General features: G+C 35.7%; 47 protein-coding genes (2 of these 47 running past the window's edge). 28 read left to right on the plus strand and 19 right to left on the minus strand.

The window, feature by feature from the left end:
- Both ACFOWM_RS00745 and ACFOWM_RS00750 read left to right on the plus strand, forming a co-directional pair.
- On the plus strand, positions 1-899 hold the 3' portion of the coding sequence (locus ACFOWM_RS00745) for an NAD(P)/FAD-dependent oxidoreductase (RefSeq protein WP_379705646.1). Its footprint begins 379 nt before the window's first position; the window shows 899 of its 1,278 coding nt (coding positions 380-1,278); the start codon falls outside the window, past its left edge; the stop codon is at positions 897-899.
- Between the two features lie 20 nt (positions 900-919).
- Positions 920-1,636, plus strand: coding sequence for a YqjF family protein (locus ACFOWM_RS00750; protein ID WP_379705648.1), 717 nt, complete (start codon positions 920-922; stop codon positions 1,634-1,636).
- Here ACFOWM_RS00750 and ACFOWM_RS00755 read toward each other — a convergent pair.
- The 3 genes from ACFOWM_RS00755 to ACFOWM_RS00765 are packed head-to-tail and all read right to left on the minus strand — an operon-like array spanning position 1,628 to position 5,366.
- On the minus strand, positions 1,628-3,637 hold the full coding sequence (locus ACFOWM_RS00755; protein ID WP_379705651.1) for a glycoside hydrolase family 2 protein: 2,010 nt from the start codon (positions 3,635-3,637) through the stop codon (positions 1,628-1,630). The genes ACFOWM_RS00750 and ACFOWM_RS00755 overlap by 9 nt on opposite strands.
- Positions 3,618-4,346, minus strand: coding sequence for a copper homeostasis protein CutC (locus ACFOWM_RS00760; RefSeq protein WP_379705653.1), 729 nt, complete (start codon positions 4,344-4,346; stop codon positions 3,618-3,620). Before ACFOWM_RS00760 ends, ACFOWM_RS00755 begins: the two co-directional genes overlap by 20 nt.
- Positions 4,347-4,352: 6 nt before the next feature.
- Positions 4,353-5,366, minus strand: a complete 1,014-nt coding sequence (locus ACFOWM_RS00765) for a N(4)-(beta-N-acetylglucosaminyl)-L-asparaginase (RefSeq protein ID WP_379705656.1) — start codon at positions 5,364-5,366, stop codon at positions 4,353-4,355.
- Positions 5,367-5,514: 148 nt separating this feature from the next.
- Between ACFOWM_RS00765 and ACFOWM_RS00770 the strand changes: the two genes are divergently transcribed.
- The 12 genes from ACFOWM_RS00770 to ACFOWM_RS00825 all read left to right on the plus strand — a co-directional run bounded on the left by ACFOWM_RS00770 (position 5,515) and on the right by ACFOWM_RS00825 (position 22,352).
- The gene (locus tag ACFOWM_RS00770; RefSeq protein ID WP_379705659.1) at positions 5,515-6,120 is read left to right on the plus strand and encodes a TetR/AcrR family transcriptional regulator; all 606 of its coding nucleotides are present in this window, start codon (positions 5,515-5,517) and stop codon (positions 6,118-6,120) included.
- Between the two features lie 60 nt (positions 6,121-6,180).
- The gene (locus tag ACFOWM_RS00775; protein ID WP_379705661.1) at positions 6,181-6,942 is read left to right on the plus strand and encodes a hypothetical protein; all 762 of its coding nucleotides are present in this window, start codon (positions 6,181-6,183) and stop codon (positions 6,940-6,942) included.
- A 140-nt stretch (positions 6,943-7,082) separates the two neighbouring features.
- On the plus strand, positions 7,083-9,158 hold the full coding sequence (gene rnr / locus ACFOWM_RS00780; RefSeq protein WP_379705664.1) for a ribonuclease R: 2,076 nt from the start codon (positions 7,083-7,085) through the stop codon (positions 9,156-9,158).
- Positions 9,159-9,207: 49 nt separating this feature from the next.
- On the plus strand, positions 9,208-10,173 hold the full coding sequence (locus tag ACFOWM_RS00785; protein WP_379705667.1) for a polyprenyl synthetase family protein: 966 nt from the start codon (positions 9,208-9,210) through the stop codon (positions 10,171-10,173).
- A gap of 84 nt (positions 10,174-10,257) precedes the next feature.
- Entirely contained in the window at positions 10,258-12,174 is a 1,917-nt protein-coding gene (locus ACFOWM_RS00790; RefSeq protein ID WP_379705670.1) for an amino acid permease, read from the plus strand.
- A gap of 241 nt (positions 12,175-12,415) precedes the next feature.
- Entirely contained in the window at positions 12,416-12,973 is a 558-nt protein-coding gene (locus ACFOWM_RS00795; RefSeq protein ID WP_379705673.1) for a restriction endonuclease subunit S, read from the plus strand.
- Between the two features lie 5 nt (positions 12,974-12,978).
- Positions 12,979-14,538, plus strand: coding sequence for a type I restriction-modification system subunit M (locus ACFOWM_RS00800; protein ID WP_379705676.1), 1,560 nt, complete (start codon positions 12,979-12,981; stop codon positions 14,536-14,538).
- 6 nt (positions 14,539-14,544) lie between these two features.
- On the plus strand, positions 14,545-15,762 hold the full coding sequence (locus ACFOWM_RS00805) for a restriction endonuclease subunit S (protein ID WP_379705679.1): 1,218 nt from the start codon (positions 14,545-14,547) through the stop codon (positions 15,760-15,762).
- 1 nt (position 15,763) lies between these two features.
- The gene (locus tag ACFOWM_RS00810) at positions 15,764-17,002 is read left to right on the plus strand and encodes a YecA family protein (RefSeq protein ID WP_379705682.1); all 1,239 of its coding nucleotides are present in this window, start codon (positions 15,764-15,766) and stop codon (positions 17,000-17,002) included.
- Positions 17,003-17,150: 148 nt separating this feature from the next.
- On the plus strand, positions 17,151-18,230 hold the full coding sequence (locus ACFOWM_RS00815) for a Fic family protein (RefSeq protein WP_379705685.1): 1,080 nt from the start codon (positions 17,151-17,153) through the stop codon (positions 18,228-18,230).
- Positions 18,231-18,429: 199 nt separating this feature from the next.
- Positions 18,430-21,657, plus strand: coding sequence for a type I restriction endonuclease subunit R (locus ACFOWM_RS00820; protein WP_379705688.1), 3,228 nt, complete (start codon positions 18,430-18,432; stop codon positions 21,655-21,657).
- Complete coding sequence (locus ACFOWM_RS00825; RefSeq protein ID WP_379705691.1) at positions 21,657-22,352, plus strand: M48 family metallopeptidase; 696 nt, start codon at positions 21,657-21,659, stop codon at positions 22,350-22,352. Before ACFOWM_RS00820 ends, ACFOWM_RS00825 begins: the two co-directional genes overlap by 1 nt.
- A 545-nt stretch (positions 22,353-22,897) precedes the next feature.
- Here ACFOWM_RS00825 and smpB read toward each other — a convergent pair.
- Complete coding sequence (gene smpB / locus ACFOWM_RS00830) at positions 22,898-23,335, minus strand: SsrA-binding protein (protein ID WP_379705693.1); 438 nt, start codon at positions 23,333-23,335, stop codon at positions 22,898-22,900.
- 85 nt (positions 23,336-23,420) lie between these two features.
- Here smpB and ACFOWM_RS00835 point away from each other — a divergent pair, with 85 nt between their 5' ends.
- Entirely contained in the window at positions 23,421-24,104 is a 684-nt protein-coding gene (locus ACFOWM_RS00835) for a DUF1345 domain-containing protein (protein ID WP_379705696.1), read from the plus strand.
- Positions 24,105-24,307: 203 nt separating this feature from the next.
- Here the strand turns inward: ACFOWM_RS00835 and ACFOWM_RS00840 are convergent, their stop codons facing one another.
- From ACFOWM_RS00840 to ACFOWM_RS00865, 6 genes are all read right to left on the minus strand, one after another.
- Entirely contained in the window at positions 24,308-24,832 is a 525-nt protein-coding gene (locus tag ACFOWM_RS00840; RefSeq protein ID WP_379705699.1) for an REP-associated tyrosine transposase, read from the minus strand.
- 290 nt (positions 24,833-25,122) lie between these two features.
- Positions 25,123-26,043: an acetyl-CoA carboxylase, carboxyltransferase subunit beta gene (gene accD / locus ACFOWM_RS00845; protein WP_379705702.1), complete on the minus strand. Its 921-nt coding sequence runs from the start codon at positions 26,041-26,043 to the stop codon at positions 25,123-25,125.
- A gap of 16 nt (positions 26,044-26,059) precedes the next feature.
- Complete coding sequence (fbaA, locus tag ACFOWM_RS00850; protein WP_379705705.1) at positions 26,060-27,127, minus strand: class II fructose-bisphosphate aldolase; 1,068 nt, start codon at positions 27,125-27,127, stop codon at positions 26,060-26,062.
- A 51-nt stretch (positions 27,128-27,178) separates the two neighbouring features.
- Entirely contained in the window at positions 27,179-27,994 is an 816-nt protein-coding gene (locus ACFOWM_RS00855; RefSeq protein WP_379705708.1) for a helical backbone metal receptor, read from the minus strand.
- 921 nt (positions 27,995-28,915) lie between these two features.
- The gene (locus tag ACFOWM_RS00860) at positions 28,916-30,271 is read right to left on the minus strand and encodes a pyridoxal-phosphate dependent enzyme (RefSeq protein WP_379705710.1); all 1,356 of its coding nucleotides are present in this window, start codon (positions 30,269-30,271) and stop codon (positions 28,916-28,918) included.
- An 890-nt stretch (positions 30,272-31,161) separates the two neighbouring features.
- Entirely contained in the window at positions 31,162-32,751 is a 1,590-nt protein-coding gene (locus ACFOWM_RS00865; protein WP_379705713.1) for a S41 family peptidase, read from the minus strand.
- 239 nt (positions 32,752-32,990) lie between these two features.
- Between ACFOWM_RS00865 and ACFOWM_RS00870 the strand changes: the two genes are divergently transcribed.
- The 3 genes from ACFOWM_RS00870 to ACFOWM_RS00880 all read left to right on the plus strand — a co-directional run bounded on the left by ACFOWM_RS00870 (position 32,991) and on the right by ACFOWM_RS00880 (position 35,881).
- The gene (locus tag ACFOWM_RS00870; RefSeq protein WP_379705716.1) at positions 32,991-33,833 is read left to right on the plus strand and encodes an N-acetylglucosamine kinase; all 843 of its coding nucleotides are present in this window, start codon (positions 32,991-32,993) and stop codon (positions 33,831-33,833) included.
- A gap of 94 nt (positions 33,834-33,927) precedes the next feature.
- Positions 33,928-35,184, plus strand: a complete 1,257-nt coding sequence (locus tag ACFOWM_RS00875) for a T9SS type A sorting domain-containing protein (RefSeq protein WP_379705719.1) — start codon at positions 33,928-33,930, stop codon at positions 35,182-35,184.
- Between the two features lie 133 nt (positions 35,185-35,317).
- On the plus strand, positions 35,318-35,881 hold the full coding sequence (locus ACFOWM_RS00880; RefSeq protein WP_379705721.1) for a hypothetical protein: 564 nt from the start codon (positions 35,318-35,320) through the stop codon (positions 35,879-35,881).
- A gap of 5 nt (positions 35,882-35,886) precedes the next feature.
- Here ACFOWM_RS00880 and ACFOWM_RS00885 read toward each other — a convergent pair whose 3' ends face one another.
- On the minus strand, positions 35,887-36,525 hold the full coding sequence (locus tag ACFOWM_RS00885) for a flavin reductase family protein (protein WP_379705724.1): 639 nt from the start codon (positions 36,523-36,525) through the stop codon (positions 35,887-35,889).
- A 130-nt stretch (positions 36,526-36,655) separates the two neighbouring features.
- Here ACFOWM_RS00885 and ACFOWM_RS00890 point away from each other — a divergent pair, with 130 nt between their 5' ends.
- From ACFOWM_RS00890 to ACFOWM_RS00905, 4 genes are all read left to right on the plus strand, one after another.
- Entirely contained in the window at positions 36,656-37,375 is a 720-nt protein-coding gene (locus ACFOWM_RS00890) for a succinate dehydrogenase cytochrome b subunit (protein WP_379705727.1), read from the plus strand.
- A 41-nt stretch (positions 37,376-37,416) separates the two neighbouring features.
- Positions 37,417-39,384, plus strand: a complete 1,968-nt coding sequence (locus tag ACFOWM_RS00895; protein ID WP_379705730.1) for a fumarate reductase/succinate dehydrogenase flavoprotein subunit — start codon at positions 37,417-37,419, stop codon at positions 39,382-39,384.
- Between the two features lie 47 nt (positions 39,385-39,431).
- On the plus strand, positions 39,432-40,199 hold the full coding sequence (locus ACFOWM_RS00900; protein ID WP_379705733.1) for a succinate dehydrogenase/fumarate reductase iron-sulfur subunit: 768 nt from the start codon (positions 39,432-39,434) through the stop codon (positions 40,197-40,199).
- Between the two features lie 186 nt (positions 40,200-40,385).
- Complete coding sequence (locus ACFOWM_RS00905) at positions 40,386-43,868, plus strand: hypothetical protein (protein WP_379705736.1); 3,483 nt, start codon at positions 40,386-40,388, stop codon at positions 43,866-43,868.
- A 54-nt stretch (positions 43,869-43,922) separates the two neighbouring features.
- On the opposite strand, the gene ACFOWM_RS00910 is transcribed toward ACFOWM_RS00905, so the two are convergent.
- Entirely contained in the window at positions 43,923-44,924 is a 1,002-nt protein-coding gene (locus ACFOWM_RS00910) for a hypothetical protein (protein ID WP_379705739.1), read from the minus strand.
- Positions 44,925-45,076: 152 nt separating this feature from the next.
- Between ACFOWM_RS00910 and holA the strand changes: the two genes are divergently transcribed.
- Positions 45,077-46,087, plus strand: coding sequence for a DNA polymerase III subunit delta (gene holA, locus ACFOWM_RS00915; protein WP_379705742.1), 1,011 nt, complete (start codon positions 45,077-45,079; stop codon positions 46,085-46,087).
- Here holA and ACFOWM_RS00920 read toward each other — a convergent pair.
- Positions 46,084-47,115 carry a bifunctional riboflavin kinase/FAD synthetase gene (locus ACFOWM_RS00920; RefSeq protein ID WP_379708255.1) on the minus strand — a complete coding sequence of 344 codons (1,032 nt, stop codon included), beginning with the start codon at positions 47,113-47,115 and terminating at the stop codon, positions 46,084-46,086. The genes holA and ACFOWM_RS00920 overlap by 4 nt on opposite strands.
- A gap of 5 nt (positions 47,116-47,120) precedes the next feature.
- Between ACFOWM_RS00920 and ACFOWM_RS00925 the strand changes: the two genes are divergently transcribed.
- Positions 47,121-48,293, plus strand: a complete 1,173-nt coding sequence (locus ACFOWM_RS00925) for an AIR synthase related protein (protein ID WP_379705745.1) — start codon at positions 47,121-47,123, stop codon at positions 48,291-48,293.
- A 13-nt stretch (positions 48,294-48,306) separates the two neighbouring features.
- On the opposite strand, the gene ACFOWM_RS00930 is transcribed toward ACFOWM_RS00925, so the two are convergent.
- The gene (locus ACFOWM_RS00930; RefSeq protein ID WP_379705748.1) at positions 48,307-48,801 is read right to left on the minus strand and encodes a hypothetical protein; all 495 of its coding nucleotides are present in this window, start codon (positions 48,799-48,801) and stop codon (positions 48,307-48,309) included.
- 158 nt (positions 48,802-48,959) lie between these two features.
- On the opposite strand from ACFOWM_RS00930, the gene ACFOWM_RS00935 reads away from it, so the two are divergent.
- A complete protein-coding gene (locus tag ACFOWM_RS00935; RefSeq protein ID WP_379705751.1) occupies positions 48,960-49,646 on the plus strand; it encodes a cell division ATP-binding protein FtsE in 687 nt (228 codons plus the stop codon).
- Here ACFOWM_RS00935 and ACFOWM_RS00940 read toward each other — a convergent pair.
- Genes ACFOWM_RS00940 through ACFOWM_RS00955 form a run of 4 tightly spaced genes read right to left on the minus strand, consistent with a single transcriptional unit; the run spans position 49,630 to position 53,951 of the window.
- On the minus strand, positions 49,630-50,802 hold the full coding sequence (locus ACFOWM_RS00940) for a glycosyltransferase (protein WP_379705754.1): 1,173 nt from the start codon (positions 50,800-50,802) through the stop codon (positions 49,630-49,632). The genes ACFOWM_RS00935 and ACFOWM_RS00940 overlap by 17 nt on opposite strands.
- Positions 50,751-51,869 carry a glycosyltransferase gene (locus ACFOWM_RS00945; RefSeq protein ID WP_379705757.1) on the minus strand — a complete coding sequence of 373 codons (1,119 nt, stop codon included), beginning with the start codon at positions 51,867-51,869 and terminating at the stop codon, positions 50,751-50,753. Before ACFOWM_RS00945 ends, ACFOWM_RS00940 begins: the two co-directional genes overlap by 52 nt.
- Positions 51,870-51,886: 17 nt before the next feature.
- Complete coding sequence (locus ACFOWM_RS00950) at positions 51,887-52,972, minus strand: UDP-N-acetyl glucosamine 2-epimerase (RefSeq protein WP_379705759.1); 1,086 nt, start codon at positions 52,970-52,972, stop codon at positions 51,887-51,889.
- Positions 52,953-53,951: a Gfo/Idh/MocA family protein gene (locus ACFOWM_RS00955; RefSeq protein WP_379705761.1), complete on the minus strand. Its 999-nt coding sequence runs from the start codon at positions 53,949-53,951 to the stop codon at positions 52,953-52,955. The genes ACFOWM_RS00950 and ACFOWM_RS00955 overlap by 20 nt, the downstream gene beginning before the upstream one ends.
- A gap of 114 nt (positions 53,952-54,065) precedes the next feature.
- On the opposite strand from ACFOWM_RS00955, the gene rpsO reads away from it, so the two are divergent.
- The 3 genes from rpsO to prmA all read left to right on the plus strand — a co-directional run bounded on the left by rpsO (position 54,066) and on the right by prmA (position 57,494).
- Positions 54,066-54,338 (plus strand): 30S ribosomal protein S15, encoded by a 273-nt coding sequence (rpsO, locus tag ACFOWM_RS00960; protein WP_379705764.1) that lies wholly within the window; start codon positions 54,066-54,068, stop codon positions 54,336-54,338.
- Between the two features lie 119 nt (positions 54,339-54,457).
- A complete protein-coding gene (gene pnp, locus ACFOWM_RS00965) occupies positions 54,458-56,614 on the plus strand; it encodes a polyribonucleotide nucleotidyltransferase (RefSeq protein ID WP_379705767.1) in 2,157 nt (718 codons plus the stop codon).
- Between the two features lie 49 nt (positions 56,615-56,663).
- The gene (gene prmA / locus ACFOWM_RS00970) at positions 56,664-57,494 is read left to right on the plus strand and encodes a 50S ribosomal protein L11 methyltransferase (protein ID WP_379705770.1); all 831 of its coding nucleotides are present in this window, start codon (positions 56,664-56,666) and stop codon (positions 57,492-57,494) included.
- Here prmA and ACFOWM_RS00975 read toward each other — a convergent pair.
- A protein-coding gene (locus ACFOWM_RS00975; RefSeq protein ID WP_379705773.1) for a DUF3575 domain-containing protein crosses the window boundary here: on the minus strand, positions 57,491-57,671 show its 3' portion. Its footprint extends 455 nt past the window's final position; only the last 181 of its 636 coding nucleotides appear in the window; its start codon lies beyond the right edge, outside the window — the gene reads right to left on this strand; its stop codon occupies positions 57,491-57,493. The genes prmA and ACFOWM_RS00975 overlap by 4 nt on opposite strands.

The raw sequence follows: 57,671 nt of genomic DNA on the forward strand, positions 1-57,671 counted from the left end.
CAATTCAACTGAGGCACCGTATGTTGAAAAATTTTGAAGATGCCACTGCAACCACCGACCCCGAAGAGTTACAACGCCTCATGAACATAGTGGTAGTTGGGGGCGGACCAACAGGGGTTGAGTTAAGCGGTGCCATTGCTGATATGCGGAGGTTTGTATTGCCGAAAGATTACCCTGACCTTGATTTCAGTAAAATGAACATTATTTTGTTGGAAGGTTCTACTAAAACATTGGCTGCAATGAGTGAAAAAAGCAGTCAACAATCCCAACAATATTTAGAGAAGTTAGGCGTAAAAGTTACGACCAACGCCATCTTAACATCATACGACGGTAAAGTGGCTACACTTAAAGATGGAACCACCATACCTACCGCACTGGTTATTTGGGCTGCAGGTATAAAAGGTAACATTATACCCGGTTTAAATGAAACCATTATTGCTAAAGGCAACCGTTTAAAAGTAAATGAATACTGCAAAGTACAAGGGTTTGAAAATATTTATGCTATTGGTGATGTGGCATATATGGAAGCTGATGCGGCATACCCTAATGGTCACCCACAGGTGGCGCCAGTTGCTATTCAACAAGCAGATATGTTGGTGAATAATTTAAAATGGTTGCAAATGAAAAGCAATAACGATCGTATGATTGCTTTTGAATACAACGATAAGGGTGCCATGGCTACGGTAGGCCGTAAATTGGCCGTAGTAGATGTACCTAAACCTAAAATTCATTTTGGTGGATTGTTAGCTTGGTTGGTTTGGATGTTTTTACACTTGATGTTGATATTGGGTGTTAAAAATAGGTTGTCGGTTTTCTTTAATTGGTTTTATAATTATTTTACTAAAGATCAAAACCTCCGCCTCATTTTTAAAGTAAATTATAAAGAACGAAATAAATAAATCGTAATAAATCAAATTTGATGGGTAAGCATTTTTTGACGGCAGAGTGGAACAATTTGATCATGGCTAATTATACAATTGATCCGGCTATTTTACAGCCCTTTGTACCCAAGCATACGGAACTCGATTTTTATGAGGGTAAATGCTATGTAAGCCTTATTGGGTTTATGTTTGAAAAGGTAAAGTTATTAGGCTTTACCATACCCTTTCATGTAAATTTTGAAGAAATAAACCTTCGTTTTTATGTGCGTAAAAAAGACGGTGATACGTGGAAAAGAGGAGCCGTTTTTATAAAAGAAATTGTACCTAAACATGCCATTACTTTGGTGGCCAATGCCTTGTACCGAGAAAAATATGTAACCTTACCTACCAAACATTTTTTTACAAAAGATGCTGCACAAATACACCTTGGCTATCATTGGAAATTTAAAAAACAATGGTTCAAATTAGAAGCGACCACCAACGCCAACGCTGTGCCGATGTTACCCGGTAGTAAAGAAGAATTTATTGCAGAACATTATTGGGGCTATTCAAAATACAGCGATACTACTACATTTGAATATGGTGTTACCCACCCAACATGGTTGGTACACGAAGTAAACAATTATACCATTGATGTTGATTTTGAACAATTATACGGACCCTCATTCGCCTATCTTAACAATGCTATACCCGATACTGTTTTTATGGCACAAGGTTCACCCATTGGTATACTGCATAAAAACAACTTACGGTAAGGCGATCGCTTTTTGTATATCATAAAACGAAGTGTAGCGTAACTTTCGCAACATTTTTTTAGTGATGTTATGGTTGGTTATGTAAATAGTTTTTGTTTCACCAGCTGCAATATCAATATAGTTATCGCTTAAATAATGGCTGTATTTTCCAAAATCAAGCTGAAGGTATTTCACCAAAGTATGACTCGTTATTTGGATACAACCATCTTCATTTAAGTTGAATTGTAACTTCGGTTGTTGTAATATGATATGTTTGGGTGCAACACTATCTGTAACCAACAATTCACCATCACTGTAAGCATTTTTTACGGCATAATAAGCGGCTTTGGGTGTATTGCCATACTCAATAATACTCCAACTCGTTACTGGCCAACAATCATTGAGTTGCCATAACAAAGTACCCATATTATAAGGTTGTTTATTTTTATGGGTAATGATGCTGTTTTTTAAAATATAATATTGTAAACATTGGGTTACATAACTATACTGCTCCAAATTAAGTTTGTATAATAAAGTTGTATCAAAAAAATAATTGTTTAGATAATAGTGCAACTTCATAAAACCATTATTGGCTTTTTGATGGGCATTCATCGTATTGCTGCCAATAAACCTATCGTTACTTGCTGTATAGTTTTTTATGCTGTTATAGCTAGGCATGGCTTGCATACCATATTCGCTTACAAACCTACCCGTTTTGGTTTTAAAAGCTTCCCAACCTTGTAAGCCCCACCACAAGCCCCAGTAATGGCTATCGCCATTGTTATAGCTATTGTTATTACCCCAGCCATATTGTGGTGAAGTACTAATGTAAGGTCGCTTACCATCATACAATTGTACCCAAGCTTTTAAACTGTCTTGAAAAAGCGTTTTGTAATCGTTCCAAATTTTAATTGAATCTGCACCATGAATATTGAATTGGTTTTGCCAACCCCATTGGTGCCAAGCTTCATCAATTTCATTATTACCGCACCAAACTACAATACAAGGGTGTTTTTTTAAACGGCTGATTTGTTGTTGTACTTCAACTTTTACATTGCTTAAAAAATCAGCATCAGCAGGGTACATGGCGTTACCAAACATAAAATCTTGCCACACCATTATACCAATACTATCACATAAATCATAAAACAAATCAGCTTCATAAATACCGCCACCCCAAACCCGTAGCATATTCATGTGAGCATTTTTGGCTTGTATTAATAGACTTCTATATTCGTTTGCAGTAGTGGCATGTGGAAAAATATTAGCAGGTATCCAATTAGAACCCTGAATGTAAATGGGTTGATTATTTTTTGTAAAATAAAATGAAGTACCAATGCTATCTTTTGTTTGTTGCAGCAATGCAGCAGGACCAGGGTTTACATCATTCTCTTTTGGTATTTCATTGAATTCGATATGAATGGGTTTCCATATACCAGCATTGATAAACGTTGGACCCCAATCCCACCCAAATTGATAGGCTGCTTTACGTACATACACTCGGTTATTATCAGTCAAAACCAGTGGCAGCTTTGCTTTTGCAATGCTATCAGTAATTTTTTGGGCAGCCCTAAAATGTATAATAAGTTCGTTGTTACCGCTTACCCATTGTTGAATAGGGAAACGCCAACTTCTAAACATATTGTTGGTTTGTGCTATTATATGATTGTTGAGGTAAATAGTAGCGTAGGTATCAAGTCCTTCACACAACAAGCTAATTTGTTGTTGCGCTAATTGTTGTGTGGTGAGAGTAAAGTTGGTTTTGTACACCCAATCAGCGCTATCTATCCATGCTAATTGCAAATGATTGGTACCGTAAAACGGATCTTCGATTATTTTATTTTTGTATAAATCAGTGTATACGGAGCCGGGCACTGTGGCATTATGCCAAACATTATCAGTAGCCTTTTTAAATTGCCATGCTTTGTTTAAGGTAATGGTTTGTTGCGCCTGCAAAGTTGGTTGCACAAACAAGCTTATAAAAAATAGGAGTAGTAAATATTTACAACGATGCTGTATCATTTTTTAAAAGCTGTTGCATTTGGGTTATTTCATGTGCATCAATGCCTGTTGTAAGCAATTGCTCATTCATTAAAGTATTTTGGTATTGCATGTTTGATACAAACATTTTTCTGGCACTGCTATGAAATTCAGTAGCACCAGTAATGGTTTTAATTTGTGCAATATTATTGGCCCTTACACCACTGCCCGGCATAATAATGATGCGATTGTTTGCTTGGGTCACCAACCATGTTAAAGCATCAATACCTTCCATAGCTGTTGGTCTACCGCCAGATGTTAATATTCTTTCAAACCCACAATCAATAATGGCTTCCAATGCGGTTGATGGGTCAGCAACCCTATCAAATGCTCGGTGAAAGGTAACACTCATAGGGTAGGCCAGTGCTACCAATGCGCTACAAATCGATTGATTGATATGTCCATCGGCTTGTAACACACCCAGCACCACACCATCACATCCTGCATTTTTACAAAGTAAGATGTCACTTTTCATTACAGCCAATTCATCAGCTGTGTATAAAAAATCGCCACCTCTTGGTCTAATGATAGGGAAGAGGTCGATACTCAATAAGCGTCTTGCTTGTTTTATAAAACCAGCACTTGGTGTAGTACCACCTTCGCCAGGGTTAGCACACAATTCAATTCTATCAGCACCTGCAGCTTGTGCTATTGTACAACTTTCTATATTAAACGCAATGGTTTCTAACATACCTATTTAAATTAAATGCTTTGCAGCAATAATGCGGTTTTCTGTATTGGTTTTTATGCTGTATACAAACCCTTTTTGTATGGCATAAGCACCATGTTCTCCTTTTTTGTTCATGGCTAAAAAACCTACTTGTAATGTTTTTGCTTTGGCTTTATCCCTATTTACAATACGTTCAACCGCTTTTTTACAAGCCATTTCCGGGCTATAACCTTGTCGCATAAACTCTACCACCAAATGCGTTCCGCAAATACGTATTACTTCTTCGCCTGTACCGCTGCTAGTGGCAGCACCTACTTCATTGTCAACAAATAAACCAGCGCCAATAACAGGGGAGTCGCCTACACGACCATGTATTTTAAATGCCATACCACTAGTGGTTACAGCACCACTTAAATTGCCAGTTGCATCCATTGCTACCAGTCCCATAGTATCATGGTTGGGTGTGCCATCATTAAAAAAAGTAGGGGCAAACGGACCTCCAAATGTTTTTTTAGGTTGATTTTCTATATTAATTACAGGTTTGTATTTACCCTCTTTCAACCAATTATTATACGCATCGGTAGCTTCTTTTGATAATACAGCAGGCTCTTTTGTAAAACCATTTTCAAGCGCAAACTGTTGAGCACCGTTACCTACCAACAGTACATGAGGGGTTAGTTCCATAACTTTACGTGCTACTGAAATAGGATGTTTTATTTGCTCTAAACCAGCAACCGCACCACAGTTGGCATGTTCATCCATAATGCAGGCATCTAACGTTACAATCCCATCACGGTCAGGGTAACCACCTAAGCCCACACAGCAGTTTATCTCATTTTCTATTGATATGGCACCTGCTTCAACCGCATCAACCGATTTACCACCTGTACCTAAAATTTTCCATGCAGCAGCATTTACCGCCATACCACTATCCCAAGTAGATATTACAATTGGTTTATTAACTGCCGCTGTAGGTACTTGCTTAAACGACAATGCTGATAAACCTAACGAACTTAATTTTAAAAATTGCTTACGATTCATTTCACTCTTTTGAATATTAAAGATATTGAAAGCATTGTGTATAAAATCTAATCACTGCACTTATCTTATTGGTGTAATAAATGACATGCTAAGAAAATTTATTTTTTAATTATGAACATTGTTCATTATTTTTGTAATCATGGCTAAAATGGTACATACAAAAAAAGATAAGTATGATGTAAGCGACCTTATTTTGCAAGCAGCAAAAAAGTTGTTTGTTGAAAATGGCGTAGCGCAAACTACCATCAGAAGTATTGCCACTGCCATTGGTTACAGTGTAGGCACAGTGTATGTTTATTTTAAAGATAAGGATGCCATATTACATGCTCTGCACATACAAGGTTTTACCCAACTAGGGGCTCAGTTTGCAGTTTTAACGAAAGTTACCGAGCCCATGGAAAGATTAAAAGCAATGGGTAGAATTTACATAGACTTTGCCTTGCAAAACCCCGATATGTATGATTTAATGTTCAACCTTAAAGCACCCATTTCATTTGTGCATGATACGGCCAATAAAGATTGGAAAGAAGGTGCCTCTACGTTTAATGCATTAAAAAGTTGTGTGACAGATTGTGTAAAAGCAGGTTATTTTAAAGGTGGAGAGGTAGATGCTTTGTCGTTTATGATTTGGAGTACCGTACATGGTATGTGTAGTTTGCAAATAAGCGAACGCTCTGGTAGTGTGCAATTAAAAAACGCATCTACCATTTTAAAAAGGGCTTTTGATGCATTCACTCACATCATCGATCCATAATATATTTTTAAAAAATGTAATGAACATTGTTCATTTTTAATTAACATCAACACCATCATCATGAAATCATTTATCACCCAACTTAAAAATGTAAACGAACCGCTATTTTATTTTGGTTGTATTTGCGCCTGCAGTGCTGTTTTGTTTTTGATACTTACACAAATAACCCATGTTAAGGTATTGCAAGTAAATGCCTGGTATAAGCCATTTAAGTTTGCGGTATCCATTGCCATTTATGTATTTACCATGGCTTGGTATATTCAGTACCTACCACAATTTAATACCAAACTTTTTAGTTGGAGTGTTATTGTACTATTGGGGTTTGAAATTGTTTACATTGCTATTCAGGCAGCTAGGGGGCAACAATCACACTTTAATATTTCAAATGGTTGGTATAGTTTATTGTATGTGTTAATGGCCGTAGCAGCATCATTGGTAAGCCTTTACACGGCATTCATCGCTTGGTTGTTTTTTGTAGCCCCTTTGTATGATTTACCTAGCTATTATTTGTGGGCCATTCGTTTAGCCTTGTTGTTATTTGTAATTTTTTCTTTTCAAGGTTTTTTAATGGGCAGCAGGTTGTCGCATACCATTGGTGGGGCCGATGGTAGCGAAGGTATCGCCATACTTAACTGGAGTAAAACCTTGGGCGATGCTCGAGTAGCTCATTTTATTGGTATGCATGCTCTGCAAGTTTTGCCTTTACTTGCCTATTATGTATTGCGTAATACCTACTTAACTTTTATAATGGCTATTTTATATGCGGCTTTGGCTTTTTTTACTTTGATACAAGCCTTACAGGGTAAGCCATTTATAAAATGATCAACATCAGTTATAGCGCCCCAATAGCAAAATCTTTATACCAAACCACCGCATTATTATTGATACTTAGTGCTGCAAAGCTTGTGTTTCAACGCTACATTTAGTACATTGCAATTAATTAATACAATTGATTATATTTTATGAGTAAGCACCAACAAAGCAGTGGCAAAAAAAAATCATCCCAAACTGAAATAGTGAAGGGTAAATTAGAGATAAGCCGCAGTGGTATGGGGTTTGTAATTGTAGAAGATAGAGAGAAAGATATCATTGTAAAGCCCAATGAATTTGGTAAAGCTTTTCATGGTGATACGGTGAGGGTTCAAATTTTAAACGGACAAGATAGAACCAGGCGTACAGAAGGAAAAATTACCGCAGTAGTTGAAAGAAAGCAAACCGACTTTATTGGAACCATTTCAGTTAAAGAAAAAATTGCATTTTTTACAGCAACGGGTAACAACCCAATGCCAGATTTTCATATTGATATGGCAAAATTAAACGGTGCTAAAGATGGCGACCGTGTAGTAGCCAAATTTTTAAAGTGGGATAAAAACGATAAAAAACCCGAAGGTGAAATCATCGCTATTATGACGGCCCAAAACGAAGGCGATATGGCCATGAAAGAAATTTTAGTGCATGCCGGTTTTCCATTGTCGTTTGAAGATGCCGTGCTAAAAGCAGCCGATGCGTTATCGCCCAACATTACCCGAGAAGAATTAAAGAAACGAAAAGATTGTAGGGATATACTCACTTTTACTATTGACCCTTACGATGCAAAAGATTTTGATGATGCCATCTCTATCAGAAACCTCGATAATGGCAATTATGAAATTGGTGTACACATTGCCGATGTGAGCCATTTTGTAACACCCGGTTCGTTGCTTGATAAGGCTGCATACGAACGAGCTACCAGTGTGTATTTGCCTGATAGGGTAAACCCCATGTTGCCCGAAAAAATTTCGAATGAGTTATGCTCATTGCGACCAAATGAAGATAAATACTCCTTCTCTGTAATATTCCAAATAAATAACAGGGCAGAAATTAAACACCAATGGATTGGTAGAACCATCATCCATAGCAACCATCGCTTTACATACGAAGAGGTACAACAAACCATTGAAACAAAAGATGGCTTGCATTTTAAACCTATTTTGTTGTTGAACGATTTAGCCCAACAGTTCAGAAAAAAGCGTTTTGATAACGGAGCCATCAACTTTTCATCGCAAGAAGTAAAGTTTAAATTAGATGATACAGGCAAACCAATTGGCATTGTTGTTAAAGAAAGTAAAGAAGCCCATAAATTAATTGAAGAGTTTATGTTATTGGCCAATAAAGCTGTGGCAGAGTATGTATCAAAAATAAAAGTAAACAAAGAGCCCATCCCATTTTCGTACCGTACGCATGATGAACCCAATGTGGAGAAACTAGCGCCATTTGTGGCTTTCGCAAAAAAGCATGGGTACGAGTTTGATATGAAAGATGAACGATCCATTGCCACATCTTTCAACAATTTATTAAAAAATGTAAAGGGTAAGCCAGAAGAACATGTAATAGAACAACTTGGTATACGTACCATGGCAAAGGCAAAATATACAGCTGAAAATGTGGGGCATTACGGATTAGGTTTTGAAAACTATTGTCATTTTACATCGCCTATTCGTCGTTACCCCGATGTGATGGTACACCGTGTACTACAAAGCATCATCGATAAAAATTTATTGATCGATAAAGCAATGGAAGAAAAAAACAAACATTGCAGCGATAAAGAACGTGCCGCTATGGAAGCCGAAAGAGCCGGCAACAAATACAAACAAGTTGAGTACATGAGGCAGTTTATAGGCGATGAATTTGAAGGCGTTATCTCTGGTGTATCAACCTTTGGTTTTTGGGTTGAAACCGTGGAGCACAAATGTGAAGGCTTGGTAAGTGTAAAAGATTTAAGCGATTACGATGATTTTAGGTTAGATGAAGCCAACTATGCCTTAGTAGGCTTACGTACCGGCAAAACATTCAGAATGGGCGATGATGTTACCATTAGAGTTATTGCAGCCAATTTAGATAAACGCCAGCTCGATTATGAATGGGTAACTACAGCAGCGCCCAAAAGCAAACAAGCCAAAACAGTAGGAGGTAAGTCAACCGCCAAAAAAGCCACTACCAAAACAGCAGCAAAACCTGCGGCTAAAAAAACAGCCACCAAAAAAACGAGTAAAAAATAATTTAAGATATACAGGCCCATGAAGCTTGTTCAAAAAAGCGCATCCATTAATGCAATCATTTACAGCCTTATCAGCACAGTTTGAAGCCAAGTTTAACAAACGTCATTTTCCTGAACATACACCTACGTTATACGACCCTGCACAATACATTTTAGGTATTAAGGGTAAACGTATTCGCCCTATTTGTGTGTATTTGGCCAACGAATTGTTTGCACCCGTAACAGATGATGCCTATTATGCCGCAGCCTCTATTGAGCTGTTTCATAATTTTAGTTTAATACACGATGATATTATGGATAAAGCACCCTTACGCAGGGGCTTACCCACCGTTCACGAAAAATACGGACATAATACTGCATTATTGGCTGGCGATGTAATGTTTGTTACAGCATACGAAAATTTAGGAAGCATTAGTGCACCATACTTACCAAGAAGTATCGAAATTTTCAACAAAACAGCCAAAGAAGTATGCGAAGGCCAACAGCTCGATATGGATTTTGAAAACATGGCCCATGTGAGTTTAGATGATTATGTAAAAATGATCACCCTCAAAACATCGGTACTAGTAGCTGCAAGTTTACAAATGGGAGCCGTATTGGGTGGTGCAGGCTTGGGCAACCAAAATCATTTATATGAATTTGGTAAAAACCTAGGTATTGCTTTTCAAATACAAGATGATTTTTTAGATGCCTTTGGCGATGCCCAAAAAACAGGTAAACAACAAGGCGGCGATATATTAGCCAATAAAAAAACCTTTTTACTCATACATGCCCGTGAACAAGGCGATGCCAGCATTAATGCTCGTTTAGATGAGCTATTGGCCAACAATGCACCCGATAAAGTACCGCAGGTACTGCAAATATTTAAAGAAGTAAAGGCAGATGAATGGTGCAATGCCCTCAAAGAAAAGTATTACCAAATTGCCTTGCAGCATTTAGATGAAGTTGCTGTGTTGAGTGAAAGAAAAACAGCCTTACAACAATTAGCCGCTGATTTAATGATGAGAGAAAAATAAACAACTCGTTTACGCTTTAATAACCTGATTGAATTCATATTCAACAATTTTACTTATTTTACTAGCCATAAAACCCACTACAAAATGAGCAACGGTTTGTTTAGAAGAAAAAATATTGCCAATATATTAGCGGAAGGCGGCGATGATGCCCACGGCTCCGCTGGCGGTTTAAAACGAGTACTCACCGTTAGAGATTTAACTTTTTTTGGTATTGCTGCCATTTTAGGTGCCGGTAGTTTTAGTAGTTTGGGTGGGGCTGTATTCAGTGGTGGCCCCGGTGTAGTCATTTTATTTTTAATTACGGCAGTAGCCTGTGCCTTCACTGCTTTTTGTTACAGTGAATTTGCCAGTCGTATACCAGTGGCAGGTAGCGCCTATACCTATGCGTATGCCAGCTTTGGCGAATTATTCGCATGGATCATTGGGTGGGCACTTATAATGGAATACAGCATTGGTAACATTTATGTGGCCTTTAGTTGGAGCGATTATTTTACTTCGTTTTTAAGCAGGTGTGGGGTTGATATGCCGCATTGGTTAAGCACTAGTTATAAAGAGGCACAACATGCCGTTCAAAATGGCGCTTTAGAGGGCGATCAATTTCAAGCATGGCATACTGCACCTATCGTTGCTGGGTTACGTATTATTGTTGATTTACCAGCCCTGGTTATTAATGTACTCATTACTTATTTGGTATATAAAGGTGTAAAAGAAAGCCGCAATTTCAGCAACATCATGGTGGTGTTAAAAATGGCGGTTGTAGCATTGGTAATTATTGTAGGCGGTTATTTGGTATTTCACAACGGGTTAACCTTTAATTGGTCGCCTGCAAATGATGCTGGCGTAAAATCATTTATGCCCAACGGCTTTAGCGGTGTAATGGCTGCGGTTGCAGGGGTATTTTTTGCCTACATCGGTTTTGATGCCGTAAGTGTGTTGGCAGAAGAAAGTAAAAATCCACAAAGAGATTTACCAAGGGGGATGATTTACTCATTGGTGATTTGTACCGTGGTATATATTTTATTAACCTTGGTATTAACAGGCTCTGTTAACTACCGCAATTTTGAAGGCGTGGGTGACCCACTAGCGTTTATTTTTGAAAAGCAAAACCTCAATGTACCTTGGATGCAGCTATTGGTGGCCGTTTGTGCCGTAATAGCCATGACGAGTGTATTGCTTGTATTCCAAATGGGGCAACCCCGTATTTGGATGAGCATGAGTAGAGATGGCCTGTTGCCAAAAGTGTTTCAAAAAATTCACCCGAAGTATCAAACACCTTCTTTCTCAACTATTGTAACAGGTATTGTAGTAGGGGTGCCTATTTTGTTTACTGATAAAACTTTTGTGTTAGACTTTACCAGCATTGCCACTTTATTTGCATTTGTGTTGGTGTGTGGCGGTGTATTATTAATACCACGTAAAGAAAAACAACCCGGTAAATTCAACATACCTTACATTAACGGTAAGTTTATTTTTCCGTTGATTGTGGTGGGTTGTATTTTGGTATTGTCGTTTGCCACACCAAAATACTTTGGCAACAAGGTTGATTTTTCTGAAGAAAATGCTATTGAAAAATTAGCCACCATGTTACCTGCTGCTAAAATGGATACCATTGCGGTAGTCAATAATATCTCTAATAATTTAAGTACTGAAAATGCCAACAATGCGGCTTTTGTGGGCCTGCTCGATTCTATGAATGTAAAAACCATTGCAGCGCAAAAGCTAGCCGTGGTAAATAAATTTATTGCGGCGGCTAATACCGAACAAAGCAGAACCCTCAAAATATCAACCATTATTTTTTGGTTGTTAATGATAGGGTTGGCCATTGTAACCTTCTTAAAAAATTACTCACTTATACCATTAATGGGCGTAAGTACATGCTTATATTTATTAACCGGAATGACGAAAGCCAACTGGCTTTGGTTTGGTGGCTGGTTAGCCATTGGGTTGGTATTTTACTTTTTATACGGCTATAAAAAAAGTAAGTTGGCACAACAAAATTAAATTAAAAAGGCTCGTTGAAGAACGAGCCTTTTTAATGTGTTATCAGCTGTTTTTGTGCGTTATGAACAAAAGACAAAATATTGGTTATACTTTAACTCAAAAAGGCCATTTTACCTTAAGAATTGTATAAAACCAGGCTTTAATAATATTTTGTAGAAAGTGTACTTAAAAATAAATTTCAAAATATTTGGTAAATTTAAGGTTTTATGTATTTTTGTAGAGCTATTACTAAGAAATAAATTTGAAAACACTAATAAAAAATATTACTAACATACAAACGGGTCTTTTTGCAAAGCCTACTGGTAGTGGTGAATTGGTTTATCTACAATCTAAGCATTTTGATGAAAATGGTCAATTAAATGCTGTTTTGCACCCTGATCTGATGGCTGAAGGTATTTCTGAAAAACACTTATTGAAAGATGGTGACATACTTTTTGCAGCCAAAGGCACAAAAAATTTTGCTGCGGTTTTTGAAAATCATAATGAGCCTTCTGTTGCTTCTACTTCCTTCTTTGTTATTAGATTACTTAATAAAAAAGTGTTGCCTCAATATTTTGCTTGGTTTCTAAATAACTATAACACCCAAACACTTTTAAAAAGTAAAGCAATTGGTACGTCTATTCCTTCTATTTCAAAACAAGTATTAGAAAATTTGGAAATAACAGTGCCGAGTATCGAAAAACAAATGGCGATTCTGCAAATCATCAAACTCCGTGACAAAGAAAAAGCATTAAAGCAGGAAATTGAAACACTAAGAGAAAAACAAATTCAACAACAAATCATCAATGCAATAAATTAAATATTATGGCTAAAATAACTCAGAAAGACATTAACGATGCAGTTTGGAAAGCTTGCGACACATTTAGAGGCAGTATTGACCCTAGCGTTTATAAAGACTATGTGCTTACCATGCTTTTCTTAAAATACCTCAGCGATGTGCATGATGATAAAATGGAAGGCTACTTAGAAAAATACAATAATGATGTGGAACGTGCCAAACGTGCCATGCAACACGAACGCTTTATTGTGCCAGCGCATAGCCATTTTAAATTTTTGTACGAAGCTCGTAACGAAGCCAACATTGGTGAACTCATCAATATTGCATTGGCGGATTTAGAAGAAGCTAACCGTGAAAAATTGTATAGTGAAGACGGTGCTGGTATTTTCCAAAACATTGACTTTAACAACAGCAAGCTGGGTGAGCCTAAAGACAAAAACACCCGACTGAAAAACTTATTGCTAGATTTTAATAAGGATGCTTTAAATCTTCGTCCATCTCATTTGGATGGGAACGATATTATTGGTGGTGCTTATGAGTACCTAATTTCTAACTTTGCTAGTGATGCAGGCAAAAAAGCTGGCGAATTTTATACGCCAAGTGAAGTATCAACCTTATTAGCAAGGTTAACTCATTCTAAACCAGGTTCTCGTATTTGTGATCCTACTTGCGGTTCTGGTTCTTTACTCATAAAAGCTGGTAACGAGGTAGGCTCTGATAATTTTTCACTTTACGGCCAAGAGGCTAATGGCAGCACCTGGGCATTGGCAGTAATGAATATGTTTTTGCATGGCTTCGATAATGCAGTGATTCGTTGGGGCGATACCATCCGCAACCCTAAATTGAAAGTAGATGATATGACCTTGATGAAGTTTGACACAGTAGTTGCCAATCCACCTTTTTCTTTAGACAAATGGGGAAAGGTAGAAGATAAAGATGGTGAAAAAACCACCATTAGTTACGACCCTGAAACCGATAAATATAACCGTTTTTGGAGAGGCGTACCACCCAAGAGCAAAGGCGATTGGGCATTTATTAGTCACATGATTGAAACGCTCAACGAAGAAGGTAAAGCAGGTGTAGTGGTGCCACATGGTGTATTATTTCGTGGAAGCAGTGAAGGCCGTATACGCCAACGCACCATTGAAGAAAACTTGCTCGAAGCAGTAATTGGCTTACCTGCCAACCTGTTTTTTGGTACCGGCATACCGGCTGCTATTTTGGTATTTAACAAGCAAAAAACCAGCAATAACTTCTTGTTTATTGATGCCAGCAAACATTACGAAAGTGCCAAAAACCAAAACAAACTACGTGATACAGATATTGAACATATGGTGAACACCTACCGTGATTTTGCAACCGGCAAGCTGCAACCCGGTGTGGTGGAAGATAAGTACAGTTATGTGGCTACTGCAATAGAAATAAAGGAAAATGAATTCAATCTAAATATTGCCCGTTATGTTGACACTTTTGAAGAAGAAGCTGAGGTTGATATTGAAGTAGTAGCCCAAGATATTCAAAACTTAGAAATTGAATTGAAGCAAGTTCAAGATGAATTAGAAAATTTATTAAGCAAACTTCAATAGAATATTATGGAACAGTCGAAAAATATAACACACAAACATTCCGCAGCAGGTTTTATTCCAAAGGAATGGGAAGTAAATAATTTAGAAAAAATTGCTGAATTTAGAAATGGTAAAGCTCATGAAAATATTGTTGATTCTGAAGGCAAATACATAATTATTAACTCTAAGTTTATATCTACAGAAGGGGAAGTTGCAAAGTATTCTAAAGAAATACTTTGCCCGTTGTCTAAAGGTGAAATTGTCATGGTTATGAGTGATGTTCCAAATGGCAAAGCTATTGCCAAATGTTTCTATGTTAAAGAGGATAATCTCTACACTCTAAATCAAAGGATTTGTGCCATTACTGCAAAAAAGGTTGATCCCATATTTTTATATTATGCCCTGAACAGAAATAAATATTACCTAACATTTGACGATGGCGTTAATCAAACAAATTTGAGAAAAGAAGAAGTATTAGAATGCCCGATCCCACTTCCCCCCCTCCCTGAGCAAAAAGCCATAGCCCAAGTACTCAGCACTGCAGATGCTGCCATACACACTATTGAAAAACTCATTGCCCAAAAAGAACTCCGCAAAAAATGGCTCATGCAGCAATTGCTTACGGGGAAGCAAAGATTGAAGGGGTTTGATGGGGAGTGGAAGGAACATTCTTATGAGAAAATACTTAAAGTGGTAAAGAGAAATTTTGATTGGGATGAAAACGAATTGTATAAACTGATTAGCGTTAGACGAAGGTCAGGCGGTATATTCTACCGTGAAGCTTTATATGGTCATCAAATACTAGTCAAAACTTTACGTACAGCCATCGAGGGAGATTTTTTGTTTTCGAAAATGCAAATCCTACACGGTGCATCAGCTTTGGTTACAAAAGAATTCGATGGGGCTAAGATTTCAGGTTCATATATAGCTGTGGTTCCAAAAGATAAAAAGCAATTGAATATGGAGTTTTTTCAATGGTATTCACAAACACCATACTTCTATCATCAAACTTATATCTCAAGTTATGGTGTGCATATTGAGAAAATGACATTTGACTTTGATACGTTCCTTCAACTCGAAATGAAACTTCCATCCATCGAAGAACAAACTGCCATTGCCCAAGTGTTGCAAGCGGCCGATAAAGAAATCAGCCTGCTTAAAGCCAAAGCAGCAAAGTTGAGGGAGCAGAAAAAGGGGTTGATGCAGGTGTTGTTGACAGGGAAGAAAAGATTAAAAATTAATTAGTATGGAGCCAAGTAAAAATGCACTCTGCCCCTGCGGGAGTGGAAAAAAATATAAAAGATGCTGCCTTTTAAAAGGTGGCATTGTGTTGTGCGGTAAAAAACCACAGTTTAAATACAATAAGCAATTTAACCGCTACGAATCTGGCATTGACCATCATTACGCTAACTTTAATAATCAAGGTTGCGATTACATTGATTCAAAACCATATATCGGCAAAATAAAATGTCGGCTGGTACATGAAGCCGGAAACTCAATAATTATCCCGGATTATCTATTATTGAAAAATGGTTGGATTCAACCATTACATTTCACAGCTCCCTTTTTATTTAAGTTAGATGAAAAGTCTATCGGTTGTGACTTCTTTATTGACATTCAAAACGGGGAAACAATTAAAGTTCGCTTTTATAATTACCAAATACTTCAAACTTACCCGGACAAGAGCCAGCTATATGAATGTGAAATTTTTGGCCCGGCAGATATTGAAGAATATGCTTGCGGTGAATATAAAACCATTGATGATAAAATTTACTTCAAACTGTTTCATCACACGAATGAAGGAGGCTACAACGGCATAACAGGCACTAAAACATTAAGGTCTTCAAAATGGAATTACAGAGGAAGTAAGGAATGTGTAAATTATCATTTCGCTTATTTCACCCACATTCCTGAAGTCAAGTATCCAAATGATTTAATTACAGTTGCTATGTCTGCAGATGGCGATATTGATTACATGATTGATTCTTTTGTGTTGCCAAAAGTGATGCTACCTGATTACCGGAAAAGATTTGAAAATTCGATTTACACAGCCAAGGTATATCGTTCAACAACCACTGACAGGAATTATACAATCGAATTTTTAATTCCCATAGAATCCCTTGATGTGAAACACATTTATCTACATCATCAGGGGCATTTGTTTTTTTATGAAATGTGTTTCCCTTACATCCACCGAATAAAGCTAAAGGCCAACAGCACTTTACCTTTTACTGATGACTTCCGCATTGAGAATGTTGATGTAATTGTAAACTCTGAATACTCAATAATTGGTGATGCAAGAAATAAAGAAGGACTGGCTGCTCCATTTGAAGAAGATGAAACAAAATTCATCTATAAGATTGAAGATTGCGGAAAAGAATCAATTCATGATTTTTGGTTTAGTCATGAAAATAAAGATTTGTTCACAGGTAAGGTTGTAGAGACATTAAAATTAAAAGACGTTGACGATAATCCAACAAAATAGATAAATGGAAAAACGAAGTTTTAAAGAAGACCATATAAGCCAGATGCCGGCATTGCAAATACTGTTGAATTTGGCTATATAAGTTTAATAAACCAAAATATGCACAACAAATCTGATGACTTTATTGTGCAAAAACTACTTTACAGATATGGCATACAAAATACCACAACTCCCTTTGGATTTCGATATTGAAACCAAAGCCATTATGAAAAAAACGGCTGCTGCACGTAGTGCTTTAGCGGAGATGAAAGGAGCTGCCTTGAGCATTCCTAATGAAAGTATTTTAATCAGTACCCTTTCACTACAAGAAGCCAAAGACAGTTCGGCCATTGAAAACATCATCACCACTCATGATGAATTGTATCAGGGAGATTATCTGAAAAGGGAATTTAAATCTATCGCATCTAAAGAAGTGCACAACTATGCCGAAGCATTGCGTTGGGGTTTTGAAACCGTAAGGCAAAAAGGAATATTGATTAACAGCCACATCTTACAAATGCAAGCAACGCTTGAAGAAAATGATGCAGGTTTTAGAAAAGTACCCGGTACCGAACTAAAAAATGAGCAAACGGGAGCAATTGTTTATACCCCACCGCAAACGCATGATGAAGTATTGGCACACATGAACAACCTTGAGCAGTTTATGAATGACAATGCACTTAGCAATTGGGACCCATTGGTAAAAATGGCCATTATTCACCATCAGTTTGAAAGTATCCACCCATTTTATGATGGTAACGGAAGAACAGGAAGGATTATCAATATCCTTTATTTGGTAAAAGGAGGTTTGTTGAATTTGCCCATACTGTATTTAAGCCGCTACATCAATCAAAACAAAGCAGATTATTACCGCCTGCTGCAAAAAGTACGCACCGAAAACGCCTGGGAAGAATGGGTGCTGTACATCCTTGAAGGAGTGGAGCAAACTTCTTTGCAAACCATCAAAGTCATTGAGGGCATAAAGAAGTTGATGCAAAGCCATAAGGATAGAATTAGGACGGAGCTTCCTAAAATTTACAGCCAGGATTTGCTGAATAACCTATTCCGACATCCTTACACCAAAATTGATTTTGTAATGGAAGAAACCGGGGTAAGTCGTAAAACTGCGGCTAAGTACCTTGACGAATTGGATAAACTTGGTATTGTGAGCAAACAAAAGATTTGGAAGGATAACTACTACATCAACATCGATTTATATAACCTTTTACAGAATGTTAGCAAATTATAGTCAAGGTCAAAAGAACAGCGAATTTACACATGATAAACCTATCATGAGTAAAATATCTAATTTTCTACTTATGATAAACGGCTCATGTATAGAAAATGCTCAAAACCTTTACATGAGGAAACCAATATGTAAAGGTTTTGAGCATTTTCTATACAAATCTCAGTTTATAATTCATCATTCATAACTCATATTTCATAAAGTGGAAACACCAAGTTTTAAAGAAGACGATATCAGCCAGATTCCTGCACTGCAAATGCTGGTGAATTTGGGCTACACCTATTTAAGTCCGGCAGAAGCCGATAGGCAAAGAGGTAGCAAAACATCCAATGTATTGCTAGAAGATGTGTTGCGGAAGCAATTGAAGGAAATAAACAGCATACGAGTAAGTGCTACCAAAACCAGCATTTTTACTGATGAAAATATTGAAAAAGGCATATTGGCATTGAAAAACCTGCCCATGAATGAAGGGTACATTGCCGCCAGTGAAAAGGTATACAACCTGATTACCTTAGGTCAGGCATTAGAACAAAGTGTGGATGGAGACAAAAAGAGTTTTACACTTCAATACATTGACTGGAAAAACATCGGCAATAATGTATTTCATGTAACGGAAGAATTCAGTGTGATTAGAAGCACCAGCAAAGAGCATTACCGACCTGATCTGGTGTTGTTTGTAAATGGTATTCCGGTTTGCATTATTGAGTGTAAACGACCTGATATGAAGGAGCCATTGAAACAGGCTATCAGTCAGCATCTACGCAATCAACAAGAAGATGGTATCCGCAGTTTGTTTGTGTATTCACAATTGACTTTGAGCATCGCTACACAAGAGGCAGCTTATGCTACCAATGCCACACCTGAAAAATTTTGGGCAAAGTGGCAAGAGAAATTTACTAGTGATGATGAAGAGAGAAATTACAAAATCAAATTACAACAACTCAAAAATAAACCGCTTTCAATATCAGTCAAAGAGCAACTTTTTACTGACCGTTTCAAATATGTTCGTCAATATTTTGATGCTTTGGAACAAGAAGAAATTCTACCAACCGAACAGGACAATTATTTGTTTGGATTATGTCGCCCTGAACGATTGATGGACATTGTTTTTAATTTTATTTTATTCGATAATGGAGATAAAAAAGTGGCCCGTTACCAGCAGTTTTTCGCTATCAAAAAATCTATGCAACGAATAAAGCATGTTGAAAATGGAAAACGTAGAGGCGGTGTAATTTGGCATACACAAGGAAGCGGAAAATCATTAACGATGGTGATGCTGGCACAAGCCATAGCCATGGAACCAAGTATTCGCAATCCTAAAATTGTATTGGTAACTGACAGAACAGATTTAGATAATCAGATAACAAGTACTTTTCGGAAGTGTGGCAGGTTTGTAGAAAATGCTACTACTGGTCAGCGCTTGGTTGAGTTACTTGAAAGCAAAAGTGATGCAGTGGTAACCACCATCATCAACAAATTTGTGGCGGCTGTAAAGAAAATTGATAAGCCTTTAGAAAGCCACAATATTTTTGTTTTGGTAGATGAAGGGCATCGAACACAACATGGCACGTTTAATATTGACATGCAAAAGACTTTGCCGAATGCCTGTTTTATTGCCATGACAGGAACACCGTTATTTAAAAAAGATAAAAGCACTGCAGAAAAATTTGGTGGTATGATTGATGCTTACACAGTGGATCAAGCTGTGAAAGACAAAGCAGTTGTTCCATTATTGTATGAAGGGAGATTGGCATTGCAAAATGTAAATTCTAGTCCGATTGATACTTTTTTCGGAATGGTATCTGAACCATTAACTGATTACCAAAAAGCAGACATCAAGAGAAAGTTTGCCCGATACGATCATTTGAATTCAGCCGAACAAAAAATGAGGATGATTGCCTGGGACATCAGCTATCATTTTCGTGATAATTGGCAGGGGAGAACACCTTTCAAAGGTCAATTAGTTTGCGACAAAAAAGTTAACGCCATTAAGTACAAAGAGTATTTAGATGAAATAGGTATTGTGAGTAGTGAAGTGTTGATTTCATCTATTGATGATAGAGAAGGAGAAGACAGTGCCTATGAGAAATCCACTGAAAAAGAAAATCAGTTTTGGAAAAGAATGATGGATGAACATGGCAATTCAAAAAGTTATGAAAAAAACATCATCAATCGATTTAAGAATCAGAAAGACCCGGAAATCATTATAGTAGTTGATAAATTACTTACGGGTTTTGATGAACCTAAAAACACAGTTCTATATCTAACAAGAAATTTGCAAAGCCACAAACTCTTGCAAGCCATAGCAAGGGTAAATCGTATTTATCCTGATAAAGAGTTTGGCTACATTATTGACTATTATGGTGTAATTGAAAACTTAGATGATGCACTGCAATTGTATTCATCCTTTGAAGATTTTGATAATGAAGATTTAGCTGGTACAATTACCAATATTGCTGATGAAATTAAAAAGCTTCCACAAAAGCATTCGGACCTTTGGGATATTTTCAAAACCATTACTAACAAACGTGATGCAGAGGCCTACCAGCAATTATTAAAAGATGAAGCGATACGGGTTTTGTTTTATGATAAACTAGCTGCATTTGCCAAGGGCTTGAAACTTGCTTTATCATCCATTCAATTTCATAAAGAGGTTGAAGAAAAAAACATCAACCGCTACAAAGAAGATTTGACGATGTTCTTAAAACTTCGTTTAGCAGTAGTAGAAAGATACAGCGATCAAATAGATTATAAACAGTACGAAGGTCAAATTCAAAAATTAATTGATACACATATCACCACTGAGAAAGTTGAAACCATTACTGAACTAGTGAACATTTTTGATAAGGACAAATTTCAGCAGGAAGTAGAAAAAGCAATTGGAGATGATGCCAAGGCAGATAGAATTGAAAGCAGAACATCTAAGCATATTTCAGAAAAAATGGATGAAGATCCTGCTTTCTATAAGAAATTTTCACAAATGTTGAAAGATGTTATTGAAGCGTATGAAGCAGGAAGAATCAGTAGTGCTGAGCGGCTGAAAAGAAGTCAAGATATCATGGAAAGTGTATTGGCACATACCGACAATGATATTCCAGAGCAGCTAAAAGATAGGGGTGTTGCCAAAGCATTTTTTGGTTTGACAGTTGAAGCACTTTCAGAAAAATTTCAAGACAATATTGTTCGTAAAGAAGTCGCAATACAAACGGCTTTGCATATTGACGACCTGATTCAAGATGCTGTTTTAGACTACGGCAAACCCATTATTGACTGGCAGTATAAAACAAACATCACAGGCAAATTGCTTATTGAAATTGGCGACTATCTGATTGATGAAGTAAGAGATAAGTACAATGTGGACTTGCCATTTAAAGACATGGACAAGATAGCAGAGGATTGTATTGAAGTAGCTAAAATCCGTTATAAGTAATGACTGAAACCATACAATTCGGCAGCAAAAGAATTGATTTTCGTTTGGAATATTCCAACAGGAAATCCTTAGGTATTACTGTAACCCCAGCAATGGAAGTGTTGGTAAAAGCACCGACAGATACAACCATTGAAAAAGTAAAAGAGAAAATAAGAAAAAAAGCACCTTGGATAATTAAGCAACAAAGTTTCTTTCTTTCTTTTCAGCCAAAAACACCCAAACGTAGATATGTTAGTGGTGAAACACATTTGTACTTAGGAAGGCAATACCGTTTGCAAATTGAAGTTTGCAAAGAGGAATCAGTGAAACTAAGAGGTAAATTTATTGCAGTAACAGTATCTGAAAAATCAAGAGCAAAAGATTTGTTGAGTGCATGGTACCTGCAACATGCTCATGAAAAATTTCACATTATTGCACAGCCATTAATTGACAAATTCAAAAAATATAAAGTAGCGCCAGAGTCTATTGTATTACGTGAAATGCCTACACGATGGGGAAGTTGCACACCAAATGGAAAAATCATTCTAAATCCTGAATTGATTAAAGCACCTAAAGGCTGTATAGAATATGTGATTACACATGAACTTTGTCACTTAATACATCACAATCACACCCAGAAGTTTTTAGATTTACAAACCAAAGAAATGAAAGACTGGGAAAAGTGGAAAATGAAATTAGAGAAATTATTAGCTTGAATCTATTATTATAACTTCATATTCAAGTTCATAATGTTTTCATAGTTGCCATTTCTAAAAATCAGTTCAAAAAAATTAGAATGTTTTTAATCTAAATATTCTGTATACAAATTTTTTATTCATTGCTATTTTATATATAAAAGTATCAACTTCATAAATGCCAAACTGTCTTTAAAAACCTCAAAAATGTATTAAAATACCAGTTTTGATACTCCTGAGTAACAGCTTTAATACAGCTATGTAACAGCTATGTGAAAGCTATCAAAACTTTTTCAGCGTAAGCATTTAAATATCACTGTAAAAAAGGCAGTTGAAAAATAGGGGAGTTGTTTTAAAAAATGCAATTTGAAAGAGCAATTTTTAGTCTTTCATTATGAACACTAAAATCCCATTTTACTAAAATATAAATCTCACCAACCAACACAAAAAAGCCCCGGCAATTACGCTACCGGGGCTGCTTTATTTGTTATCATTATAATTATTGTGCATTGTGTAAACCTATAAGGTTTTTAAAACCTTATAGGTTTTGTAAGTAACAACAGCTTTTACAACCCATAGGTACGTTTAATATCCCTATCGTTTTCACGTTGCTTAATGGTTTCTCTTTTGTCGTAGTTTTTCTTGCCCTTTCCTAAACCAATATCAATTTTAGCCAACCCTTTTTCGTTGATGAAAATTTTCAGCGGAATAATACTGTAGCCTTTTTCTTTGCTTTTTTCTTCTAGCTTTTTTAATTCACGTTTGTTGAGCAACAGTTTACGCTCTTGCATTGGCTCATGGTTCATGTAAGTACCAAATGCATATTCAGATATATGTAAACTTTTTACATACAATTCGCCTTTATCAAAAATGCAATAGCTATCATTAAAACTAGCTTTGCCGGTTCGCAATGATTTTATTTCAGTACCCTTCAACACCAAGCCAGCGGTGTAGGTGGTTTCAAAAAAATATTCGTAATACGCCTTTTTATTATTCAGTTCCACGTTGTGCTTTTGCCAAAGATAAAAAACATACAGCGAACTTGTTTTTTTAGGTAAGATGTTTGTCTACATTTGACAAAATAATGTTATGTCGACCTCCAAAAAATCAGCTAATATATTTTTAAAAATGCACCCATTGCAGCGCATGACCTTGAGTTTGGTATTGGCTGTGGTTACTTATTTTGTATTGCACAAAAGCGATGATCCTATATTGTTCAGCATTATTGCCAGTTGGTGTATGTTTTCATTCACGTACGTATTAACATCTTGGATTATACTGTTTACAAGATCAATAGATGATATTAAAAGGTTGGCCATTGCAGATGATGGTAGTAGAACATTGGTGATTACAGCCACGGTAATAGCCTCGTTTGCTGCCATGGTTACGGTGTTAATATTAGTGGTTACAAGTAATGAACACCAAAAAAGTGATTGGGCAACCGTATTGGTGTGTTTTGTATCAGTTATATTATCGTGGATTATGGTGCATACCATCCTTACTTTTCATTATGCCCATTTGTATTACGATTGTGTGAAACGTGGTGATGAGCGTATTAAAGGCGGTTTAACCTTCCCCGGCGAAGCCTTGCCGAACTACCTCGATTTTGCTTATTTTTCTTTTATTATTGGTATGACGTTTCAGGTGTCTGATGTTGAAATAACCGATAAACAAATACGCCGTATGGCCTTATTGCATGGCCTCATTTCATTTGTGCTAAACACTTTTGTAGTGGCACTTACCGTTAATTTTATTGCAGGCTTAAGCAAATAATATTTTGTTGAACAACAATTGAAGCATAAAAAAAGCGCCTCTTTTTGTGAGGCTATTGCTCTTCGAGATGTTAGCGCAGCGCATCTCGAAGTTGTAATGAGAAAGATATCTATCTTTCCTACCTGCCAAGTTTTAGAAACCATTTTTAAGAGATGATACTACAGCATATATTAATCTTTTGATTTGAAAGAAATATATCTTTCTTACCTACTAAGCTCTAACAAACTTTTGCTTGTTCCATAAAATTCGCTACAACTGCTGTATTTATATGCTTCTTCATATAATACAATACCTGCTCTTACAGGGTTATTGTGTATGTAATTAATTTTTGATAGTAAAAATTGCTCTCCAAATATTTCTTCACCATGATAACCTGGCTCCCAAAAACAAACTTTATCTTCTTTTTTTAAAAGCCATAGTAACCAATTTTTTCTACTTTCATTTTTATTATTTTCAATAGCAGCATAAATAGTTGATGCTGTAAATTTTTTAAAATCTCGGATGATATCACTCAAGTTATTTTGACTACTTTGAACAATTAAATGAATGTGGTTACTCATTACTACCCAAGCATATATTTTTAGCCCCTTTTTTTCTTGACAATATCTTAAACTACTCAATAAAATTTCGATATAAGTTTCTCTTGTAAATACATCTACCCATTGATGTACCGTACAGGTAATAAAATATAATCCACCTTGGTCTTTTATTCGATATTCATAAGCCATATTTAAAATTAGATATTTTATGCAGATTAAACATCTTTGTTACCTATCATCGAAATACTATGCGCTAATATCATGAAGAGCAGTATTATTTGCAGATTAAAAATCTGCATTATTTGGCTTCGAGATGCGCTACGCTAACATCTCGAAGAGCAATTGCTTTTGTAGTGGCACTCTCCGTTAATTTTATTACAGGCTTAAGCAAATAATATTTTGTTGAACAACAATACAATTGAAGCATAAAAAAAGCGCCTCTTTTTGAAAGGCGCTTTTTTATAGTATTACTGTAATATTTAGTTTTTAAAAAGTACCAACAAGTTGGTCATTTTTTCTTTCAAATCTTTTCTGTGTACAATAAAATCTAAGAAACCATGCTCTAGTAAAAACTCACTACGTTGAAAACCATCTGGTAAATCTTTCTTAATGGTTTCTTTAATAACCCTTGGTCCGGCAAAGCCAATAAGGGCGCCTGGTTCACCACAAATAACATCGCCCAACATAGCAAACGAAGCAGTGGTACCACCAAAGGTAGGGTCGGTACAAAGCGATATGTAAGGTATTTTAGCCTCGGCCAATTGGTTCAGTTTACCTGATGTTTTGGCTAATTGCATCAGCGAAAAAGCACTTTCCATCATACGAGCACCGCCACTTTTATTGATGATCATAAACGGTATACGGTGCTCCATACAATAATCGCAAGCCCTGCTAATTTTTTCACCCATTACACTACCAAGACTACCACCAATAAATTCAAAATCCATACATGCTACTACAAAATCATGCCCATTGGTTTTGCCATGTGCTACAGTAATAGAGTCGTGTATCTCTGTTTTTTTATAGGTTTCAATCAAGCGTTGGTCGTATGGCTTTAAATCAACAAAGCCTAAATAATCTTTTGATTTTATGTTGGCAAAAAGTTCTGTGTAACTGCCTTCATCAAACAACATATCAAAATATTCATCGCTACCAATACGGTGGTGAAATTCGCATTTCGGACAAACAAATTTATTTTCTGCTAAATCGCTTACCGTGCAGGTATACTTACAATTAGGGCATTTTTCCCAAAGACCTTCAGGTGCATCTTTTTTATCTTTTGTAGAAGTTAAAATACCCTTTTTAATACGCTTGAACCAACTGCTTTTGTGTTGTACACCATTTTCAACTGATTCGCCTGTTAGCGTTGCTTCAAAATCATCTTCTTTCACTTTGTTCATAAGTGTTTATTTCAAATTAAGCGTTTCTATTAATACAATTCAAATCTTCAAAAGCTACTTGTAATCTTTTAATAAAACTTTCTTCGCCTTTACGTAACCACACACGTGGGTCGTAGTATTTTTTGTTTGGCTTATCTGCACCATCTGGGTTACCCAATTGGCCTTGCAAATATCCTTCATTGGCTTTATAATTATTCAAAATACCTTCCCAAAATGCCCATTGTAAATCAGTATCAATATTCATTTTGATAGCACCATAGCCAATGGCTTCTCTAATTTGGTGCTGCGGTGAGCCGCTACCACCATGAAATACAAAGTATACAGGCTTTTCAGCAGTACCCAATTCTTTTTGAATGTAGGCTTGGCTATTGTGTAAAATTTCTGGTCGCAACTCCACATTACCTGGCTTGTACACACCATGCACATTACCAAACGCCGCAGCAACGGTAAATAAGTTACCTACTTGGCTCAGTTCTTTGTAGGCATACGCTACATCAGCCGGTTGTGTGTATAATTTATCGTTCTCAACATCGCTATTATCAACACCATCTTCTTCACCACCGGTTACACCTAATTCAATTTCAATACTCATACCCAATGGCGACATACGTTTGTAAAATTCAACCGAAGTAGCAATATTTTCTTCAATAGGCTCTTCACTTAAATCGAGCATATGAGAGCTAAACAAAGGCTGGCCTTTTTCTTTATAAAATTGCTCACCAGCATCAATTAACCCACTTACCCAAGGCAACCATTTTTTAGCGGCATGGTCTGTATGCAACACAACCGGAACACCATAATATTTAGCAACATTATGAATATGCAACGCACCTGAAACACCGCCAGCAATATTTGCTTGTAATTGGTCGTTAGGCATACCCTTACCAGCAACAAACTGTGCACCACCATTACTAAATTGTATAATTACAGGAGAGTTTACAGCTGCAGCTGCTTCTAAAGTTGCATTAATGGTATTGGTACCAATAGTATTAACAGCAGGTAACGCAAATGCATTATTTTTTGCATCGTTATACAAAGCTTCTAATTCGCTACCAAATAAAATTCCGGAACTGTATTTTGCCATATTTTTTTTAGTTTTCACAAATGTAAGGAACTAATTTTTAAAGCACAATGCCTAAAGTACATCTTGTAAGTTTTTAAAATAGTTGGCTGCATGTAGCATGTGGTTACCGTACCAACTAAACATTTCACCATCAACTAATATAATTTTTGATTGGGGCAATAATGGCTGTAAAGCCGCTATATCTTTTTCTTTAAAGGGGTAAGGTTCGCTGGAAAGTAGTACTACTGGTGGGGCTAATTGTTGTAACTTTTCAATAGTTAATTCAGGGTAGCGTTGCTGCTGTTGCAACATGTTATTAAAACCTGCTTTTTGCAGCATACTGTTTATAAAGGTATCACCGCCAATGCTCATGTAGGGATCTTTCCAAATGAAGTAAATAGCATCCGTTAAAGGTTTGTTGGTTACACTATTTTCAGCAAATGCTTTTTGTATAGCTGTTACCAAATGATGGGCTTGGGGTTGGCAATGGGTTAGTTGGCCAATGCTAAGGATCATTTGCAACCCTTCATCAAACGTATTTACATCGCTCAACCACACATTACAATGTTGCGCCAAGGTTTCTATTTGTGATTGTACATTTTCTTCTTTATTGGCAATAATAAGCTGCGGTTGTAAGGCAATAATTGCATCAACATGTAATTTTTTAGTACCACCTATACGTTTTTTGTGTTGGTGCCAATGTGGTGGGTGCACACAAAAACTGGTGATGGCGGGCACTTTATCATCTAACTGAAAATAGGCCAACAATGCAGTGATAGATGGAACGGTGGAAATAATACTGATAGGCGCTGGCTGGTGATTAAAATATTGGTCGTTGATAAACATTTTTAAAATTACGGAGGGTAGGGGCATAAAAAAAACTTCCATCAAAATTTGTGTTGCAAATAATAATGGAAGTATAATCTTTTGGCCATTGAATGGCGAAGGTTCTTCAGGAAGATTTTAAACCCTAAAAATTAGCTTTTTAGGCAAATATCTTGCTGGTTTCAGTGTGTTTGGTTTTTCGCTATCATCGCTGTGGTTAGCAGCATAAGCTGGATATTGTGTTACTGGTTTTTTATAGGTTTTGGACCACTTGGTTTTGCTATCATCGCTTTTTACAGCATAAGCAAGGGAAAATTGATTTAGGTTATTTTCAAATGTACAAGATTAAAACGTGGTTTTGCTATCGTCGCTTGTTACAGCATAAGCATAAGATATTGTTTTGTTTGGTTTAACATGGTTTGGATATTGTTTGCTATCGTCGCCTTTTACAGCATAAGCTAAAGATATTGGTTTGGTTTTTTATTGTTGCTATCGTCGCCTGTGGGGCATAAGCAGTTTATTGGATTTTAAGGTGTTACTATCATCGCTTTTTAAAGCATAAGTAACTTGTTTTTTCAAATGATATTATTCAAAGATCTTAAAGCGAAAACAGAAGTTGATTGATATTGAATTTTAAGTCTTTCTAATTTGTTCTATGGGATATTAGATGACCGCTACAAGCTTTTCTTCGATATTTGGATTGCGATTGATAATGTTTCTTTATCAATCAACTTCTTACACAAAGATGCGACAGAAAATAGCCATACACAAGAGCAAATCTTCTCTTTTATTGAAATGAAGTAATTACAGTGTAAAAGGGTATAATGTAACAAACTACGTGTTTTACATACGTAAAGCTAGTGCGTAAAAATACGTACAACTTTAAAGGTATTTGGTATAAATAAAAATGCTGCATTGGTTTAAAATGCAGCATTTACAATGGTTTGAGCCATTCGTATTTTTTTTAAGTATTATAACGTAGGGCTATTTTGATAAGCTTTGTATAATATCATGCCTTGTAACAATATGGTGTGAACCGCTTTCGTCTTTGCTTAAAACCGCACCATTTTCTTTTGTAATAAAACTGCTCAAACGCTCCACGGGCATGTCAAAAGCAACAGAAGGGTAGGGTTTTTCCATTACGGTTGCAATGGTATCATTTTTAACATCAGGGTTGTTTAATATTTTATCGAACAAGCCTTGTGCAGAAATAGCGCCTACATTGGCTTCGCCGTCAAATACAGGAATATTTTCAATATCGTATTTCTTCATCAAATTCACTGCATCTAAAACCGTGTGTGTGGGGGTTACAGTAATTAATTTTTGTGAACCCCTGCCACTTACCAAATCTTTAAACGTTTTTACATCTAAAAAGCCCCTTTCCATCATCCATTGGTCGTTGTAAATTTTACCTACATAGCGGCTACCATGGTCATGAAAAATACAAACTACAACATCAGTTGGTTTTAATTCAGCTTTCAACTGCATCATACCTTGTAAACAGCTACCACAGCTGTATCCCACAAAAATACCTTCTTCTTTTGCAATACGACGGGCCATTACAGCACCATCTTTATCAGTTACTTTTTCAAACTTATCTATGTACTGCATATCATAGTTTTGCGGTACAAAATCTTCCCCAAAACCTTCACTAATGTATGGATACACTTCATTTTGATCAAGCTCACCCGTTTCAAAATATTTTTTTAGTAACGAGCCATAGCTATCAATAGCCCACACTTTGATATTCGGATTTTTTTCTTTTAAATATTTACCCGTACCTACAATGGTACCGCCTGTACCAGTTGCAACCACCAAATGCGTTACTTTACCTTCAGTTTGCTCCCAAATTTCAGGGCCTGTTTGTTCGTAATGTGCTAACCTGTTGGCTAAATTATCGTATTGGTTTACATACCATGAGTTAGGTACTTCTGTTGCCAATCTTTTTGAAACAGAGTAGTAAGAACGTGGGTCTTCTGGCTCCACATTGGTAGGGCACACAATTACTTCGGCACCTACTGCCTTTAAAATATCAGCCTTTTCTTTTGATTGCTTATCTGTTGTAGTAAAAATACATTTATACCCCTTAACACATGCGGCTAAAGCCAAGCCCATACCGGTGTTACCACTAGTGCCCTCAATGATGGTACCGCCTGGTTTTATTTTACCCTCTTGCTCTGCTACCTCTAGCATTTTCAATGCCATACGGTCTTTAATAGAGTTACCCGGATTAAAATATTCAACCTTTGCTAACACAGTACAAGGCAAATCTTTGGTGACCTTGTTTAACTTAATTAACGGTGTTTGGCCAATTGTTTCGAGGATGTTATTCAACCACATATAATAAAATTTTAAGGCTGCAAATGTAGCTATTTTAGTTTGCTAAGTATTTTAAGGGTCGTTATTTGTTTGTAGAAATTTTACTACACTATAAAATGAACCTTTGCTACATATGGTATTGGTTAACTGTACTACATTAGCATAGTATTAAAACGTATTATCCAATATTGATGAAAAGACTGATAGAAATTCATGTTCTCTAATCTATCGACTACTACACAAGTTGTTTTAAAGCCTCTTTTTAGGGGCTTTATTTTTTGTAGTAAATATTCTACTAAAAAGTAATACTATTCATTACATCGCTAACTTTTAGCATATATTATTTTTACTTTGTAATTGACAGACACACAAAATCCAATATTCGTGTAAAAGCTATCAGTAATGTTTTTCTGATTTTATTGACTACACACACTTTGTTCGAAGCCCCTTTTTAGGGGCTTCATTTTTACAACTAATTTTTAAGGGAAGATGGTGTTGATAGTAGAAAAAAAACTACTATAAAGTAACAACATTCATTACAAATAAGCATAATATCATTTGCTACTTTTACTTCGTAATTGACAGACACACAAAATCCAATATTCGTGTAAAAGCTATCAGTAATGTTTTTCTGATTTTATTGACTACACACACACTTTGTTCGAAGCCCCTTTTTAGGGGCTTCATTTTTACAACCAATTTATAAGGGAAGATGGTGATGATAGTAGAAAAAAAACTACTATAAAGTAACAACATTTATTACAAATAAGCATAATGTCATCTGCTACTTTTACTTTGTAATTGACAGACACACAAAATCCAATATTCGTGTAAAAGCTATCAGTAATGTTTTTCTGATTTTATTGACTACACACACTTTGTTCGAAGCCCCTTTTTAGGGGCTTCATTATTTATTGGTGGGCAATTTGTAAAGCTTTTATAATAAATTGATCGTCTTTATTTTGAACTTGAAAATAACCATCTAACCTAAATAACTGTCGGGCTATAGCGGCTTTCAACGATTTTTCTAAGAATACTTTTTCAGTTGTACTAATGCTACTAATGGCAATACTATCAGTTTTTGCCAATGTTTCAAAATACTGCCAAGCATTTTCGTTCACGTTAAACCTACTTACAAAATCGTTTGCTGTTTTATACTGAGCCAAGTTGGCTTTTTGTTGTTGATAATACGCATAGCCAAAATTACTTAAAGTGCCTTTTTGATATAAGCTGGCAAAAGTTGCTGATATTTTACTGGTATCAGCCGCTACAAAATAATCGGGGGTTATACCACCATTGCCATATAATTTTTTACCAGCTTTTGATTTGTACACTTTGGTAGTATCATTTTTAACTGAATCTGCAGATACCATTTCACCATCATTCATCCTATTAGTTATGGCGGCATAATATTGTTTACTACCATTATTATAAGGTCGTTGAATGCTTCTTCCTATGGGTGTATAATAACGAGCAATGGTTAAACGCAGTGCTGCATTGTTGTTTAAATTAAACTGCTCTTGTACCAAACCTTTGCCAAATGTGCGGCGGCCTACAATGGTAGCTCTATCCCAATCTTGCAAAGCGCCTAACAAAACTTCACTGGCACTTGCAGTACCTTCATCTGCTAATACAATTAATTTGCCTTGTTCAAATTGGCCTTGGCGGCGGCACCTAAATTCTTTTTTTGGGGCATGCAAACCTTCTGTATAAGTAATGAGTTTATCGCCTTCTATAAATTCATCTGCAATTTCAGTAGCTTCTTCTAAAACGCCGCCGCCATTACCTCTTAAATCAAGCACCAAGCTTTTCATACCTTTTTGTTTAAGGCTGAGTATGCTGGTCATAAATTCACGATAGGTTTGTGTACTAAATTTATTGAGTCGTATAAAACCAGTTGTACTATCAAGCATATAGGCTACATCTAAAGAATAAATAGGTACTAAACCTCTAGTAATGGTAATGTTTTGTAGGCTACCATTGCGTAAAATTGCTACTTTAATGTCAGTATCTTTAGCACCTCTAAAAATACTCCGTACATTTTCTTGCTTTACTTTTTTGCCAGATACAGTACTGTCGCCAGCTTTTATAATTTTATCGCCAATTAAAATACCTGCTTTTGCTGATGGACCATCTTTTAAAACATTGGTTACATTGAGCGTATCATTTAAAAAACTATACTCAATACCAACACCATAAAAACTGCCTTTAATTTCTTCATTGGTTTGGGCAACATCAGCAGCTGGTATATAAACAGAGTGGGGGTCAAGTTTGCTGAGTATGGCTTGTATGGCTGTATCAGTAATGGTTTTGTTATCAATAGCATCTACATAGCGGCTGTTAATTAAATCAACCACTTCTTGTATAGTGTTTGGTTTTGCATTGTAAAAAAAACTTTTGCCAGGCATGGCATCTCTCATTTTATAACCCATAAACATACCCACAATCATTACAACACTCAACAGTAAGGGTAACCAAATTTGAAATTTTTTATTACTCATTATAAATATTTAAAAACGCATAAAAAAAGGTAAGTAAAAGTTGTTATTGCAGGTTAATGATTGGCTGCCATACGCATAAAACTCAACAAATGGTGCGCTTTGGTGGTGCCATAAACCTCCCAAAAAGCAATATTGTAGCCTCCATCACATAAAGCAATATTAAATTTTGTGCGAAGATAATTTTTTCGCCTAATTTTTAATGTGAATGTTTTACCTTGTTATACCAAACCAATTATTTTATGCATACAGTGCTCATTGCTGATAGCGGCTCTACAAAAACCCAATGGTGTTTATTAAACGGTACTAAAAAGAAAAAATTTAGTACGCAAGGTATTAGTCCTTATTTTTTAAATGATGAAGGTTTAGCGAAAATACTTTTATCAGAATTGTTACCTAAAATAGGCGATGTTACCATCGATGAAATTCATTATTACGGTACAGGTTGTAGCAACAAAGCTAATATCGACTTAATAAAATATGGTTTAAAGAAGTTTTATAAAAAAGCAAAAATTACAGTAGATCATGATTTGTTAGGAGCTGCCAAAGCGCTTTGTGGCGATGAAAAAGGTATTGCTTGTATTTTAGGAACGGGTTCTAACTCATGCTTATACAACGGAAAAAAAGTAGTAAAAAATAGTCCGGGTTTGGGCTTTATTTTAGGTGATGAAGGTAGTGGCACTTATTTAGGCAAAAAGGTAATACAACATTACTTGTACGGTACTTTTGATGCTGAGTTGATGGATAAGTTTGAAGAAAAATACCCACAAACAACCAATGAAATTTTAGATAGTGTATATAAAAACCCCTTGCCAAATCGTTACCTAGCCAGCTTCGTTCCTTTTTTAATTGAAAATAGGGGGCATTATATGGTGGAAAATATTATTGAAGATAGCATCAACGATTTCTTTTTTAACCACATTTATAAATACCGTGAAAGTTGGAGTATGCCCATCAATTTTGTGGGTAGTGTAGCTTATGGTTTTAAAGATGTACTTGCCCAAATGTGCCATGAGTTTGAACTAAAATTGGGTAAAGTGTTAAAAGACCCAATGGATGGTTTAATAAAGTACCACAGCAAATAATTCCGTTTAAATAATTGGTTTGTTTTTTATGATGAATATTGATTAAATTAGTGTTCAAAATAAAAGTTTTTTTATTCACCTCTAAATAACACTTATGAAAAGTAAAATTTTACTCACTACAAGTTTAATGGCAGCAAGTTTTTTGGCAAATGCACAGTCTGCCAACAAAGGTTTTGCTATTACAGGCGATGGTAACAAAGATTTTTTGTGGATGAATATTCGTGAAGTTAATTTGGCAACAGGCCAAGTAACCAACAATATTTTTGAAAGAAGTAAAACCAATTATACTTTCACGAATGTTACCAATAAAACCACTACTAACCAAACGGCTGTAAATAACGACAACCCATACACCAATACATTATACCCAACATCATCTTTTGTTGCAGCAGCAGCTTATGATAAAAGAACAGAAAAGTTGTTTTTTATACCAATGCGTATGGGCGAATTACGTTGGATGGATGTAAACGTTAAAAACAATACGCCAGCATTTTACACCGTTGCCTTGCCTAACTACATGGCAAGTGCTGCTACTGATGAAGCCAATAACGTTACCCGTATGGCTATTGGTGCAGATGATAATGGTTATGCTATTACCAACGATGGTAACCATTTGTACAAATTCAGCACTGGTAAAAATCCGGTGGTAACTGATTTAGGTAGTTTAATTGATGACGAAGCCAACAAAGGCATTTCTATTCACAATAAATGCAGCAGCTGGGGTGGCGATATGATAGCGGATGCTTTTGGTAAGTTATACATTATTGCAGCAACCCGTAATGTTTTTGTGGTAGATGTAAAAACCAAAATTGCTACATTTAAAGGAACTATTGCTGGTTTACCTGCAAACTACACCACTAATGGTGCTGCTGTTGATGCATCAGGTGCGGTAGTATTAAGTAGTGCTACTGCTTTTGAAGGTTATTATAAAATGAACATAAATGATTTAGTAGCTACAAAAATTGAAGGTTCAGATGTAAAATACAATGCTGCAGATTTAGCAAGTGGCAATTTATTATTGCAAAAAGAAGCAGATCAAGCAAGGGCTGCTAGCATAGGTAAATTACAACCAATTGCAGGTACAAGCGGTGCTATTAATAGTGTATACCCTAACCCAGTAATGAGCAACACATTTAATGTATTGTTAGATGGTTCACAAAATGGTGTGTATACAGTAGTGGTTACTGACCTTGCAGGTAGAGCGTTGCAATCATCTAAAATAAATATTACGAAAGGGCAGCAATCGCAACCTATTAATTTGGTAAGTCGCCCTGCAAAAGGTACTTATTTAGTAAAAGTAGTGGATGCTAAAAACAGTGTAATTATTTCAGACAAAGTAGTGATACTTTAAATTATAGGGTTACTAAGTATGGGGCTGCCTTTGGCAGCCCTTTTGTTTTTAATAATTTTCTTAATTAGCAATTCGGTACAACCATTATCAGTTTTTTTAAAAGGATATTTGCATGAATTACTTTTAAAATTTTATGCAACATATAGAACCATACTTTAATTGGCGTCATTTATACGCAGCTGAAGAAGATAGCTTGTCGCCTTTTTACGAACGTACTTACAACGAATTTCAATACACTCAAAAAATATACAATTACTACATTCACCCTCAATGGGATGAAATGGGGTCGAGCACCTTATACATGAAAGCCCTTTTTGTTGATTACGATCAACATTATGCTATTATAGAATTAATAGGCGAATGGAACGATGCTATTGAAAATGATATCATGACGTTCAGGAGAAACATTACCGACATTATGTACAAAACGGGTATTTATAAATTTATTTTAATTGGCGAAAACGTTCTCAATTTTCATAGCAGCGACGATAGTTATTACGAAGAGTGGCATGAGCAAATTGCCGATGAATATGGATGGATCACTGTTTTAAATTTCCCCGAACAAAGTAAACACGATTTTAAAAAAGCCCGTATAACCAACTACGTTGAAATGCTCGATTTGCCACAATGGCGAACTATGAAACCCGAAGGTATTTTTGCATTGATTGATAAAGAAATGAGCCGTAGGTTATATTAATGTATTTATTCATCAATTTTTATAACTGGCTCAAACGGTTTTGCATAATGGTAACGAGCAATATGGGTGGTATCGTAATAACCATCTAACCCTAACGATGTTATACTCCCGGCTTTTTCAATGGCAATAAAACCATCCTTACTAATAAAATCCTTATCTATAAATACATGGTTAATAGCGCCAATAACTAAAAAAGTTTGATTGTGCTTTATAGGTACAATTTCAACAAGTTCCAGCGCATATTGTATGAGGCTTTCTTTAACAAACGGTGCTTTTACCCCTTCTTTAAAAATAGGGGTGAGGCCAACTGCATCAAACTCACTTTCACCATCTGCATATTTAGCACTAGTACCATGTGCTTGCGCCACAATGTTTCGGTGAATATGGTTAATGGTATAGCTTTTTGTAGCTTCAATATTGTTGACGGTATGTGGTGCAGCAGCAATGGGCCTGTTAATAAAACCGATAAGGGCAGGGTCGGCTCCCAAGTGTACAATGTTACTAAACAACCCCAAATTGGTAATACCTTCGGTGTTGATAGTGCCTATCAAACTAACCGATTTAAAACCAGATAAACTATTGATAAAATTGCCACGGTAAAATCGATCCCAGCTTTTAATTTCATTGATATCAATGTGTTGCATACTTGCGATATTAGATAATTTATATCGAATCCAAAATAAAATTTGCGCAAATTTTTAAATAAAAATAAAATATTGCCGTTTCGTGACGTATTTTTGTAAGAGTAATTTTTTCTCAACAACTATTTGTTTTATGACTTGGAAAAATCTTTTTACATCTTCGATCGGTAAAAAATTCACAATGGGTGCTACCGGCTTATTTCTTATTACTTTCTTAATTGTGCACAGTGGTATAAATGCCATGATATTTTTTAACGATGGTGGCGAAACATTCAACCATTGGGGTCATTTTATGGGATCTAATTTAATTATTCGTACACTCGAAATAGGGTTAATGGCTTTCTTATTAATTCACATAGTGCAAGGTTTGTTGTTATGGAAACAAAACAGGGCAGCAAGGCCTGTACGTTATGCAGTAACAAGGCCAGATGGTAAAAGTAAATGGTACAGCAAAAGCATGGGCTTGTTGGGTACCTTAATTTTAATTTTCTTGATTATGCACTTTTATCATTTTTGGGTGCCTTCTCGTTTTGGTGGTATGGCTGGTATTCAAGCATTAGGAGAAACCAATTTGCCAGAGTACAACCAAACGAACGTTCACAACCTTTATCAAGAAATGTTAAATGTATTTACAGGTGAATATTCAGTTATTGTTGTAGCAGTATATTTATTAGGTTGTTTTTCTTTGTGTTGGCACTTGTTACATGGTTTTCAAAGCGCCTTCCAAACATTTGGCGTAAGCCACAAACGTTATACACCCATCATCAAATCAATTGGTGCAGTGTATTCAATTGGTATTTCATTATTATTTGCAAGCATGCCTGTTGCAATGCATTTAGGCTGGGTAAACTAAATTAAATTCTATTTATTATAAACTCAAACCAACAAACCGTTATGGATTCAAAAATTCCGCAAGGGGAAATGGACAAAAAGTGGGAAGATTACAAAGGTCATGTGAAATTGGTAAATCCCTCTAATAAGCGCAAGTTAGAAGTAATTGTGGTAGGTACCGGGTTAGCAGGTGCATCAGCAGCGGCTTCTCTTGGAGAGCTTGGTTATAAAGTAAAAGCATTTTGTTTTCAAGACAGTGCAAGGCGTGCCCACAGTATTGCCGCTCAAGGTGGTATTAATGCAGCCAAAAATTATCAAAATGATGGTGACTCTGTCTTCCGTTTATTTTACGATACAGTAAAAGGTGGCGATTACAGAGCTAGAGAAGCCAACGTTCACCGTTTAGCTGAAGTTAGTACATCAATTATTGATCAGTGTGTGGCTCAAGGTGTACCATTTGCAAGAGAATATGGTGGCTTGTTGAGTAACCGTTCATTTGGTGGTACGCAAGTACAACGTACGTTTTATGCAGCCGGACAAACAGGTCAGCAATTATTATTAGGTGCATACAGTGCCTTGGAGCGTCAAGTAGCTTTGGGTAATGTAACCATGCACCGCAGGCACGAAATGTTAGATGTGGTGTTGGTAGATGGTGTGGCTCGTGGTATTATTGCCCGTAATTTGGAAACAGGTGAGTTAGAAAGACATGGTGCTCATGCCGTTTGTTTATGTACAGGTGGTTATGGTAATGTATTTTATTTAAGTACCAACGCAATGGGTAGTAATGTTACCGCTGCTTGGAAAGCACATAAAAAAGGTGCTTACTTTGGTAACCCTTGCTTTACACAAATTCACCCAACTTGTATACCTGTAAGTGGCGATCACCAAAGTAAACTTACTTTAATGAGTGAAAGTTTACGTAACGATGGTAGAATTTGGGTGCCTAAACAAAAGAACGATCCTCGTAAAGCTGTTGATATTCCTGAAGAAGAAAGAGATTATTATTTAGAAAGAAGATACCCTGCCTTCGGTAATTTAGTACCAAGAGATGTGGCTAGCCGTGCCGCTAAAGAGCGTTGCGATGCAGGTTACGGTGTAGGTACTACCAAAATGGCCGTGTACTTAGATTTTGCTGATGCCATTAAACGCTATGGTAAAATTGAAGCCAATAAAAGAAACTTATCATTAAGCGAAGCTGAAATTATAGCGCTAGGTAAAGAAGTAGTGGAAGAAAAGTACGGTAACTTATTTGCCATGTATGAAAAAATTACTGGTGAAAACCCTTACGAAATGCCAATGCGTATTTACCCTGCGGTACACTATACCATGGGTGGTTTATGGGTTGATTATGAATTGCAAACAACCATACCAGGTTTATATGCATTGGGTGAAGCTAACTTTAGCGACCACGGTGCCAACCGTTTAGGTGCATCCGCATTAATGCAAGGTTTGGCTGATGGTTATTTCGTAATTCCATATACTATTGGTAATTACCTGGCTGATGAAATTCGTAATGGTGCAGTTGATCCTAACCAGCCTGCTTTTATAGAAGCTGAAAGTAAAGTAAAAGAGCGTATTGAAAAATTAATGAGCATAAAAGGAACTAAAACGGTGGAAAGCTTCCACAAACGTTTAGGTAAAATTATGTGGGATAAATGCGGTATGGCTCGTAACGAACAAGGCTTAAAAGAAGCTATTGAAGAAATAAGAGCCTTGAAAAAAGAATTCTGGAGCGATGTACGTATACCAGGCGATATCAATGAAATGAACCCTGAGTTAGATAAAGCAGGCCGTGTTGCTGATTTTATTGAACTAGGTGAGTTGATGTGTTTAGATGCACTTGATAGAAGAGAAAGTTGTGGTGGGCACTTTAGAGAAGAAAGTCAAACGGAAGATGGCGAAGCAAAACGTGATGATGAAAACTATAATTACGTAGCAGCTTGGGAGCTTAAAGGTGAAAGCGAATGGCAATTACACAAAGAAATTTTAAACTTTGAAATTGTTAAGCCTACACAACGTAGTTACAAGTAATAACCAATAATCGATTTTTTAAAACTTTCAACCATATAAATATTCATATGGAACACTATTCAATGAATTTGACGCTTAAAGTATGGCGCCAAAAAAATAATAAAGCAAAAGGTAGCTTCGAAACCTATAAAGTGAAAAATATTTCATCTGAAATGAGTTTCTTAGAAATGTTTGATGTTTTAAACGAACAGCTCATCAACGAAGGCAAAGAACCTATTGCATTTGATCATGATTGTAGAGAAGGTATTTGCGGTATGTGTAGTATGCACATTAATGGTGAAGCCCATGGTCCATGGAAACAAAACACTACTTGCCAATTACACATGAGGGCTTTTAAAGATGGCGATACTATTGTGGTAGAACCTTGGCGTAGCAAAGCTTTCCCTGTGGTGAAAGATTTAATGGTGAACCGTACCGCTTTCGATAGAATTATTGAAGCAGGAGGTTATATTAGTGTAAATACCGGTAACGCTGTGGATGCTAATGCTATCCCAATCGATAAAAAGAAAGCTGATGATGCATTTATGGCAGCTGCTTGTATTGGTTGTGGTGCTTGCGTAGCTACTTGTGTAAATGGTAGTGCAATGTTATTTGTAGGTGCTAAAATTTCGCAGTTGGCTTTGTTGCCACAAGGTGATCCTGAAAGAGAAAGTCGTGCATTAAACATGGTAGCTCAAATGGATAAAGAAGGTTTTGGTAACTGTACCAATACTTATGCATGTGAAGCTCAATGCCCTAAAGGTATTTCAGTGGCTAACATTGCTCGTATGAACAAAGAATACTTAACTGCTAGTTTAGGTACTGAAGAAAATTAATATTCAAAAAAATAGCTTTAAATGGTCTGTTGGTTTTGCCTTCAGGCCATTTATTTTTTACAGACAATAGCAGCGAAAGACCCTTACTACAACTCTTTATTAAGGTGTAATCAGTATATTCACTCAAATATTTTTACCATAAAAAATAGTCAATCATATCAGCATCAAAAGTCATTATATAAAATAGTGGCGACTGTTTTGGTATGCATGTGTTATTCAATTACAACTTTTGGGCAAATTACCAATAAGCCCAATTCAAACATCAGAATAAAAAAAATTAAGGTACAATATCCCACCCAAAAAATTGACTCAAACAGTATAGCACCCGGTACTTTTTCTATTAATAATATATTGCCCAACCAATATATTTTAGATGAAGTAAATGGTAGTATTACATGGAAACAACTGCCTTTTGTTGATAGTGTTGAAGTACGTTATAGGGTTTTTCCTTTTAAAATAAATGCTGTAGCTAAGCGGTATGATTATGATGCCATTCGGTTTAGGTTTTCGGCCGAAAACCCATTTATTGTGAGCAATAATAACAATACGGCTACAAACCCTTTATTAAATTTTGGAACATTAAAAGCTGATGGAACTTTTGGTAGGGCTATTTCATTTGGTAATAACCAAGATGCAGTGGTAAACAGTACCCTTAACTTACAACTCAATGGTTTTATTGCAGATAGTATTGAAGTAACAGCTGCAATTACGGATAATAATATTCCGATTCAACCCGATGGTAATACCCAAGATTTACGTGATTTTGACCGCATTTTTTTTCAAGCTAAAAAGAAAAACTGGCAAGTAAGTTTAGGTGATATTGATATTCGCCAAAGCAATAACTATTTTCTTAATTTTTACAAACGCTTACAAGGAGTTGCTTTTTCAATTGATAACAAAATCAATAAAAATATTAGCAATAGTTTGTTGGTTAGTGGTGCAGTAGCAAAAGGAAAATTTACCCGTAATATTTTAACAACACTTGAAGGAAACCAAGGGCCATACAAGCTTCAAGGGGCTAACAATGAATTGTATTTTGTTATTTTAGCCAATACTGAAAGGGTTTTTATTGATGGAGTAAAATTGCAAAGAGGCGAAGATCAAGATTATGTAATTAACTACAACACTGCAGAAATTACATTTACACCAAAACGTTTTATTACAAAAGATAGTAGGGTACAGGTTGAATTTGAATATGCTGATAGAAACTTTTTAAATGCTCAACTATATGTGGCTGATGATGTTAACATCAACAAAAAAGTAAAAGTGTTTTTAGGTGCCTATTCCAATAGTGATGCAAAAAACTCGAGTATCGACCAAGTGTTAGATGTAAAACAAAAACAGTTTTTGGCAGACGTGGGTGATAGCATCAACAAGGCATTTTATCAAAGTGCGGTAAGAGATACTTTTCAGCAATCAAGATTATTTTATCGTAAGGTTGATTCGTTGGTGAACGGTACTACCTATCCCAATGTATATGTGTTATCAACCAATCCGCTTGATGAGTTGTACTCACTTTCATTCACATTTGTTGGGGCAGGTATGGGTAATTACCAGCCTTTACAAAATGCTACTAATGGCACGGCTTATCAATGGATAGCGCCTGTAAATGGCGTAAAGCAAGGCGATTGGGAACCTGTGGTGTTATTAATTACACCTAAAAAATTACAAGTGTTTACTGCAGGTGTTCAATATAATTTTAAACAAAATTGCCTTTTCAAGGCAGAAGCTGCTCTTAGTAATTACGATGTAAACCTATTTTCAGCAAAAGATAAAAATGATAATACTGGCTTAGCAATTAAATTACAATTTCAAAACCAAAGTAAAGGCGTTCGTTTGTTCAGTAAATCCTTAGCGTTGCAAACCAATGCTGGTTATGAGCTAGTACAAGCTAGGTTTAAGCAAATTGAACGACTGCGAAACGTGGAGTTTTTAAGAGATTGGGGCTTACCCTTTATTGTAAATGTTGCAGATGAACATATTACCAATATTGGTGCTCGTTTGCTTGATGCTAAAAATAATGATGTTCAAATTGATGTTACCAATTATAATAGAAGCGATGGCTACAATGGCTTTAGGCAAAAAATAGTACAGCATTACAACCAAAATGGATGGGTGCTCAATACGGTATTGAGTTATACCCTTTTTAAAAACAATGCACAAACAGGCACTTTTTTAAGGCCAAGTGTAGATGTTAGTAAAACTTTGAAAAGTTTCAATAATGTACAAATTGGTGCAAGGTATACAAGTGAACGAAATCTTATAAAAAACAACGTTTTAGATACGGTTGATTTTAACAGCTTTGCATTTAATTTTTATGAATTTTACATACAATCAAACCCCAACAAATTAAACAAATGGAACGCATCTTATTTTACTAGAAATGATTTGCTACCAACCACATCAGCATTAAAAGCAGCTGATAGAAGTGATAATTTTAGCATTGGTACAGAGTTGTTTGCAAGTGAACATCATAAATTTCGTTTTAAAGGTTCGTATCGTTCACTTACTATACTCAACTCAAATGTGAGCTTGCAAAAGCCCGACCAGTCTGTATTAGGCAGAGCTGAATATTTTATTAATGAGTTCAATGGTTTTATAAATGGTAATTTTTTATATGAAGTGGGTAGCGGTCAGGAGCAAAAAAGAGCCTTTACATATATTGAAGTACCAGCCGGACAAGGCATTTACACCTGGATAGATTATAACAACAATGGCATTACGGAATTAAATGAATTTGAAGAAGCTATTTTTCCTGATCAACGAAAATACATCAGGGTATTTACACCAACCAATGCTTATGTAAAAACCAATTATTTACAGTTTAATTACAGCATTGATATTGAACCGAAAGCCATCATCAGCCCCAATAAAAAAGGGTTTTTAAATACCCTTTTGTTACGGAGTACTACTTCATCAACGCTACAAATCAATAAGAAAAATGTGGCTAACAAAAACTTTTTATTTAATCCATTCAGCAAAAGTTTAATAGATACTTCGTTGATAACGTTGAACTCGTTTTTTTCAAACACTTATTTTTATAATAGAACGAGTGCAAAATTTGGTGTAACGTTTACACATAGTAAAGCATCATCAAAATCTTTATTAACCTATGGTATTGAAAGTAGAGATGTGCAAACCCTCAACGCTAGTATTAGAGCTAGTTTTAAAAGAAAATTGGTAACCACGTTGGTATTAAAACAAGTAAACAATAATTTAACTACACAGGCCGTAAAATTTGATAATAGAAATTATAAAGTGTTACAACAAGGCGTAGAACCGAGCCTTACTTATGTGTATAAATCTAATTTAAGAGCCACTTTAGGTTATGTGTTTTCTCAAAAAAGAAATATGATTGATTCGCTTGAGCAAGCCATCAATAATGCTTTGGTTACGGATGTTAAGTATAATATACTTTCTGGCAGCAGTATCAATATAAAGTTTACCTACAACAACATCAATTTTAAAGGCTATAGCGGAGCACAAAATACAACGGTAGGTTATTTATTATTAGATGGTTTACAACCCGGTAAAAACTATTTATGGAATGCAGATTTTACCAAACGTATTGCAGGTAATATTGAAATTAGTTTAATGTATGAAGGTCGTAAACCGGGTTTTGCACCTACCATTCACAGAGGTACCGCTTCATTAAGGGCATTATTTTAAATAAAAAAAGCGACAAAATGAATTGTCGCTTTTTTATATATACCCTCAAAGTAATTAACTAAATAAGCCACCTTTTTTAAGTGGTTTAAAACCTTCACCCACTTTAAAGCCATTGTTGTACACTTCAATTTTGTAATTACCGGTAGCAAAATCTGAATTTTGTTTCCAATCAAAACTAATAGTTTGACGTTTGTTTTGAGTGTAATTAACATCTAACTTTTGTGTGTATGGTTTTTGAACACCAGCCCTTGTACTAAAAGTACCTGAACCTAAGGCTTGTACTGCAATAGGGTTACCATCAGGCCCAGTAATGCATACAAATATTTCTTTAGTACCACTTTCTGATACCATGTTTTCATCTAAATCAAAACTAATACGAAGTTTATCAACTCTTTTGGCGGTAGAAGTTGTTTTTTCTTTACCGTTACTTTTTTCATTGATACCTACAATGTTGAAGTTAGAGGCATGTAAGGTTGATGCAACGTTCAACATATCTTCTTTTTGTTTCAATACTAAAGTTGATGAATCGTAGTTACGTTGAACCCTATCTCGTTGTTGTGTTACTACTTCTTTTTCTGCAATTAACTGTGTTTTTTGTTGTTGTAACACGGCCACTTGTTCTCTGTAACCTTCAATATCACCATTTAAAGAAGCTATCAAACGTTTTGCTTCATTTAATTCAGCTTGTGTTGCGTTTGCTTTGTTCAATAACTCTTGAATACGAGATTTTTTATCAGCAATCTCTTTGTCTTTAACAGTAATAGCACTGTCTTTTTTTGAGTTAGAAGTTTTTAATACATCATAACGCATTGCAGCATCTTCTAACTCTTTTTGTAATTGATCTCTTTGTGATGATGTGCTAGCGATCATTGTATCTTTCTGTACAATGGTTTCTTTCGTTTGGTTTTTATCGTAAATGATATAACCCCAAGTACCCAATAATGCGGCTACTAATAAACCTGTAATAATCGGACGAAAGTTATTTTTTCTCTCTGGTGCACCATTAACTGCTTTTAGTGGTGTTTGTTCTGCTTCTGGATAATTTTCGAATGCCATAACTTTATTTTTTAAATGAAATAATTAAATTTTCAAGTATAATTTAATCAATAGTTTTGTGTTTTACATTTTGAACACACAATTACGAATATTGTGCCAAAAGTTTTAAAGACATATTTTAAAGTGTAATTTATATACATTTAAGGTTGATTATGAGCGTAGAAAAAATTTTATCGAGCTGGAAAAAAAATACTTTTAAACCTGTGTATTGGTTAGAAGGTGAAGAAGATTTTTATATTGACCAGGTGGTGAACTATGCTGAACACCATATTTTAAGTGAGGCCGATGCTTCATTTAACCTCACCGTTTTTTATGGTAAAGATGCTGATTGGGCACAAATTATAAACGCTTGCAGGCGTTACCCCATGTTTGCAGAAAAGCAGGTGGTTATCTTGAAAGAAGCCCAGCACATGAAAGATAAAGATTTAGAAGAGCTAGGTAGCTATATTGAAAACGCTATGGCAACTACCGTTTTTGTGGTGGCTTATAAATCGAAAGGTGTTGATAAACGTAAGAAATTATATAAAATAATACAAGCCAATGCTGAAGTATTGGTTACTCAAAAAATGAAAGAGGGTAAGGTACAAGAGTGGATTATGGAGCTTGTACAAAGCAAGGGCTTAACCATAAAACCCAAAAGTGCCGCTTTGTTAGAAGAGCATATTGGCAACGATTTAAGCAGAATTTCGAACGAAATTGATAAGCTGTTGGTGAACCTACAACAGAAAAAAACAATTGATGAAGATGATATTGAAAAATACATTGGCATCAGTAAAGAGTACAATGTGTTTGAGTTGCAAGCCGCCATTATAAAAAAAGATTTAGCTGCCGCTTTAAAAATTATACAATACTTTGATGCAAACCCCAAGGCTGCTCCTATACAGATGGTACTACCTGCTTTGTATGCATATTTTAGCAAAGTGTATATTGCTACCACCATGCAAGATCAAAGTGATAATGCCTTAAAACCATTATTTTACTTTAACCCAATTGCACTAGGCCAAGGTAAATTAGCTATGAAAAATTATGGCTATGCAGGTGTTGAAAAAATAATTTTATTACTGCACCATTACAATTTAAAAAGTTTGGGCGTTGACGATGGTGGCAATACTGGGGCACAATTAATGAAAGAGTTAATTGTAAAAATAATGCTACCAAACTAAGCATTTACTTGTTGTGCCATTAATTTATCTTTTGCTAATTGTTGGGTGAGTGCAGCCAAACCATCAAATTTTATTTCAGTACGAAGCTGATTTTTGAGGGTAATGGTAATTTGTTGGCCATAAATATCTTCATCAAAATCAAAAATATTCACTTCAATGGTACGCTTTGTACCATCAACCGTTGGCCTAACCCCAATATTCATCATACCCTTACATTGTTGCTTTTGTAATTGTACATCAACTGCATATACGCCATTGGCTGGCACTAGTTTATGGTCATCTTCAATTTTTAAATTGGCAGTAGGGTAGCCAATGGTACGGCCAAGCTTATTGCCTTCCACAACCACACCACTAAAAAAATATTGATAGCCTAAATAAGCGGTGGCTTTTTGTATATCACCACTTGTAATGGCATCTCTTACTTTGGTTGAGCTGATGGTAATGTTTTTTAAAATATGCTCCGGTATTTCTTTTACTTCGTATTGATGCTGTGCCGCTTTGCTTTGAAGTAAACTAAAATCACCTGTACGGTTGTGCCCAAAACGATGATCGTACCCAACAACAATTACAGATGGGTGAAAACTTTTTACCAAAAATTTATCAATGTATTGCTCTGCTGTTAATGCAGCAAATTTAGCATTAAAAGGTACTTCTACAATATGCTCAATACCGTTTTGCTGTAATAAATGGTATTTTTCGGCTGGTGTATTTAATACAAATAGTGGTTTATCTTTTATTTGTACAATTTGTTTGGGGTGAGGGTAAAACGTAATTAAAACCGGTGTACCATCTATTTTTTGTGCTTCTTTTTTAAGCTGCTCAATAATTTGTACATGACCTTGATGCACTCCATCAAAACTACCGGTGGTAATAACTGCATTTTTAAATGCAGGTAATTGATTAATATCTTTATAAATGTTCATATTAGCGGTGCAAAAGTAGTTGAGAAATGAATATTGAAAATCGGTTAGCAAACATTTATTTTGCAATTCATAAACACAACTATTATCACTACCTAAAAATACCATCAAACATGTCATTATACGCAAAAAGAGGTGTTTCTGCTCAAAAAGAAGAAGTACATGCAGCTGTTCAAAACCTTGATCAGGGTTTGTTTGAGCATGCTTTCTGTAAAATTTATCCTGATTTTTTGGGTAATGATGCTGATTTTGTAAACGTAATGCATGCAGATGGTGCTGGTACCAAAAGCATTTTAGCTTATTTATATTGGAAAGAAACGGGTGATAGCAGTGTTTGGAAAGGTATTGCACAAGATGCGGTGGTGATGAATTTAGATGACCTATTGTGTGTTGGTATTCATGATAATATTGTGTTTAATTCAACAATTGATCGCAACAAACATTTAATACCAGGTGAAGTGCTGCAGCAAATTATTACGGGTACACAAGAAGTATTTGATATGTTGGCCACTCATGGCGTTAACATTCGTTACCTTGGCGGCGAAACCGCTGATGTGGGTGATGTGGTACGTACCGTAGCTGTAAATGGTACCATGACGAGCCGATGGCCTAAAAAAAATATTGTTAGCAACGATAAAATAAAAGCTGGGGATGTAATTGTTGGTTTAGCTTCATTTGGTCAGGCACATTATGAAACCAGCTACAATAGCGGTTTAGGAAGTAATGGCCTTACCAGTGCTCGGCATGATGTATTGAGTAAATATTATGCTGAAAATTTTAAAGAAAGTTTTGATAACAACCTCAACAATGATGTGGTATATATTGGCCCACACCGCCTAACAGATGCTATTACAAGGCATGATGGTACGAGTACTACAGTGGGTGCATTATTGTTAAGTGCAACACGTACCTATGCACCTGTTTTAAAAGTATTATTAAATGAACATTTTGAAAAAATACATGGGTTAATTCATTGTAGTGGGGGCGGACAAACAAAATGCATGAAATACCTACCGGGTAATTTTAAAATTATAAAGGATAATCTTTTTGAGGGGCCTGAAATATTTGAAATTATTGCGAAAAGTAGTGGTAGCAATGCAAGAGAAATGTACGAAGTATTTAATATGGGCTGCCGCTTAGAAATTTATTGCGATGCAGCCGATGCCGAAACAATGATTACAACTGCCCAATCATTTGGTGTAGCAGCACAAATAATTGGTAGGGTAGCGGCGGCTGATAAAAAAGAACTACATATTATTACAAAAAATGAAACCATCGTTTATTAACGATGGTTTTTTATTATTTGGTAGTGAGTACATCAATGTTTCGTGATTTATCTTTACTTTCCCAGCGATAGTGAATAGTGTATAAATTTTTATCAGTTTTCAACCGAAATGGAACCCTCACTTTTAACTCAACTGGCCCATTACCTTCCATAGCTGCTTTTACGCTTGATAATACTTTGAGTGGCAATTTTATTTCTTTACCTGTTTTGTCAAAAATCCAAAATAAATGAGTGCCGTTTAAAATATCTATATTATTAGTACCTGTTACTTGTGCAAAATCTATAGCTAAATAAGCATAAGTTGGCGCTACTCTTATGGTGGTATCAACTACCACGGTAATGCCAGTTGCATTTACTGCATTGGCTTGGCCTATTACACCTGTGGGCATTTTTAAGGTAGCAGTCGTTTTTAATTTTGCAGGTAATTGTGCATTGGGGTTGGTTTGTGCGTTGATGGTTTGTTGTGAAAAATTAAAAAATGCAAGGGTTGCTATGATGTATTTTTTCATTGATTAGTTTATTATTTAAAATTCTTTAATCAGTAAATTAATCGTTTTTAATTACATATTGTACTAATTGTAATATTTTAACATCCTACTTATAAAAAACATTTCATAAGCCATTTTTGAATATTTACATTTGTAAAGCATAAAACAAACAGCATTACATGTCTCAATCTATTATAGAATTAAAAGGAGTAAATATTTACCAAAGCAGTACCCTTATTTTAGGTGATGTAAACATATCAGTTGATAAAGGTGAATTTGTATATTTAGTAGGTAAAACGGGTACCGGAAAAAGTAGCTTGTTAAAAACTTTGTACGGCGATTTAGAGTTAACTCAAGGCGAAGGCTGGGTTGTAGGGCATAACCTTCGTGAGCTTACTTGGAAAACCATTCCTTTTTTAAGAAGAAATTTAGGCGTTGTGTTTCAAGATTTTCAATTGTTGACAGATAGAAATGTAAATGAAAATTTGAAGTTTGTTTTAAGAGCAACTGGTTGGAAAGATGAAAAATTAATGGATGATAAAATTGCTGATGTATTAGATAAAGTGAATTTATCAACCAAAGGTTTTAAAATGCCATTTGAATTGAGTGGCGGCGAACAACAACGTATTGATGTAGCTAGGGCTTTGCTGAACTCTCCTAAATTAATTTTGGCTGATGAACCAACGGGTAACTTAGATCCTGAAACTAGCGATGAAATTATGCAGTTATTATTCCATATTTGCCGTGATTTTGGAACATCAATTGTAATGGCAACGCATGATTATGTAGTTATTAATAAATACCCAGCTCGTACTATTAAAACGGAAAATGGAAAAGTTTGGGATAATGCTACAGTAGCATCTTAACGAGTGCTTGTGCATTCATTGCATTATTATATAAATTGTTTAAAGCAGCGCTTCGGTGCTGCTTTTCATTTTCAGAAAATGGTTGTTTACTTAACTCGTTTATAGTTGTAATAAATGAGTTTGTATCAGTTGCAATGTTACATAAAGCATCTAAACCAGAGCCGGCTGTACCTGCATTGTTTACCAAACAAAATCTACCATTATACAAGGCATTGAGTAATTTTAGTTTTACACCCGTATTGTTAAATGAGGGTAATACATTGATATGTGCCTCTTGAATGAGCTGGTGTAAATGCGCTGTAGTAGGACTTTCCACCAATGTGATGTTGCTATTTGCCTTTACTAAGTTTTTTAAATAGGTTGATGGATTTTTACCTGCAATTATAAACGGCAATATTGTTTGAGGTGCTACATTTTTAATGAGCCAAGCTGCTGCTACTTCATTTTCATTTACACTTAAATTACCATGGTATAACCAATATTTTCCCTTGCCTACCATGCTATCAACTTGTTGATGAGGTAAAAACACGGGCAAAAATGTACAGTTATTTACTTTAAAATGTTGTTGGTAAGTCACCACATCATCTTCACTTACGGTGAGTATTTTATGTGCTTTGGCTGCAATGGTTGCTTCAAATCGTTGTAACAGTCTAGCTTCCATTTGATAATATATTTTCTTGAAAATATTTTTTTCGTGAATGGCTAATTGTTTGTAATAAGCAAACTCAACATTGTGTAATCGTAATAAAATGCGCTTGTTAGGTAAATTGTTTTTGTATAACTCATAACAGCAATGAATACCTTCTAATAAAACAGGGTAATCATCTTGCATTAATTTATGCAACAATGCTTTGCTACGCCTGCTGGCAACTATATATGGTAATTGCAATGATAGTCCTCCTAACTTTTTACGAGGGTAATAATGAACCGTTGCACAAAATGAATGTAATATATTTTGTGGCGGACGTTTATTAACAAAACAATGCAAGTGTATTTGTACACCAAAATGATGCAGCCATTTTAGTTTATAAAATAAGTCGACCACACCGCCAAAATCAGCAGGGTACGGTACATCATGCATTACAATATGTACGTGTTGTTGGCTCACAAAAAGGGTTCGTATATTTTTATTAATTGGTGTTGTTCGTTTTCCCAACAAAGTAATGTTGCCGCTTTGCTGCAATTTATTTTGAGTTGTTGGTATTGTTGTTGATCAGCAAATAGTTGTTGTATAGCTGTGGCAATAGTTTCAGGCTCATTATTGGTGATAGTTATACCTACATGATAGGCTTCAATAATAGCTTTTACTTCTGGTATTGCCGTTGCAATAATGGGGACCGTAGCATGTATATAATCAAATACTTTGTTGGGTAAATTATACAAACAGTTTAAATCTTCAAACGAATCTAAACTTAATCCAACATGTGCAATAGCAGTATATTGTTTTAATTGAGCTGGCGGTAGTTTATTAAGCATCACTACTTTGTGCTGCAGGTTTAATTGTATTCGTTTTGCTGCAATGGCTTCCCATTGGTTGCCACTACCAATCATTAACAACAAATATTCATCTGGCAATATTTGCATGGCTTGTAAAAGTTCCATGCCACCTCTACCTTCATTTATGCCTGCACCTTGCAATAAAATAATGGTTTTATGCTGCCATGCTGTAGGGATGTTTATTGGCGTAATACTTTGTGTTACGGGTACATTACGTACAACTTGTAGGTGGTTGCCATATTCTTTTTGGTAGGTATTTTTTACGGAGTTGTTAACGGTATATACAACAGGTAATTTCGGAAAAATATAATTTTCCAAAGCCTTCCAAATACGGCGTTTTAAAGGTTTTTGACTTAATTCTGGTACACCCGTAAAATACTCATGTGTATCGTAAAATAATTTTTTGCGGCGCCATTTATGTAAGATGTAATTTGGGAGCAAGGTATCTAAATCGTTCGCCAACAAATAATCTGTTTTAATAAACAACAATTTAAAAAATAGTTTGATGTTGAATTCAGCATATTGCAACATCCCTTTTTTAAAAATACAATGAATGCGTTGGGCTTTAAATAAGTAAGTATCTAAAGGTAGACTGTTATTAAAACAACGGGCAATTACCGTAACATCAAACCCCATTTCCTGTAAACAATTGCTTATACGTATTACTCGTTGATCAGTTGTTAAATCAGAAATGACCGATACCGTTATTTTTTTTGCAACATTCATCTTTATAAAAATAGCTATTAATGTGTTGCAATGTACTGTGCAATATGTGCAGTTATTTTTTCAGCAGCAGTACCATCACCAAATATGGCTGCATTAAATGATGCTCCTATATGTGGTAATTTTTCAAAGTTGCTTATAATTTCATTCGTTTGGGCGCCCGTTTGTAAAGCAGCACCTTCAGCAATTATTTCAGGCCAAAAAACCTTGTCCATTATAATTAAGGATTGCTTTTGTAAAAAATAGGCCTCCCTGCAAGTACCGCCACTATCTGTAATTACGTAAGTAGCATCTTTTAATAATCGCTTCATTTGCGGATACCCCAATGCAGGTATTACATCAAACTGAGGTTGTAAACCAAATTCATTTATTTTTTGTTGCGTATGTGGGTGTATAGGCAATACTACCGGTATTTGTAAGTGTATTTGGTTGAGTGCTGTAATAATTTCACTTAAATATAAGGCACTACTTAAATTAGCCGCTCTGTGAATTGTGGCTACAACATATTTATCATAGTTTGTAATTGCGGTGTCATGAGCAGGTATTTTTAGAAAAGCATCCAACATTAAATCGCCTGTTATAATTACTTCGTTTTTTATAGCTTGCCCAAAACCTTCTTTATGTAAAGTGGTATTATTTAAGGTGGTACAGCAATAGTTCACATCGGCTAATCTATCAGCAATTACCCTGTTTATTTCTTCTGGCATTTGCATATCAAAAGTTCGTACGCCTGCTTCAAAATGAAACAATGGTAAACCCACTTTTTTTGCTGCAATACTGGCAGCCAATGTGGTGTTGGTATCGCCATAAACCATTACAATGCTGTTAGGCTGGTTAATTAAATATTGTTGCAAAGCCTCGGTGGCTGCTCCAATAAAATGGTTGGCAGTGGTATTATTTATTTGTAGGTTGATGTTGGGTGTGGGTATTGCTAAATCATCAAAAAAAATACCACTCATTTGTTCACTAAAATGCTGCCCTGTGTGTACGATTTGTTGTGTAACATTGGTTAATGTGGCCAAGGCTTTATGTAAAACGGCCAACTTTACAAATTGTGGACGGTTACCTACAATATGTATAATTTTATTAATGTTGGCTAGCTGCATAAATTTTTTCGATTATTACTACGGTTCTCAGTCCATCTTCACCACTAGCAACTTCATGTTCATTATTTTGTAAAGCTGCAATAATGTTTTCGTAAACCTTATCGTGATTGCTCATACTGCCTTGGTAAAAACCATAACTGTTGGAGGGGTTGCCCTTTGGTAAGGTAGGTACTTCAACATTTTGAACATTACAATATTCTAATTCATTGAGGTATTGTCCGCCCACTTTTACAGTACCTTTTTCACCAAAAACGGTAATGGAGCCTTCCATATTAGTATCAAAACTATTCACTGTATAGTTGAGTGTTCCTATGGCGCCATTTTGCATATTAAAAATAACCATGCCCGTATCTTCAAATGCGATGGTAGGGTGCAAAAAATTGGCAACTGTGGTTTGTACAGTCGCTACATCACCTAATAACCAATACATTAAATCTATAAAATGGCTAAACTGGGTATACAACGTACCACCATCTAACTCTTTTGTTCCTTTCCAATCTTGATAATACGCTGTTGGTCGGTTCCAAAAACAATTTATCTGGAAACTATTAATTTTTCCGAGAGCTCCATCATCAATCAATTTTTTTAAAAAGATGATGGGAGGGTTGTATCGATTTTGTTTAACTACAAATAATTTTTGATGGTTTGCCGCAGCAGTTTGTAACATTTGCGCTGCTGTAGCTACTGATATACTCAATGGTTTTTCGCAGAGTACGTGTTTTTTGCTTTGTAAAGCAGCTATAGTTTGTGGGGCATGTAAACCGTTAGGTGTACATATACTCACTACCTCAATGGTTGGTTCGTTGGTTAATAATGTATGGATGTTATCGTAAGCTTTGGCTCCATATTGTTGCGCCAAGTTTTGGGCTTTTTGTAAATCAATATCACAAACAGCTATTAATTTTGCCTGTGCTGCAATTTGTATTGCATGCCTACTACCAATGCGGCCACACCCAATAATAGCAAATTTTATACTCATGAAGTCGCAATATTCAAAAAAAATAGTCAAATTACCTCAAACTATTCATTTTTTTACTACTTTTGCAACGAAATATAAAAAAGATAAAACATAACCGTTTTAAACAAAAAATTGATGTCGCATTTAACAACTGAAAGAAAATTAACTATTTTCTCAACCTACGGCGGAAACGCTAAGAATACTGGTTCTATTGAGGGCCAAATTGCCATGCTTACAGAGCGTATTAACCATATTTCAAATCATTTAAAAACCAACAGAAAAGATTTTTCTTCTCAACGTGGTTTAATGAAAATGGTAGGTCAACGTAAAAGATTACTTACTTACTTAAGCAAGCACGACTTAACTGGTTACAGAGCATTGATTGAAAAATTAGGTCTCCGTAAATAATTTACTATATGTATTTTTAAGAATTTTTCCCAACAGTATTTTACCGTTGGGATTTATTCTTTATACATACCAATCTTTTTAACAAAGTTGAAAGTTACTTTCAAATTAAAATATTAATAATGTCAACATTACAAGCAAAATCAGTTTCATTTGATATTGGTGGAGGGCGCATGGTTACGATCGAAACTGGTAAAATGGCCCGTCAAGCAGATGGTGCTGTTACGGTTCGCCAAGGTAACTGCATTTTATTAGCCACTGTTGTAGCCAATAAAGAACCTAAAGAAGGACAATCATTTTTTCCGTTATCAGTAGATTATCAAGAAAAATTTGCATCAGCTGGCCGTATACCAGGTTCATTCTTTAAAAGAGAAGCTAGGTTAAACGATTACGAAATTTTAACCTCTAGGTTAATTGATAGGGCGTTACGTCCATTATTTCCAGAAGATTATTTCTGCGATGTTCAAGTATTGGTTTCATTAATTTCATCTGACGATGAAGTGATGCCTGATGCTTTAGCATGTTTAGCAGCATCTGCAGCATTAGCCGTTTCAGATATTCCGATTCAAGAAATTTTATCGGAAGTGCGTATAGGTAGGGTAGATGGTAAAATGATTGTAAACCCTACACGTAGTGAATTGGCAAAATCTGATATGGAGTTTTTAATTGCCGCTACCAACAAAAACATCATGATGGTAGAAGGTGAAAGCCAAGAATGTAGCGAAGAAGATTTGATTATTGCAATTGAAACTGCCCACGAAGCTATAAAAGCTCATGTAAAGGCACAAGAAGAATTGAGAGATTTAGTTGGTGCAGGTACAAAACGTGAATATGCTAAGCCTTACAGAAATGAAGAACTAGATGCAAAAATTCAAGCATTTGCGAAAGATAAAATGTATGCTATTGCATCATCAGCCTCTGCAAAACATGAAAGAAGTGATGCATTCGCTGCTTTAAAAGATGAAGTGAAAGCGCATTTAGGTGAAGAATTAGCAGATGAAGACAAAAAATTAATTGGTCATTATTTTGGTGAATTACAATACCATGTTGTAAGAGATATGATTTTAAATGACCGTAAAAGGTTAGATGGTAGAGGTACAGAAGATATTCGCCAATTAGATATGGAAGTTGATATTTTGCCAACTCCTCACGGCTCATCATTATTCACAAGAGGTGAAACCCAATCACTTACAACAGTTACATTAGGTACACCTTTAGATGAATTATTGGTAGAAAGTGCCCATCATTCTGAATACACAAAGTTCATTCTACATTATAACTTCCCACCGTTTTCAACAGGCGAAGTTAAAATGATGAGAGGTGTGGGTAGAAGAGAAGTAGGCCATGGTAACCTTGCTATGCGTTCATTAAAACAAATGATGCCGGGTGCTGAATATCCTTACACAGTTCGTGTAGTGAGTGATATTTTAGAAAGTAATGGTTCATCATCAATGGCAACGGTTTGTGCTGGTTCATTAGCATTGATGGATGCTGGTGTACCACTTAAAAAACATTTAAGTGGTGTTGCAATGGGCCTTATTAAAAAAGGCGATCAGTTTGCTGTTTTAACTGATATTTTGGGTGATGAAGATCACTTAGGTGATATGGATTTTAAAGTTACAGGTACAAAAGACGGTATCTGTGGCGTACAAATGGATATTAAAGTAGATGGTTTAAGTATGGATATTATGCGTTCTGCTTTAGCGCAAGCTCGTAAAGGTAGATTGCACATTTTAGAAGCAATGCATAAAACCATTGAAAAAGCAAGAGAAGATGTAAAACCTCATGCGCCACGTATGGTGAAGTTTATCATTGATAAGGAATACATTGGTGCTGTGATTGGGCCAGGTGGTAAAGTTATTCAAGAAATTCAAAGAGAAACAGGTGCAACCGTAAATATTGAAGAAGTAAACAATGCAGGTGAAGTAAGCATTTTCTCAAAAGATAAAGCAAGCTTAGATAGAGCATTTAGCTGGATCCAAGGTTTGGTTGCTGTACCAGTTGTTGGCGAAACTTACGAAGGCACGGTAAAAAGTATTAAAGAATTTGGTGCTTTTGTAGAATTTTTACCTAAAAAAGAAGGTTTATTACACATTAGTGAAATTAGCTGGAAGCGTTTAGAAACTATGGACGGTGTATTTAAAGAAGGTGAAAAAGTGAAAGTGAAATTATTAGAAATTGACCAACGTACCGGTAAATTTAAATTAAGTAGAAAAGCTTTAATGCCAAAACCTGAAGCACCTGCTAAGCCAGATGCGCCTCAAGCACCACAACAATAATTGTACATTTTAAACATACAACTGCAGCCTTTGGGTTGCAGTTTTTTTTATGGAATACACACAAATTACCTTTAATAATATTGAACTTGCCCAGCAAGAAGTATTAATTGCACAGCTTGATGCTATTGGTTTTGACGGTTTTGAAGAAATGGGTAAAACCTTACATGCATATATACCATCAACCTCTTTTGATAAAAATGAATTGGATGTATTAATTACTAACCATTCATTTTCTTATACAATTACCATAATCCAACAAAAAAATTGGAATGAAAAATGGGAAGCTGATTTTGAACCGGTAGACATTTTGCACCCAATTACGAACCAACCTTTTGCAACAATAAGAGCACATTTTCATACGATTGATACAAGTTTTGAACACAATATTTTGGTGACACCCAAAATGAGTTTTGGTACTGGGCATCATCCTACCACTCACTTAATGGTGCAACATATGGCTACTATCAATTTTAAAAATACTACCGTAATTGATTTTGGTACAGGTACTGGCATCTTGGCCATTTTAGCGGAAAAACTTGGTGCAACAGCTGTTTACGCAGTTGATAACGATGCTTGGAGTATTGAAAATGCAAAAGAAAATGCCCTCAATAACGGGTGTGTAAATGGTGAATATACTTTAGCCGAAACTTTACCCAACGGTATTGTTGCTGATGTAGTTTTGGCAAATATTAATCTTAATATCATTAAAGCGCACATGCAAACAATAAAAAATGCTACCAAAAAAGGTACAATGGTATTGTTTAGCGGTATTATGGTGCACGATGAAAAAGCCATTACAGATACTGTAATGGCTTATAATTTTACCGTGAATGAAGTTCAAAAATTGGGTGATTGGTTGTTGGTAAAAGCAACCGCTTAAAAGGCATAGCCTATTGAAATTGCAAAATTGGCATCAATGCCATAAGTGTTACCTGGTTTATAGTATACATAAGGGTAAGGTGTATTTATGCTACGTATTACATCGTCTTTATATTGATTGTTATAATAGCCTAAGCCAACACCAATATCTAAACTAAAACCACTTTTATAAACCCAA

It is taken from the genome of Ferruginibacter yonginensis, from assembly GCF_042651465.1.
GTDB classification, from domain to species: domain Bacteria; phylum Bacteroidota; class Bacteroidia; order Chitinophagales; family Chitinophagaceae; genus Ferruginibacter; species Ferruginibacter yonginensis.

Excerpts from the sequence above, each read along its gene's own strand:
- ACFOWM_RS00920 (WP_379708255.1), bottom strand. The coding sequence starts at position 47,115 with ATGGTATTTTTAGGTAGTGATAATAGTTGTGTTTATGAATTGCAAAAT.
- ACFOWM_RS00825 (WP_379705691.1), top strand. The coding sequence starts at position 21,657 with ATGACTGAAACCATACAATTCGGCAGCAAAAGAATTGATTTTCGTTTG.
- ACFOWM_RS00765 (WP_379705656.1), bottom strand. The coding sequence starts at position 5,366 with ATGAATCGTAAGCAATTTTTAAAATTAAGTTCGTTAGGTTTATCAGCA.
- ACFOWM_RS00770 (WP_379705659.1), top strand. The coding sequence starts at position 5,515 with ATGGTACATACAAAAAAAGATAAGTATGATGTAAGCGACCTTATTTTG.
- accD (WP_379705702.1), bottom strand. The coding sequence starts at position 26,043 with ATGAACAAAGTGAAAGAAGATGATTTTGAAGCAACGCTAACAGGCGAA.
- ACFOWM_RS00900 (WP_379705733.1), top strand. The coding sequence starts at position 39,432 with ATGGAACACTATTCAATGAATTTGACGCTTAAAGTATGGCGCCAAAAA.
- ACFOWM_RS00880 (WP_379705721.1), top strand. The coding sequence starts at position 35,318 with ATGCAACATATAGAACCATACTTTAATTGGCGTCATTTATACGCAGCT.
- fbaA (WP_379705705.1), bottom strand. The coding sequence starts at position 27,127 with ATGGCAAAATACAGTTCCGGAATTTTATTTGGTAGCGAATTAGAAGCT.
- ACFOWM_RS00760 (WP_379705653.1), bottom strand. The coding sequence starts at position 4,346 with ATGTTAGAAACCATTGCGTTTAATATAGAAAGTTGTACAATAGCACAA.
- ACFOWM_RS00785 (WP_379705667.1), top strand. The coding sequence starts at position 9,208 with ATGCAATCATTTACAGCCTTATCAGCACAGTTTGAAGCCAAGTTTAAC.
- ACFOWM_RS00875 (WP_379705719.1), top strand. The coding sequence starts at position 33,928 with ATGAAAAGTAAAATTTTACTCACTACAAGTTTAATGGCAGCAAGTTTT.
- ACFOWM_RS00910 (WP_379705739.1), bottom strand. The coding sequence starts at position 44,924 with ATGGCATTCGAAAATTATCCAGAAGCAGAACAAACACCACTAAAAGCA.
- ACFOWM_RS00815 (WP_379705685.1), top strand. The coding sequence starts at position 17,151 with ATGGCATACAAAATACCACAACTCCCTTTGGATTTCGATATTGAAACC.
- ACFOWM_RS00835 (WP_379705696.1), top strand. The coding sequence starts at position 23,421 with ATGTCGACCTCCAAAAAATCAGCTAATATATTTTTAAAAATGCACCCA.
- ACFOWM_RS00750 (WP_379705648.1), top strand. The coding sequence starts at position 920 with ATGGGTAAGCATTTTTTGACGGCAGAGTGGAACAATTTGATCATGGCT.
- holA (WP_379705742.1), top strand. The coding sequence starts at position 45,077 with ATGAGCGTAGAAAAAATTTTATCGAGCTGGAAAAAAAATACTTTTAAA.
- ACFOWM_RS00895 (WP_379705730.1), top strand. The coding sequence starts at position 37,417 with ATGGATTCAAAAATTCCGCAAGGGGAAATGGACAAAAAGTGGGAAGAT.
- ACFOWM_RS00840 (WP_379705699.1), bottom strand. The coding sequence starts at position 24,832 with ATGGCTTATGAATATCGAATAAAAGACCAAGGTGGATTATATTTTATT.
- ACFOWM_RS00925 (WP_379705745.1), top strand. The coding sequence starts at position 47,121 with ATGTCATTATACGCAAAAAGAGGTGTTTCTGCTCAAAAAGAAGAAGTA.
- ACFOWM_RS00930 (WP_379705748.1), bottom strand. The coding sequence starts at position 48,801 with ATGAAAAAATACATCATAGCAACCCTTGCATTTTTTAATTTTTCACAA.
- ACFOWM_RS00890 (WP_379705727.1), top strand. The coding sequence starts at position 36,656 with ATGACTTGGAAAAATCTTTTTACATCTTCGATCGGTAAAAAATTCACA.
- rnr (WP_379705664.1), top strand. The coding sequence starts at position 7,083 with ATGAGTAAGCACCAACAAAGCAGTGGCAAAAAAAAATCATCCCAAACT.
- ACFOWM_RS00955 (WP_379705761.1), bottom strand. The coding sequence starts at position 53,951 with ATGAGTATAAAATTTGCTATTATTGGGTGTGGCCGCATTGGTAGTAGG.
- ACFOWM_RS00775 (WP_379705661.1), top strand. The coding sequence starts at position 6,181 with ATGAAATCATTTATCACCCAACTTAAAAATGTAAACGAACCGCTATTT.
- ACFOWM_RS00790 (WP_379705670.1), top strand. The coding sequence starts at position 10,258 with ATGAGCAACGGTTTGTTTAGAAGAAAAAATATTGCCAATATATTAGCG.
- ACFOWM_RS00870 (WP_379705716.1), top strand. The coding sequence starts at position 32,991 with ATGCATACAGTGCTCATTGCTGATAGCGGCTCTACAAAAACCCAATGG.
- pnp (WP_379705767.1), top strand. The coding sequence starts at position 54,458 with ATGTCAACATTACAAGCAAAATCAGTTTCATTTGATATTGGTGGAGGG.
- ACFOWM_RS00935 (WP_379705751.1), top strand. The coding sequence starts at position 48,960 with ATGTCTCAATCTATTATAGAATTAAAAGGAGTAAATATTTACCAAAGC.
- rpsO (WP_379705764.1), top strand. The coding sequence starts at position 54,066 with ATGTCGCATTTAACAACTGAAAGAAAATTAACTATTTTCTCAACCTAC.
- ACFOWM_RS00945 (WP_379705757.1), bottom strand. The coding sequence starts at position 51,869 with ATGAATGTTGCAAAAAAAATAACGGTATCGGTCATTTCTGATTTAACA.
- ACFOWM_RS00950 (WP_379705759.1), bottom strand. The coding sequence starts at position 52,972 with ATGCAGCTAGCCAACATTAATAAAATTATACATATTGTAGGTAACCGT.
- ACFOWM_RS00755 (WP_379705651.1), bottom strand. The coding sequence starts at position 3,637 with ATGATACAGCATCGTTGTAAATATTTACTACTCCTATTTTTTATAAGC.
- prmA (WP_379705770.1), top strand. The coding sequence starts at position 56,664 with ATGGAATACACACAAATTACCTTTAATAATATTGAACTTGCCCAGCAA.
- ACFOWM_RS00860 (WP_379705710.1), bottom strand. The coding sequence starts at position 30,271 with ATGTGGTTGAATAACATCCTCGAAACAATTGGCCAAACACCGTTAATT.
- ACFOWM_RS00800 (WP_379705676.1), top strand. The coding sequence starts at position 12,979 with ATGGCTAAAATAACTCAGAAAGACATTAACGATGCAGTTTGGAAAGCT.
- ACFOWM_RS00865 (WP_379705713.1), bottom strand. The coding sequence starts at position 32,751 with ATGAGTAATAAAAAATTTCAAATTTGGTTACCCTTACTGTTGAGTGTT.
- ACFOWM_RS00855 (WP_379705708.1), bottom strand. The coding sequence starts at position 27,994 with ATGGAAGTTTTTTTTATGCCCCTACCCTCCGTAATTTTAAAAATGTTT.
- ACFOWM_RS00810 (WP_379705682.1), top strand. The coding sequence starts at position 15,764 with ATGGAGCCAAGTAAAAATGCACTCTGCCCCTGCGGGAGTGGAAAAAAA.
- ACFOWM_RS00885 (WP_379705724.1), bottom strand. The coding sequence starts at position 36,525 with ATGCAACACATTGATATCAATGAAATTAAAAGCTGGGATCGATTTTAC.
- ACFOWM_RS00805 (WP_379705679.1), top strand. The coding sequence starts at position 14,545 with ATGGAACAGTCGAAAAATATAACACACAAACATTCCGCAGCAGGTTTT.